Source organism: Arthrobacter sp. CMU6 (genome assembly GCF_059090205.1).
The window spans coordinates 1-55,059 of the sequence record NZ_JBNHFL010000016.1 but is presented as its reverse complement, the minus strand read 5'-3'; the positions used below and the strand labels follow the sequence as shown (position 1 = coordinate 55,059).

The following is a 55,059-nucleotide window of genomic DNA, read 5'->3' as shown; positions in this document are numbered from 1 at the left end:
CGGGGTGACCATCAGCCTGAGCCCGGAGGGCCTGCGGGACCCGCTGCTGGCTGGCCTCCCGGCGCAGTTCACCGCGTTCACCGGCCACAAGGAAGGGTGCACGGTGCTGCCCCCGCATGCGGTGCTGCTGGCGAGCTCCGCCGCCTGCCCGGTGCACATGTTCCGGATCAAACAGAACCTGTACGCCACCCAGTTCCACCCCGAGCTCGACGCCGAAGGGCTGGTGACCCGGATCGACATCTACCGCAATGCCGGGTACTTCCCGCCCGAATCCGCCGAGGAGCTGATGGCGGAAGCCCGGACCTTCACCGCCACCGAACCCATGAAGATCCTGCGGAACTTCGTGCAGCTCTACGGCAAATAAGCGCCCATTGACTTCGGCCTGCGGAGGTCTACGGTTGAACTACGTCAACATTGACCTGTTGCGTGCGTGTGTGGCGCGGGGGCAGCCACACCAACAATCTGCGGCTGTTGCACGGTCACGCCTCCGGGCAGCCCGCACCTCGCCAGCGTGGGGCTTCTCCCGAAGCCGCCTTCCCCATTTCAGGTCTCAACCAAATCTGCAGGTACCGTCCATGACCGCTAATTTCGTTACAGCCTTTGCCGTCAAGTCCTTCGATGAACCAGACAAGAAGAGGTGCCCGGACAAGGCCGAGGTGGACCTGGTCAGCGTCAACGATTTCTCCGTTGCCCGCCTGATCCTCGCCCCCGGATGGCGCTGGTCCGAATGCGCCAAGCCCAATGAGCAGACACCCTTCTGCCAGCACAACCACCTCGGGTTCTGCCTGTCCGGTGTCATGGAGGTGCAGGCACCCGGGGGCGCCCGCTCCTTCATCCGCGCCAATGACACCTATGCGATTCCTCCAGGGCACGATGAATGGGTGGTGGGTTCCGAGCCGTTCGTGGCCGTCGAATTCCTTGGCGCGGCGTCGTTCGGGCGGCCGGTCAGCCGCGGCCTCCACGCCAGAATCTAAGCCGCAGGAACCTGAGCCGGCCGGGTCCGGGCAGCCACGGCCGTCTCCCTGAGCTGCCTTGTGCGTACCCCGGCGTATTGGCACAGCGTCCTGGAAGGGCAGGTTGAGTTCGGCGAGATCCACGTCTTCGCCGGGCCGGATTTCGTGGTCACCGTGCCGCGCGCGGAATCACCGGACCTGGCGCGGGTGCGCCGCCGCATGGAATCCCAGCCGGAGTTCCTGGCCCTGGGCCCGGACGCGGTACTGTACGCCATTCTGGACCAGGTGGTTGACGAGTACGAGCCTGTGGCGGCCGGTCTGGAAAACGACATCGACGAGATCGAGGACGAGTTCTTCGGCGCGGATCCGGAGGTGTCCCGCCGCATTTACGAGCTGTCCCGCCAGGTCATCACCGTGCAGCGCGCCACCGGGCCGTTGGCGGGGATTCTGCGGGCCCTGAGGACTGGATCTTCGGCTATCCCATGGCGCTGGGGCTGATGCTCGGCATGGGTCTGGTCCTCTATGCCACCTTCAAGCACAACAACTGGATCTGAACCACAGGATTACGCCGCTTTTTCCGCATGAGCCGAAGCTTCACCGAAGCTTCGGGGCAACTCCGGCACCCTGCATGGCCGCGGAAAATACACTGGATACAGCCTTCCACTGGCTCTCTCCACCGGACCTCAGCTTTCGAAGGAAGCCCAAAATTCGCTCTTCATCTGTTCTCCGTCCTGCCCTGGCCTCGCTGCTGCTGACGGGCCTCGCGGCAGTATTCGCCGGGGTCTCGCCGGGCACCGCCGCTACGGAAACCGAGGCGGCAGTGCCGACAACTCCTTCCCGCTACATCGTGCGCTACTCCGCCGGGACCGACGTTTCCTCGGCCGTGCGGAACCTGCGCTCGCGGAGCATCGCCGTCGGACGCACCTTCGCCAAAGCCATTCGGGGCGCCGTGGTGACGGCAACGCCTGCTCAGGCCGCGGAACTCAAGCGCTCGGCGGGCGTTGCCGCCGTCGAACCCGATGCCAGGGTGAGGGCCGCCGATACCCAGCAGTCCGCACCATGGGGCCTGGACCGCATTGACCAGCATGTCCTGCCGCTTTCCGGAACCTACAGCTCGGTGGCGTCAGGCGCCGGCGTGAGCGCCTACGTCATTGACTCCGGCGTGCTGTCTGCGCACGCGGATTTCGGCGGCCGCGTCGCGCAGGGATGGAGCGCAGTTTCCGACGGCATGGGCACAGGGGACTGTAACGGCCACGGCACGCACGTTGCCGGCACTATCGCGGGGAAGACCTACGGCGTGGCCAAGGCGGCCACCGTGGTCCCCGTCCGTGTGCTGGACTGCAGCGGTTCGGGCTTCAACTCGGACGTCATCGCCGGGCTGGAATGGGTCGCCGCCAACCACCAGGCCGGAACACCGGCTGTAGCCAACCTGAGCCTCGGCAGCACCGCCAGCGCCATGGTGGACGCCGCGGTGCAGGGCATCATCAACGACGGCGTCACCGCAGTGGTCGCCGCCGGAAACTCAGCCGCCGATGCCTGCAGCAGCTCCCCGGCCCGCGTTGCCGGCGCGCTGACCGTCGCCGCGAGCGACTCCGCGGACAAGCAGGCGGCGTTCTCCAACTACGGCAGCTGCGTTGACCTGTACGCTCCGGGCGTCGGCATCAAGTCCGCTTCCCCCAGTTCCACTACCGCGACGGCCCTGATGAGCGGCACCTCGATGGCCTCACCGCATGTGGCCGGCGCCGCAGCCGTGATGCTGTCCCGGGCGCCGGGGCTGCTGCCCTCGGATGTTGCAACGAAGCTGCTGTCCGCGGCCACCCCCGGTGCGGTCTCCGCCGCCACCGCGGGAACACCGAACCGCCTGCTGTTCACCGACCCCGCCACCGCGGTCCTCACCGCGCCGTCCGTGACGGCGCTCAGCCCGGCAGCGGGCTCCTCGGGTGCCGCCGTGGCAGCCAACGTCAACGCCACCTTCGGCACCGCCGTCCAGGGCGTCACCGGTTCCACCTTCGTCCTCCGGAACGCCGCAGGGGCAACAGTGCCGGCTGCAGTCACCTACGACGCCGCCACGCACACCGCAACGCTGAACCCCGACGGCCTGCTCGGTGCATCGCAGAAGTACACGGCGACGCTGACCGGCGGAACCGCGGCCATCCGCGACGCTGCGGGCACACCCTTCGTCACGGGCAGTTGGTTCTTCACCACTGCCGCGGCACCCACGGTCACGGCACGCACGCCCGGCGCGGGTGGCACCGCCGTTGCCGCGGGCAGCAACGTCACGGCCACCTTCAGCACCGCGGTGCAGGGCATCAGCAGCAGCAGTTTCCTGCTGCGGGCCCCTGATGGCACCCTTGTTCCGGCAGCCGTCAGCTACAGCGCGGCCACCAGGACCGCCACCCTGGACCCCGTTGCCAACCTCGCCAACGACGCCAGGTACACGGTGACACTGACCGGCGGAGCGGCTGCGGTCCGCGATGCCGCCGGCACCCCGTTGGCCACCACCAGCTGGACGTTCACCACCGGCCCGGCCCCCGTTATCACGGCCATGACGCCGCGTCCGGGCGCAACGCTGGTGCGGCGCGCCAACAACATCGCGGTGACTTTCAGCGAGGCCATCACGGGAGCCGGCACCGGCACCGTCTCGCTCAGGAACGCCGCCACCGGCGCCACCGTGGCGGCAACTGTTTCCCGCAACGGCACCACGAACCAGTGGATCCTGAACCCTGCGGCAACCCTGGCCGCGCGGACCACTTACACGGTCAACGTGACCGGAGGCACCGCGGCGGTGCGCGACCTGGCCGGGAACCCGCTGAAGTCAGCCAGCTGGACGCTCACCACCGGTTCGTTCTAGCTCCAGCAAACTCTGAGTCCACAAAACAGAGGCCGACGGCGGCACCCGCGTGCCGCCGTCGGCCTTTTGTTTGTAGGTGTCTGGCAAGTGAGTCTGACACGGACGACTGTGTCAGTGGCCGAAATGGACCGTTCCCCAACCGCTGTCACTCTTGGTTACGGTGTGGGAGTACTTACCCTTCTTGTCGTCGTACTTGATCTTGACGATGTGGTAAACCTTTTCCTCGCCACCCTTGCGGCCCTTGTCCTTGACCTCAGCCTTGGTGTGCTTTGATTCGTACTTGACATCCTTGAGCTTGCCGTCCCGATGCTTGATCAGTTCCCACTTACCGTTGTTCTTCTTTTGGAAGATCCAGTGGTCGAACTTCACGTCGGTTTTCTTGTCGCACCATACTTTGAACTCGAACTTGACGTCTGCCTTCTTCGAGTACTTGCCGTATTCCTTGTGGTACACGTTCTTGGCGTCGACCTTGCACTCGACCTTCTTGTCGGGCTTATAGTCGTAGCCTGCGGCTGACGCCGGTCCTGCCACCGCCACCGAGCCTCCTATGAGGCTCAGAGACGCTGCTGAAACCAGTGCGAGCCTGGCTGCCAAAGGGCGCCGCTGCCGTGTTGGAGTGGTCATGCTCATTGTTTCTCCCGCGTTATGTGTTCGGGCATCACTGGCCGATCACGTGACGCGTGGAGACCCATCAACCACTTCTGTCCGCATTTTGATCGTCCACCCGGACTGACCGGGTGGGCCTGGATCCGGATCCGTTTTCAGGGGCAACTGCCCGGCTCCGGTGCTTCAAATTTTACGCCCTTAAGTGGGTGTCAACACTTATTTACGGGAATTGTCAACCACTAATGGTTGTTTCGCACGGGCCGGCCCGACGCGGGTAAGGCGGCCGACGGCGGGCGTTCCCGGCGTCGGCCGCCTTACTTTGCGGGGCTACTTGCGCAGAAAGGCGAGCAGGGCCGCGTTGACCTCTGCCCCGTGGGTCCAGAGCAGTCCATGCGGAGCGCCGTCGATCTCCACGTAGTCAGCCTCCGGCAGCGCCTTGCTGAACTGCCGGCCGGTGGCGTCAATGGGCAGGATGTTGTCCGCCGTGCCGTGCACGATCAGTGCGGGGACGTCGATCTTCGGGATGTCGGAGCGGAAATCGGTGAGCCACGTGGGCTGGGCGGCCACCGAGGCGAATGCGCCGGCGCTGGCGGCCAGGTTCCAGCTTGCCCTGAGGGACTCTTCGCTGAGCCGGGGGGTACCCAGGAAAGTGTCGGTGTTGTAGAAGTTCTTGAAGAACTCGGTGAAGAAGGCGTAGCGGTCCGCTTTGACGGCCTCGGTGAGGCCGTCAAAGACGGACTGCGGCACGCCGGTGGGGTTGTCGTCGGTCTGCAGGAGGTAGGGCTCCAGGGATCCCAGGAACGCGGCCTTGGCGATGCGCGCCGAGCCGAAGCTGTAGAGATACCGTGCCACCTCACCCGTTCCCATCGAGAAGCCAACCAGCACCGCCTCATCGAGGTCCAGGGTGGTCAGGAGGGTGTTGAGGTCGCCCGCGAAGGTGTCGTAGTCGTAGCCGGTGGTGGGCTTGCTGGACTTGCCGAATCCCCGGCGGTCGTACGTGATGACGCGGTAGCCGGCATCGAGCAGTGCGGCCGTCTGCTTCTCCCAGGAGGATCCATCCAGGGGATAGCCGTGGATGAGGACAACAGCCTGTCCGGTTCCGTGGTCTTCGTAGTAGAGCTCGATGTCGGTGCTGTTTTCCTGTCCAACGGTGATGTAAGCCATATCAGCATTCCCTTCGGTCTCGTGAGAACGGGCGTCCTCAAGCGGTGGTACCAACCTACCGGGATCGTGTGCCGGAGGGCGCGGCCTGTCACGGGGCGTAGCGTGCAGGAATGGCTACGAAGAGGGTGGCGTTGTGCAGGGCATGAAACGAATTGGCTTCCTTTCCTTCGGCCACTGGGGCCCGGTGCAGGGTTCCCGCACCCGGACGGCGCGTGATGCGCTGTTGCAGGGGATAGAGCTGGCCGTGGCCGCGGAGGAGCTGGGCATGGACGGCGCGTTTTTCCGCGTTCACCACTTCGCGCGCCAGCAGGCGTCGCCGTTTCCGCTGCTCGCCGCTGCGGCGGCCCGCACCAGCCGCATTGACCTCGGCACCGGTGTCATCGACATGCGCTACGAGAATCCGCTGTACATGGCTGAGGAGGCGGCGGCCACGGACCTCATCAGCGGGGGCCGGCTTCAGCTCGGCATCAGCCGCGGCTCACCCGAGCCGGCCCGGAACGGCGCGGGCGCATTCGGCCACGTGCCGCGGCACGGTGAGACAGATGCCGACATGGCCCGACGGCACGCCGAGGAGTTCAGGCGGGCGATCGCCGGCGCCGGCGTGGTGGAGGCCGACCCGCGGTATGCCGGCGGGGCCACCGGGCTGCTGCCCGTCCAGCCCCGCTCCGAGGGTCTGCCCGAGCGGATCTGGTGGGGCGCCGGCACCCGGAAGACGGCGGTCTGGGCTGCCGAGCGCGGAATGAACCTCATGAGCTCCACCCTGCTGACCGAGGATACCGGGGTGCCGTTCCACGAGCTCCAGGCCGAGCAGATCGCGATGTTCCGCGAGGCGTGGGCGGCGGCCGGGCATGGCCGTGAGCCACGGGTTTCGGTCAGCCGCAGCGTCCTGCCGCTGACCGATGACGAGGACCGGCAGTACTTTGGGCTGAGCGCCCTTCGCGAGGGCCGGGACCAGGTGGGGGCCCTCGACGGCACGCTGGCCCGCTTCGGCAAGAGCTACATCGGTGAGCCGGACGTCATCGCCGGCGAACTCGCCGCTGATGCCGCGGTGCAGGCGGCCGACACGCTCCTGCTGACTGTACCCAACCAGCTCGGGGTGGAGTACAACACCAAGCTGCTTGCCACTATCGCCCGCCACGTCGCCCCCTCCTTGGGATGGGCGCCGCAGGATATGCCGGAGCGGGCGTAACCTACGGGCTTAGGACGGATCCTCCCGGAAGGGCGGTTGCCGTGGACAGGAATCACGTTCCCTTTAACCAGAAGCACGACGGCGGCCGGAATCACGGCGGCGGTCGGGCTCCAGGCCCGGGCGCCCGGCGGCTGGCCGCGGTCCTGCTGGTGGCCGGCGCCGTTGTTTCGTTTGCCGCCGGCGCCTTGCGGGCTGGACGGCAAGCTGGGTAGCTGGGCGGCTGGCGCCGCGCTGGCACTCTACGGCGCACTCCAGGCCGTCGACGGCGTGGCCTTGAAGCATTCCGTTGATGCCTGGGCTAAAGCAGAGGGAGCCGAGAAGGCCGTTCGCTTTGCGGCCGCAGAGGACATGCGCTGGCTTGAGTGGGGGATGCGCAGCTACCAAAGCTTCGTTCTCGGCGCAGCCCTCATCCTGCTTGGCATCGCGCTGGTGGCTAGCCGCCGCGTGCCGCGGCCGGTGGGCTACCTCATGGGGCTGTCCGGGCTGGCGTACCTGGCCCAAGGTTGGGTCATCGGAGCGGGAGGCTTCTCCGTCAGCAACACCGTGCCCACACTCGCCGGCATCGCGCTCATCCTGGTCTGGACCCTTTGGCTGCTGGCAACTTCGCTGCGGCGGTCCTAGGTGTGCCTAGACTGCGACGCGACCGGCATTTCCCAGTGAGAGGCAGTGGCATGACCGACAGCAAGCGCAATGCGGAAGAGCCCAGCGACCTTCGGGGCCCTGGCGACCCGGACGCCGTCGAACAGGAGCAGCCCCATCCCCAAGCCGGGACGGCCCACAACATCCGTGAGGAACAGATGACACAGGCGGGCGGAACCGTGCCCGCCAGCTACGTGGGCAGTGGAGCGCCGGAAGGCGGACGCAAGCCGGAAGCAGCCGCGGACGAATCCGGGCTGTGGGACGCGGAGGACAGGTAGCTACGCCCAGGGAATGACCCTGTCGGCGCGGGAGCGGGTGGCTTCGATCAGGCGGGTATTGGCTGCGTCCGGACCGTTTGCCCAGGCCTCGGCAGCAGCGCGGTCCATGCCGTAGAGCATGTGCCGTTCAACCAGCCGGGCAAGGCGCAGGTCGTGCGGAGTGTCGACGAACCATACCTCGTCCAGGAGCGCCCGCACCTGCTGCCAGCGCGGACCGTCGCTGAGCAGGTAGTTGCCCTCGGTGATGATGATGGGGATGCTGGCTGGAATGGCGAGCGATGCGGCCACCGGCTCATCGATCGTCCGCCGGAATTCCGGCGCGTACACGACCTCTTCGTCCCGGCGCACAAGCCGCCGCAGCAGCGAAAGGTAACCGCCGACGTCGAACGTGTCCGGGGCCCCCTTGCGCTGCCGCAGGGGAGTGCCGTCAATGATGGCGTTGCCCAGGTGGAAGCCATCCATGGGCACCACAAGGGCGGCGTCGGAGCCCAGGGCGTCCGCAAGGCAGGCCGAGAACGTGGACTTCCCGGACCCCGGGGAACCTGCCACACCGAGCAGAATCCGCCTTCCGGAGGCAAGCCTGCTGCGCAGTTGGGCAACGGCCTGCTGGATCTCTCCGGCTTCGAAAGCCCGGATGGTCTGGGGCTCGCTGGCTTGTGGCTCAACGTCTCTCGGTTCAACGTCTTGCGGCTCAAGGTTCGGAAGGGTCATGCACAGCATCCTAGGCGAGGCCCGGGGGAGCGCAGGCGCGTGCTGTGACGTTCGGAGCCGTACTGTGACGTGTGGACTTCAGTCCAGCGGAATGGTGATGGTGATGGCCGTGCCGGTGCCGGGAGCCGAGGTGATGTTCACAGTCCCGCCCGCTGCCTCCACGGCCTGTGAAATGGTCTTGAGCCCCGCGCGGTCGCCGTGGTCTTGCCCCGCCGCCGGTGGAACTGCATCGAAGCCGGTGCCGTTGTCGGCCACCATCAACCGGATGCCGTGGAAAACGGCGGCAAGGCGCACGGTGACATCCGTAGCGTGGGCATGTTTGAACGTATTGCTCAGCGCCTCCTGCGCAGACTGATACAGCAGCGAGGCGCAGCCGGACGAGATCTCCACGCCGTGATGGGGCGTCTCCCAATGGACGCAGGTGCCTTGGCGGCGAAGGGGGACCGTGAGCCGGTCAATGCAGCCGGCGAGTCCCAGCCGGTGAAAGTCCACGGGCTTCCGATCAGTGATGACACCGCCCACTGCGACGACTTCCTCGAGAACTGCTGACTGATTCATGGCGCCCCCGTTTTTGCGGTCCTAGTTGCATGCTTTCCCTGGAAGAATCGCTCCTCCAGGGGCTGATGCTTAAGGGTGGCGCGGGCCGATCAGGCTTGCCGCAGGTTTAACTCGGGATCCAATCAAGTTTTCGCAAGGTCTTGCGCGCAGCTACTGGGCCATCATCCAGGGCTGGGGTGCCTGTTGCGGATACGTGACTGCGTCGGCCGCATCGAGGACCTCCAGCGCCGTCATGTGCGCGGCCGCGGCTACCTCACGGATCGGCTTGCCATGGGTTACCGCCGCCGCGACTGCATTCTGCAGGGTTGACGCTGCGGGGTCGTGCTCTGCCTCTGTGGATTCCAGCGTCGCCACAGCTTCTTCCACCGCGCGGATATCGTCGTCGTCCATTGGTGTCCTCCGTCTCTGCTCCATTGCAGTGACGCCAGCGTCTAGGGGACCAGTGTTCCCTAAGACGAGGTGTCATGTTCCTAAAACAATAAGACAGACAGGTCTGTCTCTACCAGTCCCAAGGTACACTGATTCTCTGATGAGTGCTCCTGATGCAACCGGGGATGCCCTGCTGCCTGACGAGGTGCGGACCGGCCATAGTGAACCCGTGGACCGGATCCTTGCCACTGCCTACGAGCTGTTCTCCCACCGCGGTGTCCGCGACGTCGGAATCAACGAGCTGATCGAGCGGTCCGGGGTCGCCAAATCCACTTTCTACCGCCACTTCCCGTCCAAGGATGCACTTGTTCTGGCTTTCCTGGCTCTCCGCGACCAGGTCTGGACTGTGGACCTGATTGTCTCCGAGGCGAGGCGCAGGGGGACCACGCCTGAAGGCCGCCTGCTTGCCATCTTCGACGTTTTCGGTGACTGGTTCCAGCGGGACGATTTCGAGGCGTGCACCTTCATCAACGTCCTGCTCGAGATGGGACCGGGGCACCCGCTTGGCGAGGCCAGCATCGGCTACCTCGCCAGAATCCGGGGCCACATCCAGGCACTTGCCGAGGAGGCGGGGCTGGAACGTCCTGATGAATTCGCACGCTCCTGGCACATCCTGATGAAGGGCTCCATCATTTCCGCCACAGAAGGCGACTTCCTCGCTTCCAAGCGGGCGCAGCAGATGGCCGGCTGGCTGATCGAGCACCACCGGAGCTGACGCCGCCCGCCGGTTTTCAGTCGAGCCGCAGCACGTTCCGCAGCGGAGCCGGCAGCCACTTCGGCTTCGCTCCGTCACGTGTGGTCCCGCTGTTTTCCGCCGGCAGGTCCCCGGTTCCGGCCGCTAAGTAGTCTCCGCCGGCCGGGAGATAGTCACCCGCCGCGACGCTGCTCGATCTCTTCGCCGGCGGGAGGCAGGCGTTCTCGCTCAGGTGGCACAGCAGCGCCTGTTCGGGGGAGCCCGGATGGGATGCCAGATGCTGCAGCAGCCGGCGCCGGGCCTCGGACTGGACATCCGTGGTGGCGAGGATGTCCAGGATAAGTTCGATCACCTGGGCGCGCATCACGGTCCTGTCGATGGACCTCAGCGAGTCGCTGCAGAAGACATCTAGTGGGTCCGCGGCATCCTGGGTGCATCGGCCAGGTTCAGCAGCCGTCTTCAGCCATTCGGGCTCAGCCGGGGTGGGACAACTAGCGTCCATCGGGACCTCCCTGAAGGTTCCCAGTTTTGCTCCTTTGCATGGCGCCAATGTGCGGTATTCCTCCTGTAAAAACCTCGGTGCCGGCACCCCTCGACGGAACGCCCCGGGCGGAAATTGGGGGGCCAGCGCAGCGAAAAGTCCTGCTGAACCCGGAACACGGGCCCGTCCGCCGGGAAGTTCCCGGGTTTTCATAGGGAAACTCTCAGGATGCGGCTGCGGAAGGCCGGCGGGCAGGCCCGCTTGGGCCCCCGGACTTCCGCCTTAACAAGCATTCCGGAAGGGCGTAGCTTTGTTGGTGTTGGACCCGTTCCGGTCCTCCGCATCCTGCAACGGGGCCGGAAGCTGACAGGAGGTAACAGCGATGACCAACATATTCCGGCGTGCCGGCGTCGATATCCCGGAACCCTTCCGTCGCTTCCTGGAGGGGGATTTGGACGCCTGGCTGCGGGTCGAGGAATACCGTGAGGCCGGCTCACTGGTGGTAAAGGCCGAAGCGCCGGGTATCGATCCTGACAATGACGTGGACATCACCCTGGCCGGCAGCCAACTGCAGATCACCGTCCGCCGCGAAGAAAAATCGGAGCACAAAGACAAGGAAGGGTACCGCTCGGAATTCCGCTTTGGCACATTTTCGCGGACCGTAAGCCTTCCTGCCCCGGTGAACCAGGAGGACATACGTGCCTCATACACCGACGGCGTTTTGGAAGTGCGCGTTCCGTTGAACGAGGAGGCCGCCGGGGGCGGCCAGAAGATCCGCGTCTCCCGTGGCGCTGGAACTGCCGGTGGGGGAACTGCCGGTGCACGCACTACGGGGCAGGAACCCGAAGGCCAGAGTTTCGGTGGCCCCTAGCCCGGCAGCTCAGCCCTCGTAGTGGGTCTTTGCCGGGCCCTGTCCGAGCGAGTCAACGATCGACGTCGCAACGCTGCGCAGCTTGATGTTGCGTGTACTTGACGCTGCCTTGAGCAGCTCGAAGGCTTCCTCCTGGCTGCACCTGTTCTGCGCCATGATCACGCCGACGGCGACGTCGATCACAGTCCGGGTCTCCAGCGTGGCCTTGAGGTTGGCCGCCGCATCGCTGTAGTGGGCGAACCGCACCGCGAGCCGCAGGGCCATCGACGTCTGGCTGACGAAGTCCTGCGCGAGTTCCAAGACCCGGCCCTCGAAACGTCCTGGCCGGTGTGAGTAAAGGTTCAGGGCGGCCCGGGTCTCGCCCTCCAGCACAAACGGAATGGCGAGGATGGACCGCACCCCCTGCCCCAGCACCTTCTCGGCGTAGCTGTCCCAACGGTCGTGTTTGCGGAGGTCCGTGATGTGGATGGTGACCTGCTCGCGCGAGGCCGTCATGCAGGGACCGTCGCCGAAGTCGTACTGGATCTCGTCCATGGCCTGCGCCTCAGGGCTGCTGCTCGCCACGGTGGCTGCCTTGCGGTGCCGCAGCAGGGTTACGCCGCAGAGGACTTCGTCACCGGTTTCGGAGAGGCTGCGTGCAGAGACCCGAGCAAGCTCGTGGAGGAATTCACCCACGTCGGAGCTGTTGAGCACAAGCTCGTTGAGGTGCTCCGTGATTGAGGTTTCAGTTTTTGCGGTCGACTCGCTGGCCACGATCTTTCGGTACCGTTTCGCTCGGGTCAAGACGAACCGGCGGGGCGCTGCGCAGGTACCCCGTGGCCGGGGCGGATAGCAGCGAGCAAGGTGCCGGATCGAACAACAATCCAACGGCCTTCTGCTAAACCGTACCGAGAAAATATACACCAAGTTCCGCACGTGCCATGGCTGCCGTTACGGTGGCGGGCCCTAGGCTTGGGGAAGATGCCGGGCGGCGGCAGTCGCCTCGGTCAACGGAGCACGGCTGCCCTGGCCAGGGCAACCGACCAACAGGAGGAGGCCACGGTGAGAATTGCCGTAACGGGAGGCAGCGGAAAGCTCGGACGGAACGTGGTCCGCAGGCTTGTGGCAGACGGGCATTCGGTTCTCAACCTGGACCGGGCGGGTGACCGGAGCCCGCATTTCGCCGCCGTGGATCTGCGCAACTACGGGCAGGTCGTCGACGTCATCCTGGGTCTTGACGACCGGCATCAGGGCTTCGACGCGATCGTCCATCTGGGTGCCATCCCCGCGCCAGGGCTTGTGCCCGACGCCGCCACCTTCGAAAACAACATGCTGTCCACCTACAACGTGTTCCAGGCGGCCCGCAGGGCCGGCATCAAGAAAATCGTGTACGCGTCCAGTGAGACGGTGCTGGGACTGCCGTTCGACGTCGACCCTCCCTACATTCCGGTGGATGAGGAATATCCGGCGCGTCCGGAGAGCACCTACTCTCTGGTGAAGCACCTGGAGGAGCAGATGGCGATCCAGCTGACGCGCTGGGACCCGGAGTTGAGCATCGTGGGACTGCGCTTCTCCAACGTCATGGATCCGGAGGACTACGAGGAGTTTCCGTCGTTTGACGCGGACGCGGCGCTGCGCAAATGGAACCTCTGGGGCTACATCGACGCCCGGGACGGCGCCCAGGCGGTGGCACGCGCGCTGGAATACCGCACGCCGGGGTTCGAAGCCTTCATCATTGCCAATGAGGACACGGTGATGAGCCGTTCCAGTGCCAGCCTGGCCCAGGAAGTGTTCCCGCGGGTGGAAGTCACGAAGGAGCTGGGCGAGCACGAGACCCTGCTCTCCATCGACAAGGCCAGGCGGCTTCTCGGCTACGCGCCCGAGCACAGCTGGCGGAACTACCACTCGAACCGCACGACGCCCACTGAGGACTGAGCACCCGCAAAGGACTGAGCGCCCACAGAGGGCTAGGCGCGGGGCTGGAGGCCGGGCACGCCGTCGTCGATCCGGAAGGACGCCTTGGTGCTCACCGCGGAACCCGGAGTGTTGACGTAGTCCAGCACGCGGAAGTCAGCCGTCAGGGACTCCTTCGTGATGGTGGTCCGAACATAGCCGCGCTGGTCGTTGTAGAACTTCAGGTGCTCGTTCCAGGCCATGGTGGGGTCGGTGACGGAGCCCGTTCCGTTGCCGGTGGAGGTGACGGACGTGCACACCAGCTCCGACCCGACCACCGGCGCGTCCGGATTCCTGTAGTCCACCTTTACGTCGTTGGCCCAGTTGCGGTGGACATCGCCGGTGAGGACGACGGCGTTGCGCACCTTCGCGTCCACCCAGCCCTGGGTGATCCGGCGGCGGGAGGATGCGTAGCCGTCCCAGCCGTCCATGGACATGTCGTCGATGTCGGCCGCCTGGTTGCGGTCCCGCTCGGCGAAGAACACCTGCTGGCCCAGCAGGTCCCAGCGCGCCTTGGACTTGCGGAAACCGTCGAGCAGCCACTGCTCCTGCTCGGCTCCGGTGATGGTCCGGTCCTCCGCCAGGCGTTCCTGCACGTTCTTCCGCCAGCCGTCCCCCGCCAGCTGGTCGTCCCGGTACTGGCGCGTGTCCATCATGTGAAAGTTGGCGAGCTGGCCCCACTGGACCGTGCGGTAGATCTTCATATCCGCCCCGGCGGGCATGGACGGCCGGCGAAGTGGCATGTTCTCGTAGTACGCCTGGAACGCGGCGGCCCGGCGCTTCCTGAAGTTGGCCGCAGTGTCGTTCAGCTGGGCCGGGTCCGCGTTTTCCGGCACCTCGTCCGCCCAGTTGTTATCCACCTCGTGGTCATCCCAGACCATCAGCCAGGGCGCGGCGGCATGCGCGGCCTGCAGGTCGGCGTCGGCCTTGTACTGGGCGTGGCGCTGGCGGTAGTTCTCCAGCGTCACCGTCTCCGGGCCCTCATGGTCGCGGACGTTCCCGCCGCCGGTCACGTAGGAGCCCTTCTTGTATTCGTACTGGTAGTCGCCAAGGTGCAGCACCAGGTCCGGCTGGTCCTCGGCGAGGCGGCGGTAGGCCGTGAAGAAACCGTGCTCGTACTGGGCGCAGCTGGCGAAGGACATGGCCAGCGCGGCCGGCGTCTCGTACCAGGCCGGGCTGGTCAGCGTGCGGCCCACAGGGCTGATGTGGCGGCCGGCGCGGAACCGGTAGAAGTATTCGCGGCCCGGCTTCAGGCCGCGCAGTTCTGCGTGAACGGAGTGTGCCGTTTCCGGCAGGGCCTGTTCCACGCCGCGCTGGACCACGTTCCGCATTGCAGGGTCCTCGGCGACCTCCCAGGCCACAGTGACAACCCGGGAGGGCATGCCGCCCAGCCCGTCCTCCGCGAGCGGGTTGAGCGCGAGCCGGGTCCAGAGCACGAAGCCGTCGGGCCAGGGGTCGCCGGAAGCGACGCCGAGGGTGAACGGATCGGTGGGGAGGCTCGCTTCTGCATTCCGGGGATCGGCGACGGCGGTGCCGGGCAGGGCGACGACGAGGCCGGCACCGAGGCTGCTGGTGATGAGTGTTCTGCGCGTGATGTCCATGGCCCCGAACCTAACGGGGCAGCTTGGACAGGCGAGGACGCGCGCATGAATCGCGGGTGAACGTCACACGCCGTCCGGCGAAGCGGCGCCGGTACTTGGAGCGCCCGGGCTTACTTGGACAGGCTGCACGTACTGGACAGGCCGTACTACTTTGGAAGGCTGCGCTTACTTGGAAGGCTGGGGCACTTCGCAGGTCAGCTTGGGGTTGGCGCCCATGTAGTTCAGTGGTCCGGCGGCGATGGTGATCGCCACGGTTCCGGCCTCCGTGCAGGAGTCCGGGGAGCCGCCGAAGTAGCCCCGCTGAAACGCGGCGAAAATGCCGACGATGAGCCAGATGACCACAAGCGTTCCGATGATCCTCACGGCAGCCTCCGTAGCCCCGTTGCCACTTCAATGTGTGACTAATTATCCACCGCGCCTGTCATTCCGCACAGGGCTACCGGAACGGGTCTATCGGTTCTGCCGGACGGTTCGGCAGCGTTCAGTCGGGCTGGCCCGAAGTTCTGCCGAGCCGGGGACCGGGTCAGCTGGGTTCGGTGGTGTCCACAGGTGTTTGCTCGACGTCCGGGGTGTCCTCCGCCGTGGCAATCTGGTCGTCGCTTGGCGCTTCGGTTTGCGTGCTGTCCGTGCCCTCCTCCGGTTCGAAAGTGTTCGGCTCGCCTGCTCCGATCGCGACGCCGGCACCGGAGTCGGGCACGCCGTCCCCTTGGGTCTGCGGCGCAGTTCCGCTGCTCCGGTCTTCCTGGCCGGTTCCTTCAGTGCTCATGTCGTCTCCTGAGACCTCGTGGGGCTGGGAGTTTCACCGTAACAGCGGGGGAAGACATCCGTAAGGGGGCTTAGGTTTCTGCTGGCCCGCGCGGAACAGGGATAACCTTCACTTCTAGGCAATTTTCCTCGGCGCACAGGCGGTCTTTCAGGTGGCAGAAGAATCAGCGGGCAAGCAGGGCCGGTGGCGGGTCTTCCATGACAAGTTTGTGGTCGAAGAACGCTACATGGAACCCGGTGCCAGGAGAAGCCTCTACGTGACGGCCATCGTGCTGGCCCTCGTCGGTGCAACCATCTTCTTCATAACGCTCGCAGGAGTCCTGCAGAATGACGGTATGGCCAGCGCTGACGGGGAAGCGCAGAGATGGCTCCTGACCACCAGATCGGACGTGCTGACCGTGGTGATGATAGTCCTCGCGGTCATCTTCGGACCCGTGGGACTGCCGATCATCGTCCTCGTGGTCACAGTGGTGTGGGGCATCCTGGCGAAACATGCCTGGCGGCCGATTCTGCTGGCGGCGGCCATGCTCACCGGTGTGGGGCTGGCGCAGCTTATCGGCAGATCCATCGAGCGCCAGCGGCCTCCGGTCGACCTCATGCTGTTCGGCGCCGACCACACGTTTTCCTTTCCGTCGGGCCACGTCCTGGGTGCGTCTGACTTCCTGCTGGTGACCACATTCCTGGTCTTTTCCCGGCACCGGAACCCGAAAGCCGCCGTCGTCAGTTTTGTTGTTGCCATCATCGGCGTGTTCCTGGCCGCCATCAGCAGGCTCTACCTGGGCTACCACTGGGTGAGTGACGCCGTGGCGTCGGTGTCGCTGTCGCTGGTGGTGCTCGGCACTGTAATTGCCGTGGACACCTGGCGGACCGCCCGGGTGCCGGGCGAGGAGGTCACCGGCGAGCTCTCCAAAGCCGACGTCCCGGACTGAAGGCATGGCCACCGAAGCCGATGTCCGCCGGATCTGCCTTGCACTGCCGGGCGTGACCGAACGAACCAGCTGGAACCAGCCTGCGTGGTTCGCCAAAACCCTGATGGCCCGCATCTGGGAAACGGGCGTACTCACGGTCAAAACAGCGGAGCGCGAGGCGCTCGCCGGAACTGATCCGGAGACGTTCTTCTGGACGCCGCACCATGAGCGGTCGCCCCAGTTGATTTTGGTCCGGCTTTCAAAGGTCGACGCTGGGCAGCTCGCCGAACTGCTCGAGGACTCTTTCCTGCTCGCCGGGGGCCGGCTGTAGTCCCCAAGTGCGGGCGTCGGGATTCGGTGTCGTCCACTGCCTGGGCGCCGTGGCGGTTGCCCATAGATTCCCCGCCCAGATTTTTCCTGATCTTCCTCTTGCCCTGGTTTGTGACAGGTGCTATAAAAAATCTATATCCATCACCATAGATAAACGGTGGTGGGCAGCCGTAAAACCAAGATGCTGAAGGGAGTGGGAAATGATGCTTATCCGTACTGACCCGTTCCGTGAGCTGGACCGGCTCACCCAGCAGGTCTTCGGAACAGCAGCCCGCCCGGCGGCCATGCCGATGGACGCGTGGCAGGAGGACGGGGAATTTGTCGTGGCGTTTGACCTGCCCGGGATTTCGCCCGACGACGTGGATCTGAACGTTGAACGGAACGTCCTTACCGTCCGGGCGGAGCGCAGGGACGCCACCCAGCCCAACGTCGAGCTGGTGGTATCGGAGCGGCCTCGCGGCGTCTTCAGCCGCCAGCTCATCCTGGGCGACACCCTGGACACGGACAACATCAAGGCCAGCTGCGACGTCGGTGTGCTGACACTGCGTATTCCCGTGGCGGAGCAGGCTAAGCCGCGGAAGATCGAGATCGAAAGCAAGGGCCAGCTGCATCAGATCGAGACGTAGCCGGCAGCCGCGCTGGCAGGGGCGGCCTGAGGATCCCAGCCGGATCCAAAGGCCGCCCGCCCCGCGCACAGTGGATGAACCCCACAACCGGTGCGGCCTGGTTGTGAACTGTCCAGGCAGGCGGGTCTAGCCCGGCCCGGAGAAGCCGGCGTTGCCGAAGTCCGGGCCGGGAAAGAAGCCGGGTCCGGGAAACCCCGGCCCGCCGAAGCCGGGTCCGGGAAACCCGGGACCGGGGAAACCGCCCGGCCCGTCCCCGCCGCCGGCGGGGCTGCTGCCCAGCAGGCTCCTGGTGAGGGTCTCGCCGTCGGCCATCAGTTCTTCCACCGCCTCGAGCAGGTGACTGTCCGAGACGGGGGATTCATCCAGTGCGGCGCGCACGACGGCCCGGCGGACAAGTTCGCGAGCGAACGAGGCCGTTGTTCCTTCGGTACGGGCGGCGGCGTCCCGGACAGCATCCGGGCTGAACGGAATTCCGCGTGCGTACAGGGTCACGAGTCCGATGCGCTCGTCCAAAGCCGGCAGCGGAATGTCCACAGCCAGGTCCACCCGGCCGGGGCGCTGGGCAAGGGCCCGCTCGAGCATGTCCACGCGGTTGGTGGTGAGGACGAACGCGACGTCGGCGTCGTGGTCCAGTCCGTCCATGGCATCCAGCACCTCGAACAGCAGCGGCTGCGGTCCGTGCCCGAAGCTCCGATCCTCAGCGATCAGGTCGCAGTCCTCCAGCACAACGATCGAGGGCTGAAGTGCCCTGGCCATGGCGGCCGCCTCCGAGATCCTGGCGAGGGACCCGCCGGACAGCAGGATCGCCGTGATGCCGGCGCCCTGGCTCAGCAGGTACCGCACGGTGTGGGTCTTGCCGGTCCCCGGCCTGCCGTACAGCAGGATGCCCCGCTTCAGGTGCTGGCCGTATTCGTTCAGCGACTCCCGGTGCGCGGCGATGCCCAGGGCGTGGTCAGCCACCTTCTGCAGCAGCCCCTGCGGAAGGATGACCTCGGAGGCGGTGAGGTCCGGCCGGGCGTGGAACGTCACGCCTCCGCTGCTGGGCCCGTAGTCACCCATGACGAGGGAAATCACCTGGCCTTTCAGGATGCTGCCGCGCTGCATGCGCCGGCGGAATTCGGACAGGAAATCTGCCGCGCCGTTGGCGTCAGCGGCCAGGACCTCGAGGCACGCCGTCTGCCTCCCGTAGCGCGGCGCCGCGTCCCGCTGCAGGACGGCAACAGGTCTGCCCGCGTGCCGGAACAGCCATAGGCCCAGAGCCACGGCCTGCCGCTGGTCATCCGGTCCCACCGCGAGGTTGATGTAATCGGGCTGCGACAGCGGAAACTGCGGAAAGAACTGTGACTGCTGCAGCATGTCGCTCAGGGACTGGTGGTGGCGCTGGTCTCCGCCCCCGATGCCCACCAGCCGGAACTCCTCGTCTTCGCTTGCGAGTTCGGCCATCAGGATGTCCGCGTCCACGAACCGGTGCGCCGGCACCTCCTCCACCACCACCGCGAGTGATTCGGCCGGCACCGCCAGATGGTCGGTGATTGTTGTCAGCAGCTGCGTTCCCGCCTTGACGCGGTGCTGGCCGGACTGTGCAATCTCCACAAGCCGCGCGAAATCGTCGATGAACTTCCCCAGTTTTTCATCCATGTCGCAGACCCTACCAGCGGCGGTCAAGGCCGCGCCGAGGCCGGAGCAGGACCCCGGGACCCGTGGCCGGGGCCCTCGTCAGGGGCCCTGGCCTGTGCCATTCTGGGAGTTACGGCAGTCCAGGGGTGCCTCATCCTCCTGAGCTGCAGAAGGACTGGAGTCATCGAAGGAGAAGGCCATGTTTGCGCCCAAGGGTTCGTTTTCCAGCTTCAGCGTCAACGACGTGGCGCGCGCCAGGGAGTTTTACGGGCAGACGCTGGGCCTGGCCGTGTCCGACGGCGCGATGGGCACGCTGGAGCTGTCCATGCCCGAGGGCCACCGGATTTTTGTCTACCCCAAGGACAACCATGAGCCCGCCACCTTCACCGTCTTGAACCTGGTGGTCGACGACGTCGAGGCGGCCGTTGATGAGCTCAACGCTGCGGGCGTTCAGACCAAGATCTACGACGATCCTGACCTGCCCACCGACGGGAAGGGGATTGCCCGCGGTATGGGCCCGGACATCGCATGGTTCAAGGACCCGGCCGGAAACGTGATTTCCGTGATCAATCCCGGCAGTGCGGCGACCTGAGCGGTAGACTCCGGCAATCTGAACTTTCGGCCCGCCAGCCGTCCATAACGTCACAGAGGTCCATCCATGCATACTTCCGCCAAAGAACTAGCCGCCATGCTCCCGACGGGGTTCACCCTGGGAGTAGCCACGGCAGCTTTCCAGATTGAAGGGGCGCTCGACGAGGACGGCCGCGGACCTGCCGGCTGGGACGTCTTTGCCGCCAAACCCGGGACGATCGTGGACGGCCACAGCCCCGCCGTCGCCTGCGACCATTACCACCGCATGCCGCAAGACGTGGCCCTGATGAAAGAACTGGGCATAGATTCCTACCGGTTCTCGCTGGCATGGCCGCGGATCCAGCCGGACGGACGCGGAGTGGTGAACCGGGCCGGCCTGGACTTCTACGACCGGCTGTTGGATGAGCTGCTGGCCAACGGAATTTCCCCCATGGTCACCCTCTACCACTGGGACACGCCGCTGGCCCTCGACGAGGACGGCGGCTGGCTCAACCGGGACACTGCCTACAGGCTGGGGGATTTCGCCGCCATTGCCGCGGCCGCGTACGGGGACCGGGTGGCGCGCTGGGTGACCATCAACGAACCCGCGACCGTCACCACCAACGGCTATGCCCTGGGCCTGCACTCACCGGGCAAGGCGGACTTCGCGAACAGCCTGCCCACCGTGCATCACCAGCTGCTGGGCCACGGCCTGGCGCTGCAGGCCCTGCGGGCCGCAAAGGTGCCCGGCGAAATCGGCATGACCAACGTGTACTCGCCCATGGTGCCCCACTCCGGCAACCCCCTCGACCGGATCAGTGCGGGAGCCATGGATGTGGCACAGAACCGGCTCTACGCGGACCCTGTGCTCATCGGAAAATATCCGGACCTCATCCGCGCGGCGAAGTTCTTCTCATCCTTCGAACACCCCGACGAGGACATGGCTGTCATCTCCCAGCCGCTGGACTTCTACGGTATGAACTACTACATGCCCACCCGGGTGGCAGCCGGCGGTGGCGACAGCCCCGTTCCGGCGGCCATGGCGGAGGCGATGGGGGATGACCTCAAGGACGCCACACCCGGTGCCCCGCTCCACATCGAGCCGTGGCCGGACACCGAAACCACTGCCTACGGGTGGCCCGTTAAACCCGAATACATGGCCGTGGCGCTCAAGGAAATGGCTGAGCGGTACCCGAACCTTCCGCCCGTCATCATCACGGAGGGCGGGGCCAGCTTCGAGGACATCAAGGTCCGCGACAAGTCCACCAACCGGACCTTCATCCCCGACGAGCGGCGGCTCCGCTACCTCTCCGACCACTTGGGCACCGCCCTCCGTGCCACGGCCCCCGGCGGCGAAGCCGAGGCAATTGACCTGCGCGGCTACTACGTGTGGTCACTGATGGACAACTTCGAATGGTCCGGCGGCTACAAGCAGCCGTTCGGCCTGGTGCACGTGAATTACGAGACTCAGGAGCGCACGCCGAAGGCCTCGTTCTACTGGTTCCAGGAACTCCAGGAGGAACGCAAGCTGGCAGCGTCCACGGATGCCGCCGTCGCGGCCGCGGCAGCAGGAACGGACGGCACGCTGACAGATGCAGCGGTGTCCGACGGCGGAATGTCCGACGGCGGAACCGTCACCTAAAGCGGTTCGGCACCTAAAGCAGTTCGAGCTCCCGGAGCTGGCGGGCTATGCCCGCGCCGTCGGGGGAGTAGATCCACGGCACCGTCGAGGCGCTGTGGTCCCCATCCTCGGAGTGGCCGCCGGCGAAGACGGCCTCACTTACGGACAGCTGCCGGATGGCGATCGCAGCCACCTTGTCCGCGTTGTGCTGGGTGAACTGCGAGTAGATCTGCTCGTCGTGCTGGCCGTTGTCGCCTATCAGGAGCCAGCGCATGTGCGGGAACTCAGCCGCGAGCCGCTCGAGGTTACGGCGCTTGTGCTCCTGGCCGCTCCGGAACCAGCGGTCCTGGGTCAGTCCCCAGTCCGTCAGCAGCAGCGGGCCGGCCGGATACATGTTCCGGGTCAGGAACCGTGCGAGGGTGGGTGCCGCATTCCAAGGCCCCGTTGAGAGGTAGATGACCGGCGCGTCGGGATGTTCAACCGTGAGCCGGTCGAGCAGCACTGCCATACCCGGCGTGGCCATCCTGGCCCGCTCGCTCAGCACAAAGGTGTTCCAGAGGGCCAGGAACGGCCGGGGCAGGGCCGTGACCATGACGGTGTCATCAATGTCCGAGACGATGCCGAACTTTGTATCCGGAGCAATGACAAAAATGCTTGCTTCCGCCGGTTCGGCATCCCCGGAACGGAGTATGGCGGTGTGCCATCCCGGGGCGAGGACCACCGGTATATCGATGTCCACCAGACCGCCCCGGTCGGCCTTGACCTTCGTGACTGTTCCGCCGATCTCAATCTCCACTTCGGAGCGGGGGATGGGCACGCTGGTGAAGGCGCGCCAGCCACGCACGTTTTCGGTGCCGTTCCGGGCGGCATGGTCGGCGCGGCTGCCGGGCACGGGCTTGCTGGCCAGCACCACCCTGCCAAGGACACGGACCCATTCTGTGGAGCCGTAGCCCTGGTACGCGATCGTCTTGGGCTCAAACTTCCAGCGGCGGGCCAGCTTCAGGCGCGCGGTATTGATCGAGTCGGATAGCCAGTGGGCCACGCGGAAGACGCGCGTCCCTGACAAGCTCGTCCCTGACAACGGTGATTCCTGCGACGCCATGTCCATGCCTTCACTCTGCCACAGGGCGGCGGCACATGGGCTGCCCGCCTGCGCTCTGTTACTCGCCGCCGTCTCCCAGCATGCCCCTCAGAGTGGCCGCGTTACGCACGGCGTTGCCGTCGCCGTCGTTATTGAAATAAGCGAAGACTTCCCTTCCGGAGCTCCTCCACTCCCGGATCCTGTCCGCCCACCAGCCCAGTTCCGTGTCGGAATAGGAACCGCCGTACAGGTACTGATGGTCGGGGCCGTGCAGCCTGACGTAGACGAACGGTGCGGTCGCCTGCAGGTTGCAGGGCAGATTGGCGCCGCTCATGACGGTGTACGCGGCCTGGTGTCGTTCCAGCAGCCTGTAAACCTCCGGCTGCTCCCAGCTCGGATGCCGGAACTCCACGGCCACCCGGACCCACGCGGGCATGGCGGCGAGGAAATACTCCAGGCGGGCATCATCCCGTACCATGCCGGGAGGCAGCTGGACCAGGAGCACAGCGCGCTTGTCGCCGAGCTCGTGCCAGCAGCGCGCTATCCGTTCGATCCAGACTTCCGGACCATACAGCTTCTTGCCATGGGTGAGGCCGCGCGGGGCTTTGACGGACAGGGCGAAACCGGCAGGCAGCCTGGTCCGCCAGCCGGCGAACGTGGTGTCCCGCGGCCAGCGGTAGAAGCTGGCGTTCAGCTCCACTGTGCTGAACCTCGCCACATAGTGCTGCAGCCTGTCCCGGGTGGGAAGCCCGGGCGGGTACAGCACATTTTCCCAGTGGTCGTAGCTCCAGCCGGACGTGCCGATGTGGATCTTCACTTGGCGGGCGTCAGTCGAAGTGGGTTGTCACGGTGCCGCCGCCGGCAGACTCCACGATGGCCGCAGCGACATCCCGCAGTTTCAGGTTGCGCGTGCTGGACGCCGACTTGATGAGGTTGATGGCGTCCTCCTGGCTGCAGCGGTTCTGCGCAATGATAATCCCGACTGCCGTGTCAATGATGGTCCGGGACTCCATCGCCCGCCTGAGGTTGGCGGCGTTGTCGTTCCGCTGGGCGAGCAGCACCGCGAGCCGGAGACCCTTTGAAGCCTGGCGGACATAGCTGATTGCGCTCTCCACGGCGGCAGCGTCAAATACGTACGGTGTCTCGGAGTACAGGTTGAGCCCGCCCCGCGCGTCGGCGCCGGGCAGGTCGAATGGCACCGCCAGGACCGAACGGATGCCGTTTTTCAGCACTGTGTCGTTGTAATCCGGGAATTCGGTGTCGAGCTCGAAGTCCGGAACGTGGACCAGGACGCCTTCCCTGCAGGAGCGAAGGCAGGGGCCGTCGCCAAACTGGTACTGGAGTTCGTCCACTGCCTGGGCACGCTCGCTGCTGCTGGCCACCGTGGCGGCCGAACGGTGCCGCAGAAGGGTGATGCCGCAATAAATCTGGCCGCGGGGACCGGACATGCTCTCGGCCGAATACCGCGCCAACTCTTCAAGGAAATCCTGGACATCCTGGGTATCCAGCAACAGGTCCTGCACGTGGCCCACCACGTCGGCCTCGTTCACGCGACTATCCACTCAAGGCTCCACTTCCGCCCTTGCAACCGGCTGTGCGGGGTAACTGGGCAAGGGTCATGGCTAAGGCTCCGGCGGCCGCTCCGCCTGAGATCAGGCTACAGCAGGCCACCCCTCGTGCGGCGGGGCCTGCTGTGGCACTGTAAGGGCATGGTACGCATCGAGGATTATGCGGTGGTCGGTGATCTGCACACGGCGGCCCTGGTCAGCACTGAAGGATCGATCGACTGGCTGTGCCTGCCGCGGTTCGATTCGCCGGCCTGCTTCAATGCGCTGCTGGACACGCCCGAAGCCGGCCGCTGGCTCCTCGCCCCGGCAACCGGCGGGGGCTGCACGCGGCGCCGCTACCGCCGGCACACCCTCATCCTGGAAACAGAGTGGGAGACCGATACCGGCTCGGTCCGGGTTATCGACTTCATGCCGCCCCGCGACGAGGTGGCTGACATCGTGCGGATCGTGGTGGGGCTGCACGGATACGTCCGGATGCGGAGCGAGCTGGCCATGCGTTTCGACTACGGCCACATCATGCCCTGGGTGCGGCGGGACAGCCACGGCCTCCACGCCATCGCGGGACCCGATTCTGCCTACCTGGTGACCACCGCCCCGCTGCGCGGCGAACGCATGCACACCGTCAGCGACTTCATCGTTAAGGCCGGCGAGCGGGTGCCGTTCGTGCTGACGTGGGCGCCCAGCCATGTCCGGCGGCCCCGGTCAGTGGACGCCGAGGAAGTCCTGGACTCCACGGAACGGTTCTGGCGGGAGTGGACGGACAAGTGCAGGGTGTCCGGGCCCTACAAGGACGCCGTGCAGCGCTCGCTGATCACGCTCAAGGCCCTTACCTATGCGCCCACCGGAGGTATCGTTGCGGCCGTGACCACGTCGCTGCCGGAGCAGTTGGGCGGGCCGCGGAACTGGGACTACCGCTTCTGCTGGCTCCGCGATGCCACCCTGACGCTCCAGGCGCTGCTGGCCGCCGGTTACACCTCCGAGGCGGCGGCGTGGCGGGACTGGCTGCTGCGGGCCGTGGCGGGGGATCCGGCCGACCTGCAGATCATGTACGGAATCCACGGCGAGCGCAGGCTGCCGGAACTGGAACTGCCGTGGCTTGCCGGTTATGAGAATTCGTCACCGGTGCGGGTGGGGAACGCCGCCGCCGGCCAGTTGCAGCTGGACGTGTGGGGTGAGGTGCTTGACTGCCTTGCTCTGACCCGCAACTCGCTGCTGAAGCATACCGACGAAGCGTGGGACGTCCAGGTGGCGCTGATGGAATACCTTGAAGGCGCCTGGGACCAGCCGGACAACGGGCTGTGGGAGATGCGCGGCCCGCGCCGCCATTTCACCCATTCCAAAGTGATGGCCTGGGTTGCGGCGGACCGGATGGTCAAAGGCGTCCGGGATGCTGGGCTTCCCGGGCCGGCGGACCGCTGGGAAGCACTCCGCGACACCATCCACGCCCAGGTCATGGAGCACGGCTTCGACCCTAGCCGGAACACCTTCACGCAGAGCTACGGCCGGCCTGAACTCGATGCCAGCCTGCTCCTAATTCCCCGCGTGGGATTCCTTCCGCCCGACGACCCCCGGGTGCTTGGCACCATCGACGCCATCCAGCGGGAATTGACGGAGGACGGGTACGTGCTCCGGTACCGGCCGCAGGTCAGCGACGACGGGCTGCCGGGGGACGAGGGGGTGTTCCTGGCCTGTTCCTTTTGGCTCGTGGAGGCACTGCTTGGGGCCGGCCGGCGCAGGGAGGCCACGGAACTGTTCGAGCGGCTGCTGTCGCTGCGCAACGACGTCGGCCTGCTGAGCGAGGAATGGGGCGTCCAGAGCGCGCGGCACCTGGGGAACACCCCGCAGGCCTTCAGCCACTTTGCCCTGGTGACCAGCGCCCTGGAACTGAGCCAGCGCCGGCCCCGCCGGAGCGATAAGCCTCTGCGGTCACAAGCCGCTACCGGGTGACGACTCTCGCCTCTTGCGTTAGGTAAGTATACTTACTAAACACGTCACCGAAGGGTGAAGAAGGAGGAGGGCCAGATGTCTGGATATTTCGAGTTGGTGGACGCTCCCGACGGCGGGTACAGGATCCGGTTGCTGGACGGAACGGGGGTGCTGATGGCGGTGTCAGTTACCTTCCCGACGAAGCGTGCAGCTGTTGCGGGGGTTGCCCAGGCGAGGGAGATCGCCGGCACCGGCCTGATCCGTGACTGCTCCAAGGATGCGGTCAAGCGCCCAGCTCACAAGCGTCATGGAAGGCCTGCAAGGCAGGCGGTGAAGTCGACGGTGGGGGTTGGCTACGGGTCCCCGAGGGCCGCCCAGCAGCGGGTAGCTGCGCCGGACCGGGATTCCGCGCCGCAGATGGCCGAGCACTGAGGCCGGCGGGAGTGCGGGAGCCGATGGCGGGGCAGTCAGGGGTGCGGTCGTCTGAAGGGCGGCGCAGTGAGAAGGGCGTCCTGTTCGATGTTGACGGGACGCTGATCGACTCCTCGTACATCCATACTCTCGCCTGGTGGCACGCCTTCCGCCAGTCCGGTTTCGATGTGCCCATGGCCCGTATCCACCGTTGCGTGGGAATGGGCGGGGCGCGTCTGGTGGACAGCTTGCTGCCGGACTCCCGGGACAGGGAAGTGGATGAGGCAATTCTGTCTGCCCATTCCGGGGTTTTCGGCACGTACTGGCCGTCGCTCCGCGCGTTTGACGGGGCCCGGGACCTGCTGGCCAAGTGCAGTCAGGGCGGCCTGGCGGTGGCTCTTGCTTCCTCCGCGAGGCAGCAGGATCTCGAGGCGTTGCGGTCGGCCCTGTCCGCGGATGACTTCATTGATGCCGCTACGAGCGCCAACGATGCGGAGAACAGCAAGCCCGAGCCGGACATCCTGGTGGCAGCGCTCGAAGCCGTGCAGGTTCCGGCCTCCGCAGCGGTGTATGTGGGCGATGCGGTGTGGGACGTCATGGCGGCCAGCAGGCTCGGCATCCCCACCATCGCCCTGACCTGCGGCGGCACCAGTGAGGCGGAACTGCGTGACGTGGGGGCTGTGGAGGTTTACGGCGGTCCGCGTGAGTTGCTGGAAAACCTGGGCAGCAGTGCGATCGGACGGCTCCTCGCCGGCTAGGCTTCCGCCCCGGGAGCCAGTGGGCCCTGCCCGCCCGCGGCCGGGCCGCGGATCCTGGCCAGGCCCTGCCCGGCCTCAGGCCTCGGCTGTGTCCGCCCTGGATTCGCTGTTCGTGAACCCGCCGCCCTCAGGCTCGTCAGCGTAGGATCCCTTGTTCCACGACACCGCGACCGCTACCGAGCCGTCGTCGTTCCTGACCACCTCGGTGACCACCTCCGAAACCGCCGCCCCCATCGCGAGGATCTTGGCGCGGTAGTTGGTCACCAGTTCCTCCAGGCTGGCCTCCGTCCATTCGCCTGGACGCATGCGCGTGGAGATTTCCACCGGTTCAGGCTGGTAGAGCGACATGATGGACGCCTTTCCTAGGGGGCAAGAACAGTTCCTACGCTAGGAGCTTGCTCCGGCCGAAACAAGGGAAAAGCAAGGATGCTTACCTTCAGGCTGTGGATCCGAGGAAAATTGATAAGCATACTGATCTTCACATCCGGTGCTGAGCACGTTACGGTCGAAAGGACGCGACGTGCAGCAACAGGAAGGCACTCCATTGAAGGCACTGACTTGGCAAGGCAAGCGCTCGGTGAGCGTGAAGGAAGTACCGGATCCCGTCATCCAGGAGCCCACGGATGCGATCGTCAGGATCACGTCATCCGCGATCTGCGGCTCTGACCTCCACCTGTACGAGGTACTTGGTCCCTACATGCACAAGGACGACGTGCTGGGCCATGAACCGATGGGCATCGTGGAGGAAGTGGGAAGCGCCGTCACCAACCTGGCCAAGGGCGACCGCGTGGTCATTCCCTTCAACATTTCCTGCGGCCACTGCTACATGTGCTCGCAAGGCCTGCAGTCGCAGTGCGAAACCAGCCAGGTCCGGGAAAAGAACTCCGGGGCCGCGCTCTATGGCTACTCGGAGCTGTACGGTTCGATCCCCGGCGGCCAGGCCGAGTACCTGCGGGTGCCGTTCGCGGACTACGGCCCCGTCACGGTGGGGCAGGAGCTTCCGGACGAGCGTTACCTGTTCCTCTCCGACATTCTTCCCACGGCCTGGCAGGCCGTGAAATACGCCGACTCGCCGGCCGGCGGAACGCTGGCAGTCTTCGGGCTTGGGCCGGTGGGGCAGTTCGCCTCCCGGGTGGGCTCCTACCTCGGCCAGCGGGTCATCGGTATTGATCCGGTTCCGGAGCGCCGCGAGATGGCGGCGCGCCACGGCGTCGAGGTCGTGGACTATTCCAAGGACATCGCGGACGAACTGCGGGAGATGACCGGCGGCAGGGGCCCGGACGCCGTGGTGGACGCCGTCGGCATGGAGGCGCACGGCTCGCCGGTGGCGGGCTTCGCCCACCAGGCGCTGGGGCTCCTTCCCGATAAAGTGGCGCAGAAGGCCATGGAAACCGCCGGCGTGGACCGGCTGGCCGTGGTTCACGCGGCCATTGACTCGGTCCGGCGCGGGGGCACGCTTTCCCTGAGCGGCGTCTACGGGGGCACGGCCAGCCCCATGCCGCTGCTCACCATGTTCGACAAGCAGATCCAGTTGCGCATGGGCCAGTGCAACGTCCGCCGGTGGACGGATGAGCTGCTTCCGCTGGTGGAGGACGACGCCGATCCGCTGGGTGTGATGGATCTGGTCACCCATACCGCAGGGCTGGCTGACGCACCGGAACTCTATGAGAAATTCCAGAAGAAAGAGGACGGCTGCATCAAAGTTGTCCTCAAGCCCTGACGGGCCATTGGATACCGGGCTTTAGCAGCGGGGTCCGGGAAAGCGGCTGGCGGGCGAAACACCCGCCAGCCGCTTTCCGTGGCTCAGCCTTCCCGCCAATCGTGGCCAGTGATGTGGGAGCCTGCCTGCGGGCCCATCTGGAGCATGCCGCCGTCGACCGCCCATGACGCTCCGGTGACATAGCTGGACGCCGGGGAGGCGAGGAACGCGATGACGGCGGCCACCTCGCGGGCATCGCCGGGCCTGCCGAGCGGAACGCCGGGCCGGTCCTTGGTCCGGGGGTCCTCGTCGGTCTGGCCCGTCATCGGCGTCGCGATTTCACCCGGGGCCACGGAGTTGGCCGTGATGCCGTGGCTCGCCAATTCCAGTGCAATAGTCTTGATGAGCCCGCCCAGCCCGTGCTTGGAGGCATCGTAGGCCGACGAACCCACCCGTGGCTGTGTTTCGTGGACGCTGGTGACGGCGATGATGCGGCCGCCGCGCCCGGCGTCGACCATGCGGCGGGCTGCCGCCTGGATACAGAGGAAGGCACCGTGAAGGTTGGTGTCCAGGGTTTTCGCCCAGGTTTCATAGTTCAGCTCGAGGAACTTGGTGCCGTCGCCGGTGCCGGAGTTGTTGACGAACACGTCCACGCCGCCCAGCTCCTCCGCGAGGGCGTCGATCACACCGGCGCAGGTCAGGAGGTCGGTGGTATCAAGCTGCCGGACCACCGCGTTGCGGCCCGCTGCCCGGACCTCCTCCGCCGTCCGGTCGGCGCCCTCCTGGTCCGAATGCCAGGTGATGCCCACGTCGAGACCTGCCTGGGCAAGGGCGACGGCGGTGGCCCGGCCGATCCCGGAATCGCTTCCGGTGACGATGGCGGTACGGGGCGAGAAATCGGGCGAAACGTCCATGGTGCGTCCTCTCAGTGTCCTTGCCGCGGCCCCGTTCAGGCGGCGGCATCCACAACGCAGAAGCGGTTGCCGTCCGGGTCTTCGAGCACGATGAAGTCGGGGTCGTCCGGATACGAGTCCCAGTCCACGCGGGCGGCACCGAGCTCCACGAGGCGCTCCACCTCGGCGGCCTGGTCGTCGGCGTAGAGATCAAGGTGGAGGCGCGGATGGGACTGCGCCGGGGTCTCACTGAGCATGAGGGCGAGGCGGGCGCCGTCGCCCTTTTGCGGGACGAGCACCACCCACGTTTCGTCGCCGTCGTCCCGAGGTATGTAGCCGAGGGCGTCGCACCAGAAGGCGGTGGCGCGGGCGACGTCGTTGACGCCAAGGACAGTCGTTCCGATCGTCAGCATGCCTTCATGCTTCCGCGCACGCAGTCCCAACGCAAGGGGCTGAACTCGCAGGAAGCGCGCGAAATCGCCGGAAGCCCGCGGCGAATTGCAGGCTTCCGGCGATTTGGGTGTGCAGCGGCTAGGTCAGGCGGACCTGCCGGTTCATGTCCTTGTAGAGCAGGTAGCGGAACTCGCCCGGCCCGCCGGCATAGCAGGCCTGCGGGCAGAAGGCCCGCAGCCACATGAAGTCGCCGGCCTCCACTTCCACCCAGTCATTGTTCAGCAAGTACATCGCCTTGCCCTCCAGCACGTACAGGCCGTGCTCCATGACATGCGTTTCCGGGAACGGGATGACGCCGCCGGGCTGGAACGTCACGATGTTCACCTGCATGTCGTGCGCCAGGTCGCTGGAATCCGTGAAGCGGGTGGTCTTCCAGACGTCATTGGTGTCCGGCATCGACGTGGGTTCGACGTCCTTCTCGTTGGTGACGAAGGACTTGGCCTCGTACCCCTCGAGCCGTTCGTAGGCTTTGCGGATCCAGTGGAAGGAGACGATGTCGTCCGAGACGTTCTCCAGTCCCCACTGCGCTCCCGCGGCCAGGTAGGCGTAGCCGCCTTCCTCAAGCTGGTGCAGTTCGCCGTCGAGCGTGAGGTTAACCGTGCCCTTGGTGACGAAGACGACGCCCTCCACGCCTTCCTCGAACTCGGCCCGGGGTGCCCCGCCGCCCGGTCCGATCTCGACGATGAGCTGCGAGAAGGTCGTGGCGAACCCGGAGATCGGGCGCGCGATAATCCAGGAGCGGGTGTTGGAGAAACCGGGGAGGTTGCTCGTCACGATGTCGGTCAGGACGCCCTTCGGGATGACCGTGTAGGCCTCCGTGACGATGGCGCGCTCGGTGGTGAGGTGGGTCTGCGGCGGAAGGCCGCCTTCGGGGTAGTAGTACTTGCCCATGTCTGGATCCTTACTTTGACGTTGTGGTGAGCCGGGGGTGGGCGAGCGACGTGAGCCGGGGGAGCCCGACGCCGGCAAGCGCCAGCACCTCGTCGGCGCCCACCGCGCCGCACTGGACGCCGCGCAGCACGAACGCCGCAAGCGCGCGGGCCGTGGCCGGCTCGTCCATGACGCCGCCCTCCGTCTGCTCGACGTAGTTCCGCAGCCGGGCCGCCGCGGCCGGCAGGCCCTGCCGGTAGAAGGCGTACGTCGCCGCGAAACGGCTGGGCAGCTGGGCCGGGTGCAGGTCCCAGCCCTGGTAGAAACCGCGCTCCAGGGAACGGCGCACCAGGCGGCCGTGCAGCTGCCAGGCGTTTTCCACGTTGTCGCCCACGGGAATGATGTTGGTGGATCCGTCGGACAGCCGGATGCCGGTGCCGGCCACGGCCAGCTGCATGACCTCCTTGGCGAAGTCGGCCACCGGGTGCTCCATCGACTGGTACTCCGCCGAGATCTGCAGGGAAGCGGAGTAGTCGTACGTGCCGTAGTGCAGGCCGCTGATTCGTCCGGGAACGGCGTGCGGCAGCTGGGCCACCGGGGATGTCCCGTCGGGGCCGAGGATGAGCTGCGGCGTCTCCACCTGCACCTCAAACCGGAGCCGGCCGGCCGGGAGTGAGTGGATCTCCTCAAGGCGGGAGACCGCGTAGTCCATGGCCTGCACCTGGGCCACCGTGGTGACCTTGGGCAGGGTCAGAACCAGACCCTCGGGCAGTTCGCCAGCCGCGGCCAGGCCGGAGACGAACAGGTCGAGGGTACGGAGCCCGCGGGCCCGGGTGGGGGCCTCGAAGCACTTGAACCGGATCCCGATGAACGGCGGCGCGGAGCCGGCCGAAACTGCGGCGGCCACGGCGGTCGCCGCGGCCACGGCGGCGTCGTCCTCGGCGTCGTCGCCCCTGTCCCCGAACCCGTCCTCGAAGTCGAGCCGGAGGTCCTCAATCGGCTCGCTGCCCAGTTTCGTCTCCACCCGGGAGGCGACTGCCTCGGCGAGGTCGGCGTCCTGGCCCAGCAGCGCACCGAGCCGGGACAGGCCGCCGTGGGCGGCCGCCGTCGCCAGCGCCTGGGTTCCCCAGTCGGAAGCGAACGACGACGTGAAACGGTCAGCGGGAACGTAGACCGTGTGGACGGGCTGGCGGGAACCGTCGTCGCCCGGGTAGTTCTGCTCAAGCAGCCGGTCAGTGTCCGCCAGCTGCCCGTCGATCCGGGCCAGGTCCGCCGCGGTCAGGGATGTTCCGGGTACAGCCATGCCTCAGCCCACCAGTTCGTAGGCGGGGGTGGTGAGGAAGTCCGTGTAGTCCTCGGACAGGCAGATCTCCCCGATCAGGGTGCTGGCGGGCTGGTAGTAGCGGGCGAACGCTTCCTCGCCCACCTCGCCGCGCAGCTTTTCGGTTTCCTCGGCCAGGATCCGGGTGACCAGTTCGCGGGTGACCTTGTGGCCCGTGTCCGCGAGAACCACCTCGTTGCGGATCTGCTGCCAAACCTGCGATCGGGAGATTTCCGCCGTGGCGGCGTCCTCCATCAGGTTGTGGATGGCCACAGCGCCGTTGCCGGAGATCCAGACGGCGGTGTAGGCCACGGCAACGTAGAGGTTCAGCCGCAGGCCTGCTTCGGTGACCTGGCCTTCCGCGGAGGCGATGTCCAGCAGCTGGCCGGCCGTGACCGAGACCTCAGGGCGCTGCTTGTCCAGCTGGTTGGGCCGGTCGCCGAGCACGGAATCGAAGACCTCCTGGCACACGGGCACGAGGTCCGGGTGGGCCACCCACGAGCCGTCGAAGCCGTCGTTCGCCTCACGGGTCTTGTCCGCGCGGACCTTCTCGAAGGCCTGCGCGGTGACCTCGGGTTCGCGCCGGTTGGGAATGACCGCAGCCATGCCGCCCATCGCGAAGGCACCGCGGTGGTGGCAGGTCTTCACCAGCAGTTCCGTGTAGGCCCGCATGAACGGCGCGGTCATGGCCACGGTGGCGCGGTCCGGCAGCACGAAGCTGGCACCCGCGTCGCGGAAGTATTTGATGATGCTGAACAGGTAGTCCCAGCGGCCGGCGTTCAGGCCTGAGGCGTGGTCACGCAGCTCGTAGAGGATCTCGTCCATCTCGAACGCGGCGGGGATGGTCTCGATCAGGACGGTGGCGCGAATGGTGCCCTGGCCGAGGCCGAGGAAGTCCTGGGCGAAGACAAACACGTCGTTCCACAGCCGTGCCTCGAGGTGGCTCTCCATCTTCGGCAGGTAGTAGTACGGGCCGTGGCCGTTGAGCACCAGCTGCTTGGCGATGTGGAAGAAGTGCAGGCCGAAGTCCACCAGCGCGCCGACGGCGGGTTCGCCGTCGAGCAGCAGGTGCCGCTCCTCCATGTGCCAGCCGCGCGGGCGGGCCACGACGACGGCCAACGGGGCGTCAGTGCGGAGCCGGTATTCCTTGCCCTCGGGGGAGGTGTAGCTCAGCGTTCCCGTGGCGGCGTCACGGAGGTTGAGGATGGCATCGATGACGTTGCCCCACGTTGGCGTGCTGGCGTCCTCAAGGTCGGCGAGCCACACCCTGGCGCCGGAGTTCAGGGCGTTGATGGCCATCTTGGCCGGCGACGCCGGTCCGGTCATCTCAACCCGGCGGTCCTGCAGCGCCGCCGGTGCAGGCGCAACCTGCCAGTCGCCGTCGCGCACGTTCTTTGTCTCCGGCAGGAAATCCAGGCGGCCGGTCCGTGCCACCTGCTCACGCTTGGCCTTGCGGGCCGCGAGCAGCTCGCCGCGCCTGCCGGCGAAGCGCTTGTGGAGCTCCTCCACGAACGCGAGGGCCTTCGGGGTGAGAATCTCCTCCGCACGCTCGATCGGCCGGGGGTCTGTGACTGTGATAGCCATTGTGGGTCCTTTCCAGGGCTGATTCAGGCGTTGGCGAGGGCTGCGTCCGCAGGCGCAGCCTCAGTTGCGGGTGCTGCTTCGTTTCCGGCCGCTGCCGGTGCGGTCCGAACACCGGCGGCCGCATGCGCTGCGTTCGCAACCGCGGTGGCGACGTCGGCGGCCACGTGGGGATCGAAGACGCTGGGGATAATGTAGCTCGCATTCAGTTCGTCGTCAGCAACCCGGTTGGCGATTGCCTCGGCGGCGGCGACGAGCATTTCCGGGGTGATATCCGATGCCCCGGCGTCCAGCAGCCCGCGGAAGAAGCCCGGGAAGGCCAGGACGTTGTTGATTTGGTTCGGGAAGTCGCTGCGGCCGGTGGCGACGACAGCCGCATGCTTCGACGCCACTGCCGGGTCGATTTCAGGCGTCGGGTTGGCCATGGCGAAGACGATGGCGTCCTTGGCCATCGAGGCGACCTGTTCCTCGCCGATGACGTGCGGGGCGCTGACGCCGATGAAGACGTCGGCACCCTTGAGGGCCTCGTGCAGGGTGCCGGAGAAGCCCTCTTCGTTGGTGTTGGCGGCAATCCAGGTGCGGTGTTCGTCGTCGTACTTCTCACCGGCGTGGATGGCGCCGGAGCGGCCGGCGGCGATGATGTGCTGCGCGCCCTGGGCCTTGAGGAGCTGGATGATGGCGGAGCCTGCGGCGCCGACACCGGAGACCACGATGCGGACGTCCGCGAGCTTCTTGCCCACGACGCGGAGGGCGTTGACCAGGGCGGCCAGCGTGACGATCGCGGTGCCGTGCTGGTCATCGTGGAAGACCGGGATGTCCAGTTCCTCTCGGAGCCGGTTCTCGATCTCAAAGCAGCGCGGTGCGGCGATGTCCTCGAGGTTGACGCCGCCGTAGACCGGGGCGAGGGCCTTGACGATTTTGATGATTTCCTCGGTGTCCTGGGTGTCCAGGCAGACCGGCCAGGCATCAACGTTGGCGAACTGCTTGAACAGCGCGGCCTTGCCCTCCATGACCGGGAGCGCGGCTGCGGGGCCGATGTTGCCGAGGCCCAGGACGGCGGAACCGTCGGTGACCACGGCGATCGTGTTCCGCTTGACCGTCAGGTTCCGGGCGGCGTCGGGGTTTTCGGCGATGGCAAGGCAGACGCGGGCGACGCCGGGCGTGTAGGCGCGGGAAAGGTCATCGCGGTTGCGCAAGGCCACCTTGGGGACCACCTCGAGCTTGCCGCCCAGGTGCATCAGGAAGGTGCGGTCCGAGACGTTGCGCACGGTCACGCCGTCGAGCGCGTTGAGTGCATCCTTCACGCGGTCCGCGTGGTCCTGGTCGGTGGTGTTGCAGGTGACGTCGACAACCAGTGTCTCGTGGTGGGACTCGGTGACGTCCAGCGCGGTGATCGCTGCACCGGCGGCACCGACGGCTGCCGCGAGCTCGCTGGTGGCCGTGAAGCTCGAGGGGGCTTCCACGCGCAGGGTGATTGAGTTTCCGGGGCTCGGGTTCGCCATTGAATATCCTCCTGGTTCGGCCCACCGATGGCGGTGGGCTCTTCGGCTGAATGTTTTCGTATTATGGATATTATTATCCTCTTTATGGAAATACAAGCCCTTGGGGCTTCCATCGACGTGGCCCTGCCCCTTGCTGTATCTTTGGCTGTCTAAGCAACTTTTTTCACGATGCGGATAAGAGTTGTCGTATTCGAGGCAACAGGAGAGTGCTACATGGCTGAGAAAGCCACCGGAGGCGTGCAGTCCGTTGAGCGCGTCTTTGAACTTTTGGAACTGATCACCGACGCCGGCGGCGACGTCACGCTCAGCGAGCTCTCCTCCTCCACGGACCTGCCCCTGCCGACCATCCACAGGCTGCTGCGCACGCTCGTGGCGCTGGGATACATCCGGCAGCTGCCCAACCGCCGCTACGCCCTCGGCCCCCGGCTGATCCGGCTCGGCGAAGGCGCCAACAAGCAGCTTGGTGCCCTGGCGCGGCCGCAGCTGAAGTCCCTCGTGGACCGGCTGGGGGAGACGTCCAACATGGCCGTGCTGGACTCGGACATGGTGATCTACGTGGCGCAGGTGCCGTCTCTGCACTCGATGCGCATGTTCACCGAGGTGGGCCGCCGCGCCCACACGCATGACACCGGCGTGGGCAAGGCAATCCTGGCGCAGCTGGACGACGAGGTGGTGCGCGGCATCGTGACCCGCACCGGCATGCCCACGCCCACTGCCAAGAGCATCGGCGACTTCGAATCCCTGATCGCGGACCTGAACCGGATCCGGGAACGCGGCTACTCGATCGACGAGGAGGAGCAGGAGCTCGGCGTGCGCTGCTTCGCCATGGCAGTGCCCAACGCGCCCACGCCCACCGCCATCTCCGTCTCGGGGCCCGTCTCCCGCGTGGACCAGGCCTTCGCCGACCGCGCCGTGCCGCTCCTGCGCGAAGCAGCCCAGGCCATCTCTGACGAGCTCAACCAAAACTAAACCCCCGCCGTCGTTCTTCCACAGCGCGAGCTGGCAGCTAATGCCCCCAAATCTCGGATTTGGGGGCATTTGCTGCCTATTCGCGCTTAAGCGGACGCTAGTGCTCGGAGCTGGATGCCGCCTGGATGGGGACTTCCTTGCCGTCGCAGTCGATCAGCTTCCCGCCCTCGAAGCGGTCGCCGTCGGCGAGGCACTTCAGTTCCTCCTCCTTGACGACGCGCCCGGTGCCCGCCACGAACACTGACTGGTTGTCCGAGTTGCCCGCCTTGAGGTGGTTGAAGAGCAGGTTCAGCAGGATGGCCATGACCGCGGCCGAGCTGATGCCGGAGTGGAAGATGGTGCTGAACCAGGAGGGGAACTGGTCGTAGAAGGCCGGCGCCGCGATCGGGATCATGCCGAACCCGATGGACGCGGCCACGATGATCAGGTTCATGTTGTTGCGGTACTCCACCTTGGAGAGCGTCCGGATGCCGCTGGCGGCAACCGTTCCAAAGAGTACGACGCCGGCACCGCCCAGGACGGGCGTCGGCACCGCCGCCACCACCCGGCCAAGGACCGGAAGCAGGCCGAGGATGACCAGGATGAGGCCGCCGGCGCTGACAACGAACCTGCTCTTCACGCCGGTGATGGCCACGAGGCCCACGTTCTGGGCAAAGGCGCTCTGCGTGAAGGAGTTGAACAGCGGGGAGATGGCGCTGGAGAGCATGTCAGCCCGCAGGCCGTCGCCGATCCGCTTCGAATCAACCTTGGTGCCCACGATCTCGCCGACGGCGATGATGTCCGCGGAGGTCTCGGTGAGCGTCACCAGGATGACGATCAGCATGGAGATGATCGCTGCGATCTCGAACGTCGGCGGTCCGAAGGCGAACGGGGTGGGGAACGCAACGATCTCGCCCGTGCCCACCTTGGAGAAGTCGGCCATGCCGAAAGCGAAGGCAATCAGGGTCCCGAGAACCATCGCGAGGAGGATGGACAGCCGGGAGATGGCGGCATTGCCCACCTTGCTCAGCAGCAGGACGATCGCCATGGTGGCGGCGGCCAGGCCGATGTTGGCCATGCTGCCGTAGTTGGGGGCTGCCTTGTTGCCGCCCATGGCCCAGTTGGCGGCCACCGGCATCAGCGTGAGGCCGATGGTGGTGATCACGGTGCCGGTGACCACCGGCGGGAAGAACTTGATGATCTTGGAGAACAGGGGCGTGATGAGCAGCCCGACCAGCGACGCAGCGATCACGGAGCCGAAGACCGCTTGGATTCCGCCGCCGCCGTGGACAATCGCCACCATGGTGGAGACGCCCGCGAACGATACGCCCTGAACGAGCGGGAGCTGGGAGCCGAAGAATCGGATGCCGACGGTCTGGAGGATGGTGGCCAGGCCGCCGACGAAGAGGCAGGCTGCGATCAGCAGGCCGATGTCCTGGGATGACATGCCGGCCGCGGCACCGATGATGAGGGGCGGCGCGATGATGCCGCCGTACATGGTGAGGACATGCTGGAACCCGTAGGCGAAAGTGCTGCCGAGGGAGAGGCGCTGGTCTTCCGGGCGGGTTGCCGCAGGGCGGCTTTTCTTGGTGATGTTCATGGCAGACTTTCTTGGTTCATGGCAGACGCCTTCGTCTGGCTAACAATGTCTGGCTAACGGGTGTGGCTGAAAGATTCGGGTTTTTGGGCCCCTGGATTTCGAGAGGCTCAATCACCGGTGGTTGAGCTTGTCGAAACCCAAGGATCCCGACAAGCTCAACCGTTGGTACTGAGGGCTTAGCAGAAGCCGGCGATGCCTGACCAGGCGGCGTCGGCCGCTTCGGCGTCGTCGCGCAGGACGGTGGCCTCGATGAGTCCGTACGGGCGGTCGGCCGCGTAGAAGACCTCGTTGGGGTTGTCGAGTCCGAACGGCGAGAGGTCCACCAGGAAGTGGTGCTTGTTGGGCATCGAGAACTTGATTTCCTCGATCTCGCTGTGGGCTTCCAGTACCTTCGCGCCCATGTCGAACAGGGTCTGCTGGAGGGCGTGGGAGTACTTCTCGGTGAAGCCCTCAAGCAGCAGGCTCTTGACGTCCTCGTAGCTCTTGTTGAAGTCCAGCGCGCTGAAATCCGTGCCGGACTTGAAGCGCCAACGGGCCGAGACGTCGGTGGCCAGGATGCGGTCGGTGGTCTCCTGCAGGGTGGTGTACTTGTCCTTCGGGTACCCGACGAAGCCGGACTGCGTGGACTTCAGGACGGTCAGGTCCTTGAGTCCGGAGATCAGGTGGGTGGCTGCGCCGTCGCGGACCAGGACGGCGGTGCGGACTTCCTGGCCCTTGCGGACGAAGGAGTGGTCGTGCGCGCTGCCGTGCGCCTGGATGCGTTCCCAGGCGTAGGACTCGGCTTCCCAGCGGCCGCCGGTGACCCAGTCGAAGCTGGAGGTGAAGTGCTCGCCGAGGCGGAGCAGGAAAGCCTCGGGGGACCCGACGCCGTCCCGGGCGAAGGCGTAGATGGTGTTCTTCTGGGTGTCGGTGGCCACCACGTGGGCGTTGTCGCCTTCGAGGTGGGCGGCTTCGAAGTCCCCGCGGAGCTGCGACGTGACGTTCAGGTCCTCGATCTCATGGCGGTCGGTGTCGCGGGTGATCTTGACGACGCGGACTTCGGCCTTGCCGTACTGGTTGTGGCCGAGGACGATCTTGTTGCTCATGGTCTGTTCCCAACTTCCGGTATGTGGAACGAAGGTCCCACATAGAAATTAAGTGCGTGTTTCCCACGCATTTCCTGTGGCGTCGACCCAAACAAAAAATGAGCCGACATCAGTTGATGCCAGCTCATTACGACCCTGCCTGCTGCTCCCAGGTTACGTGACGTGCGCCACGAATTGCCTTCAAGCGTACCGCAGCATGCCGGTGGTGTACATCACAAATTCAAATAACCGATTGTGACCGGCGGGTGCCGGATGACGCCGGGAAGGGGTCTTGACGCACTGCCCGCATCGCTCCTAAGATTTCACATATCAAAAACTAATTTCCGCTTAGCGAGATAATATTCGAGCGGAACAGGGCAAGAAACGAGGAGGAACAGATGGACTCGCAGGATCAGAACAACGTCGCGGAATTCCCGGCGCCCGGGCAGGAGCTGTACCTGCCGTTCGGCGCCACAGACCCCGACTTCTACATCCCGGCCGACTGCGACCGGCGCTCCGGCAGCCTGTCGCGGTGGCTCCGGGCGCTTCCGGTCTTCGGCCGGCGGCCATAGGACGCGCTATCCGCCGCAGGACGCGCAAATGGTCCGGCGACACCCACATCCGGGTGTCGCCGGACCATTTCTGTGTCGCCGGGCCACCGGCGTGTCCTCATGCCGTCGATGACCCCGGCCACTGCTTGCCGGCCCACGGGTCGTAGTCGGCGATGAGGTCCTCCTGCGGCGGACGCTCCGCTTCGGGGACGTGCTGCAGGTTCACCCGTACCCGGTACCAGAGTGAGCTTGACCCGCGCATGCCGTCCACAAGCACATCGGCCGGGTGCAGGGCGGGGACCACATCCGCATGCCGTGACTTCCACTCGTCCAGGGCGGCGAGTGCCTCCGGTTTGGTTTTGGTGCGGGCCACCTCGATGAGCGGCATCACCGACTGCCGGCGGCCGGAGCCATTGCCCCCGCGGCCGGCATCCCCGCGCGGGCCCTTCTCTGCAGGCCCCAGCTCGGCAGCCAGGGCGAGCAGCCCGTCAAGCACTCCGACGGCGTCGTCGATGCCGGTGTGGGGGTCGCCTATCTCGGCGAAGCGCTTTAGCACTGTGGGCACCGTGAATTGTTCCGGCCGGGCGGTGCGGACCTCGTCCCAGGTGAGCGGCGTCGACACCCGGGCGTCAGGCAGCGGCCGCACCGAGTACGCCGATGCCACGGTGCGGTCCTTCGCGTTCTGGTTGAAGTCCACGAACACACTCTCGCCGCGCTCCTCCTTCCACCACCGCGCGGTGGCCAGGCCGGGAGCACGGTTTTCGACTTCCCGGGCGAGGGTCTCCGCCGCGAGCCGCACGTCCCGGTACGACCACTGCGGGGCGACGCGCACCAGGATGTGGAGTCCCCGCGATCCGCTCGTCTTCGGCCACCCCACGAGCCCGACGTCGTCGAGCACCTCCCGCGCGACATACGCGACGTCAACTATCTGCGACCAGTCGACCCCCGGCATCGGATCCAAGTCCACCCGCAGCTCATCCGGGTGCTCGAGGTCCTCGGCGCGGACCGGATGCGGGTTGAGATCGAGGCAGCCAAGATTCACCACCCATGCCAGGCCGGCGGCATCGCGGATGACGGCTTCCTCCGCTGACGTCCCGGATGCGTAGTGCAGCGTCGTGGTGTCAACGAAGTCGGGATGGTTGTCGGGCACGCGCTTCTGGAAGAACGGCTCCGCGTCGATGCCCTTAGGGAAGCGCTTGAGCACCATCGGCCGGCCGCCTGCGCCGCGCAGTGCGCCATCCGCCACAGCAAGGTAATAGCGCACCAGGTCCAGCTTCGTCAGCCCGGGCTCAGGGAACACCACCTTGTCCGGGCTCGAGATGCGGACCTCGGTGCCGGCGATGTCCAGGATCTCGGCCGGCGTCTTCGACGGAGTCATGGCGCCACGCTAGCAACGATCGGATGGCGCAGCATAGGCCCATTTCGATGGTTCCCGGCGCGCAAGATGTTTGCGTGCATCGAGTGCGAAGGGAACCGTCGAAACGGAGCCTGTCGGAACGGTGCGTCAGCCGTTCACCAGCCGCCGCGCCGCCGCCGAATGCTCCGCAACCAGGCCGGCCACATCCAGTCCCGGAATCTGGCCGTCCACCACTCGCCACTGCCCTCCCACCATCACGCGGTCCGCGCGGTCGGCGGCGCACAGCAGCAGGGCGGCGAGGGGATCGTGGCTGCCGGAGAACCGCAGGCCGTCCAGCCGGAACAGGGCCAGATCCGCCTGCATGCCGGGCGCCAGATGGCCCAGGTCGGGCCGTCCCAGCACCGCGGCCGACCCGCGGGTGGCCCAGCCGAGTGCCCGCTCCACCGGAACCTGCGCGCCGTAGCGGAGCCGCTGCAGGTACAGCGCCTGCCGCGCCTCCAGGATCATGTTGGAGGCATCGTTCGACGCCGATCCGTCCACTCCCAGCCCCACGGGCACGCCGGCTTCCTCCAGTTCGAGCACCCGGGCGGTGCCGGATGCGAGGCGCATGTTCGACGTCGGGCAATGGGCGACGGCGGTTCCCGCAGCTCCCAGCCGGGCGATTTCAGCGTCGCTGAAATGGATACCGTGGCCCAGCCACGTCCTGTCTGTCAGCCACCCCACGCTGTCCAGGTAGTCCACGGTGCGCAGCCCGAACGTCTCCAGGCAGAACTGCTCCTCGTCGAGGGTCTCCGCGAGGTGCGTGTGCAGCCGGACGTCGTACCGGTCCGCCAGTGCTGCGCTCTCGGCCATGATCTCCTTGGTGACGGAAAACGGCGAGCAGGGCGCCAGCGCAATCTGGATCGCGGCGCCGTCCCCGCGCTCGTGGTACTCGCGGATCAGGCGTTCACTGTCGGCCAGCACCGCCTCGGGTGCCTGCACCGTCGACTGCGGCGGCAGGCCGCCGTCGTCCTCTCCCAGCGTCATGGAGCCGCGGGTCAGGGTGGCCCGCATGCCGAGGCGCCGGACGGCGCCGATTTCGACGTCGATCGCGTCCTCCATCCCCGCGGGGAAGAGGTAGTGGTGGTCGGCGGCCGTGGTGCAGCCGGATAGCAGCAGTTCGGCAAGGGCCACGGTGGCCGCGAGTTCCAGATCCCGCGGGGTCAGCCGGGCCCAGACGGGATAGAGGTTCTGCAGCCAGGGGAACAGGGGAGCGTTGGCCACCGGACCCCATGCGCGGGTGAGCGTTTGGTAGAAGTGGTGATGGGTGTTGATCAGGCCGGGAAGCACAACGTGGCTGCCGGCGTCGAAGGTCCGCTGGCAGGGTGCGGAAGGGGTCTGTCCGGCGCCAAGCACCTCCGCAATCTTTCCGCCCCTCACCACCAGGCCGCCCGAGGCGTCGAGGCCGTTGGCGGTGAAGGCGGCCAGCGGGTTCCGGATCCAGAGGGATTCAGGCTCTGGCCGCGTGGGCGTCGACGGAGTGTCAAAGAGCTGGGTCATGGGGGTCCTTGTCTGAGCGTGCTGATACTTTCCAGCTCAGTGGTCCTGTCTGCTGATCCAGGGGACACGCTGCCCGGCGGCGGCGAGTCGGCACCAGCGTAGGGCGGGCGCGGGAGGGCGGTCAATGGCCGCGCTTTGTGACAGCGGGGGGAACAGGCAACGGGAATGTTCGGCGTGAACCGCCGGAAACACGAATTTCACATAGCGAAAATAAAGTTCCAGAAAACTATGGTGCGGGACACATTCCGGTGCTAGTCTCGATGTTGCCAAAGGCGGGCACCCGGACTCCGGGAAGCTATCTACCAGGCGCAACTTAACCTTCAAAAGCACATGCTGAAGCCTGGTAACCGTCGCACTTGGTCCTTTCCGTTCCGTCGCGGGGTACCGGCTTCCACAGCAAAGGGAGTCGCATCATGAGTACCACCGTCACGGCCGAGGCATTCCTGGCCAGGTCCATCCAGTTGGCAACCGCCAACGTCCTGAACAGCGGCGGCCCGTTCGGCGCCGTGATCGTCACCGCCGACGGTCAGACGTTCGACGGCGTCAACCGGGTCACCGCCGACAACGATCCCACCGCCCACGCCGAGGTCACCGCCATCCGCCGCGCATGCAGCGGGCAGGGCACCTTCGACCTCCGCGGAGCCACCCTCTACAGCAGCTGCGAGCCGTGCCCGATGTGCCTCGCCTCGGCGCTCTGGGCCCGCATCGACCGGGTTGTCTTCGCCGCCGACAGGCACGACGCCGCCTCCGTAGGCTTCGACGACGCCGTCTTCTACGAGTACTTCGACAACGAGGACCGCCATGCCCTGATGCCGGTCTCCAAGCTCGAGCTGGGCCACCCCGAAGCCCCGGCCATCCTGGAACCGTTCAACACCTGGAACACGCTCGACTCCAGGATTGACTACTAGGGCCCGGTGGCTGAAATGACAATCCTGGACAATACCGCTGAACAGCAGGCTGCGCTTTCGGGCACAGGGCAGACAGCGGCACCCGAAAAGAACCCGGCTACCGGCGCAACGCAGCGGGGCAGCGGCCCCAAGCCCCCGGCGTCGAACTCGTTCCTTGACCGCTTCTTCCACATCACCCGGCGCGGTTCCACCGTGGCCCGGGAGGTGCGGGGCGGACTGGTCACCTTCTTCACCATGGCCTACATCGTCATCCTGAATCCGCTGATCCTCGGCGGATTCAGTGCGGACAACGCCCCGACTGACGTCGCCGGCGGCTGGCTTTCAGCCGCGCAGGTGGGCGCAGTCACCGGCCTGACCGCCGGCGTCATGACCATCGCATTCGGCCTGATCGCCAACTTGCCATTCGGCCTGGCGGCCGGGCTCGGCATCAACTCCTTCCTTGCCGTGGCGGTGATCCAGGAAGTCACCTGGGCCGAGGCCATGGGCCTGGTGGTCATCAACGGCATTCTGATCGTCCTGTTTGGTGTCACCGGCGCGCGGACCGCGATTTTCCGGGCGGTGCCCAAGGAACTGAAGGCCGCCATCACGGTGGGCATCGGCCTGTTCATCGCCTTCATCGGCTTCGTGGACTCGGGCTTCGTCAAGGCCACCGCCGGCGGCCCCCCGGTCCAGCTCGGCGACAACGGCTCCATCACCTCCATCCCCACCATGGTGTTCATCGTGGGCCTGCTCGTCATGGGCATCCTCGTGGCACGGAAGGTCCAGGGCGGCCTGCTCATCGGCATCGTGGCCACCACGGCGCTCGCAGCGGTCGTCGAGGCAATCCTGCACATCGGCCCCGCCAGCGAAACCAACCCGGGCGGCTGGCACCTGAACACTCCGGTGCTGTCGGGCCACCTGGTCTCTGCGCCGGACCTTGGCCTCGTGGGTCAGTTCGACCTGTTCGGCGCCTTCGGCCGGATCGGCGGCCTGGCCGCGACGATGCTGGTGTTCACGCTGGTCTTCACCAACTTCTTCGACGCCATGGGCACCATGACCGGGCTGGCCAAGAGCGCGGGCGTGGCGCACAAGGACGGCACGTTCCCCCGGCTCAAGTCCGCCTTCATCGTCGAAGGCGTGGGCGCGGTGGCGGGCGGCGCGACGTCGGGTTCCTCCAACACCGTGTACATCGACTCCGCCGCGGGGATCGGCGAGGGGGCACGCACCGGGCTGGCCTCGGTGGTCACCGGGGCGCTGTTCCTGGGCTCCATGTTCCTCACCCCGCTCACCAGCGTGGTGCCGCTCGAGGTGGCAGCCGCCGCCCTCGTGGTGGTGGGCGCGATGATGATGGCGCAGATCCGCGAGATCAAGTTCACCAAGTTCGCGGTGGCACTGCCGGCCTTCCTGACGATCGTCACCATGCCGCTGAGCTACTCGATCGCCAATGGCATCGGCGTGGGCTTCGTGAGCTGGGCTGTGATCGGCGCGGCCTCCGGCAAGGCGAAGAAGATCCATCCGCTGATGTGGGTGGTCACCGCGGGCTTCGTGGTCTACTTCGCGCGCGGTCCGGTCAGCGCACTGCTCGGGGCCTAGGACCCGGCCAGGACGCGGAAGATGACCCGCGACGCGCAAACGGCCGGAGGACACGGGAATCCGCGCATCCCCGGACCGTTTGCGCGTCGCTGGGCCGGACCGGCGTCGAACGCTTTCAACTACCAGGAATAGGAACGAGAATGGGCACCATCGCAGGGGAAGAGGGAGTGCTGCCATGCTGGATCTGATGCCTTCTCTGGCCGGCTGGCGCCCGGCGGCCGCCGGGGAACGGTGCGCCGTCGCCACCATCATCACCGCCAGCGGCTCCGTGCCGCGGCCGACCGGGACCTCCATGCTGGTGTCCGAATCCGGGGAGGTACTCGGCAGCCTCTCCGGCGGATGTGTTGAGGCGGCCGTGGTTGCCTCGGCGCTGGAAGTGATGGCCGACGGCGGCACCCGCCTTGAGGCGTTCGGCTTCAGCAGCGAGGACGCATTTGCCGTCGGGCTCACCTGCGGCGGCGAGCTGGAGGTCCATATCCAGCCACTGGACGGCAGCGCCGCCGGGCTCGGGGACCTCCGCAGCTTTGCCGCCGGGGACCCGGAACGACCGCTGGCCCTGATCCGGCGCATCGACGCTGCGACCGGCAGAAGCGTTGTGGGCAGGAGCATGTCCGGCGGGGCCGTTTCTGGCAGTGCATTGGGGGCTGCCGGAACCCAGGGAGCCGGAATTCATGGAGCTGGAACAGAGGGGACGGCGCGGACACAGCCGCCCTCCGTCGTCGTAGTTCGGGATCCTAGCGCTTTTGGGGTTGCGGGATCGGCTGAGTTCGCGGCCCTGCTGGGGCTGGACGCGTTGGATTCCGACCCCGTGAACCCCGCTTCGAACCTTGACGCCGGGGCCAGAAGGGACGCGCTCCTGGCGGCGGCGGCCCAGATCGAACCGCTGCTGCGCGGCGGCCGTACCGGGCTGGTCCGGCTGGCTCCGCCGCAGGGCTGCGGCGGTTCCCGACGGGGCGCCCACGGTACCGATGGCGGAGTGGCGTCGCCCGAACCCGTGACGCTGCTGGTGGAGAGCCGCCTGCCGCAGGCCCGGCTGCTGGTGTTTGGGGCCAACGACTTTGGCGCGGCGCTGGTACCGGCCGCCCAGCTGCTCGGCTACCGTGTCACGCTGTGCGATGCCCGGCCGGCGTTCGCAGGGCAGGATCGGTTCGCCACCGCGGACGAGGTGGCCACCGACTGGCCGCACCGTTATCTCGCCGCGGAAGCCGCCGCAGGCCGGATCGATTCCCGCACGGTCATCTGCGTCCTCACCCACGACCCCAAGTTCGACATTCCGTTGCTGCAGGAAGCCCTGGAGCTTGATGTTGCCTTCGTCGGCGCCATGGGCTCGCGCCGCAGCCACCGGCAGCGCATCGACCGGCTGCTCGAGGCCGGCGTGGCGCCGGAGTTGCTCGCACGGCTGCATTCGCCGATCGGCCTGGACCTCGGCGCCGTCACACCGGCGGAAGTGGCCGTCTCCATCACCGCGGAGCTGATTGCGGTGCGCAGCGGCTCCGCCGCCTGCACTCCATTGCGGGACGGCGCCGGACCCATCCATTCCCTTCCCGCGGCCGGGAGTGCCCACGCAGAACCGGCATACAGCAAAGAACAGGCATCCCAGGAGATCGCATGGACATGAACACCATCGAGGCGGTGGTCCGCACCACCGACCCCGCCGACTGGCGCGAAGGCGACGCCTGGCTCGCGGGCGGCACAGTCCTCTTTTCCTACGGCAGCACCGCCTTCGGCCCCGAGCCGCTGCGGCGCCTGCTGGACCTCGGCTCCGCCGGCTGGCAAGCCGTGACGGTGGCGGAGGCCGGCATCGAACTCGCCGCCACCTGCACCGTCGCCCAACTGTACGCGCTCCCCGATACGCTGGCAGAAGATAGCGCGGGCACAGGGGACTGGCCCGGCCTGGACCTGATCCGGCCCTGCTGCGACTCCTTCGTGGCGTCCTTCAAGGTCTGGAACATGTCCACCGTGGGCGGCAACCTGTGCACATCCCTGCCGGCCGGGCCCATGATCTCACTGTGCGCCGGACTGGACGGTACGGCCGTAATCCTCGGCCCGGGAGGCTCCCGCCGGGAGCTGCCGGTGGCCGAGTTCATCACCGGGGACGGGCAAAACGCACTGGCACCCGGTGAGCTGCTCCGCAGCGTCAGGCTGCCGGCGTCGGCCCTGTCCTCCCGGGTGGCATTCCGCCGGCTCTCGCTGAGCAACCTCGGCAGGTCGGGAGTGCTGCTGCTGGGAAGGCTCGACGGCGGCGGCCGGTTCACGCTCACCGTCACCGCCGCCACCAAACGCCCCGTGCAGCTGCGGTTCGGGTCCCTGCCGGACGGGCCGGAGCTTGCGGACGAACTTGAGGCCGCCATCCCGGCGGACCTTTACCACGACGACATCCACGGGCTGCCTGCCTGGCGCCGCGATATGACCCACCGCCTGGCTGAGGAAATCCGTACAGAACTGGGCCTGCCGGCCGGAGCGCCGGCAACAGTATCAGGCGACTTCTGGCCGCCGCGGCAGGAACAGCAGACGCCGGCACGGCAGACTCAGGCACAGCAGCAGCCGGCACAGCAGCAGCCGAACCGGCAGACGAAGAGAGGGGCCTGAGCATGGCCATGGAAATCAACGGCGCGCCCATACAGGCTCAGCCGCGGCCCGGGCAGTGCCTGCGCACGTTCCTCCGGGAGCAGGGCAACTTCGGCGTGAAGAAGGGCTGCGACGGCGGCGACTGCGGTGCCTGCACCGTGCACGTAGACGGCACTCCTGTGCACAGCTGCATCTACCCGGCCGTGCGCGCGGAGGGCCACAACGTCACCACGATCGAAGGCCTCGCAGCCACCAGCCCGGGGACTGACCTGCACCCGGTGCAGCAGCAGTTCCTGGAGCGCCAGGGCTTCCAGTGCGGCTTCTGCACCGCAGGCATGGTGATGACGGCGGCCACGTTCGACGACGAGCAGAAGGAAAACCTGCCGCGCAACCTGAAGGGCAACCTGTGCCGCTGCACCGGCTACCGGGCCATCGCGGACGCCGTCTGCGGCCACGAAGGCCACCCGGCGCCGGAGGGGCCCGGCTCGGGCATCGCCGGCGAGGGGCAGCCCGCCCCGGAGCCCGGCCGGCTGGGTGACGACGTTCCGGCCCCCGCCAGCCGCGCAGTGGTCACCGGGCAGGCCCGCTACACGCTGGACGTCCCGGCGGATGCGCTGCCCGGCCTGCTGCACATGAAGCTCGTGCGTTCACCGCACGCCCACGCCAGGGTCCTGTCCATCGACACCGCGGCGGCCATGGAGGTGCCGGGGGTGGTGGCCGTGCTCTCCGCCGAGGACGCCCCGGACCAGCTGTATTCCAGCGCCCAGCATGAGCTTTACACCGATGACCCCGACGACACCCGGCTGCTCGACACCGTGGTGAGGTTCCGCGGCCAGCGGGTGGCCGCCGTGGTCGCCGAATCGGTGGCGGCGGCGGAGGCGGGCGTCCGCGCTGTCCGCGTCGAGTACGCGGAACTCCCCGCGGTGTTCAGCCCGCAGGACGCCATCTTGCCCGGTGCTCCCGCCCTGCACGGGGACAAGGATGCCGGTACGGCGCGGATCGCCCAGCCGGAGCGGAACATCGTGGCCGAACTGCACTCCGAGCTTGGCAGCGTCAGCGACGGCTTCGCGGCGGCCGACTTCATCCACGAGCAGACCTACCGGACCCAGCGCGTCCAGCACGTGGCGCTGGAAACCCATTCCTCCATCGCCTCCGTGGACGACGACGGCCGGCTCCAGGTCCGCACGTCAAGCCAGGTTCCGTTCCTGGTGCGCCGCACGCTCTGCCGCCTGTTCGGGCTGCCGGAGGACCAGGTGCACGTGGTGGCGGGCCGGGTGGGCGGCGGATTCGGCGGAAAGCAGGAGGTACTCACCGAGGACATCGCCGCGCTCGCGGCCCTGAAACTGCGGCGGCCCGTACAGCTGGAGTTCACCCGGACCGAGCAGTTCACGGCCAGCACCACGCGGCACCCGTTCACCATCAAGCTCAAGGCGGGCGCCAGCAATGACGGCAGGCTCACGGCGCTGCAACTGGACGTCCTCACCAACACGGGGGCCTACGGCAACCACGCCCCCGGGGTCATGTTCCACGGCTGCGGCGAATCCCTGGCTGTTTACAAGTGCGCCAACAAGAAGGTCGACGCGCTCGCGGCCTACACCAACACCGTGCCGTCCGGCGCCTTCCGCGGCTACGGGCTCAGCCAGATGATCTTCGCCATCGAATCGGCCATCGACGAACTGGCCGCGGGAATCGGCATGGACCCGCTGGAGTTCCGCCGCCGCAACATGGTCCGCGAGGGCGACGACATGCTCTCTACCCACTCCGAGCCTGAGGAGGACGTCCACTGCGGCAGCTACGGGCTGGACCAGTGCACCCGCCTGGTGCAGGATGCGCTGAAGCGCGGCCGTGAGCGCTACCGGTCCGCCGGCCTCGATGACCTCGGCCCGGGCTGGGTCACGGGGGAGGGCACGGCGCTGTCCATGATCGACACCGTGCCGCCGCGGGGCCATTTCGCCCATTCCAGGCTCCGGCTCCTGGCCGACGGAACGTACGCCGCCGACGTCGGGACAGCCGAATTCGGCAACGGCACCACCACTGTCCACGCGCAGCTGGCGGCGACGGCGCTGTCCACCGTCGCCGCGCGGGTCGCCGTCCGGCAGTCCGACACGGACCTGATCGAGCATGACACCGGCGCCTTCGGCTCGGCCGGCACCGTGGTGGCCGGAAAGGCCACACTGGCCGCCGCGGAGGAACTGGCCGTCCGCATCCGGGCGTTCGCCGCCGGCATCCGGCAGATCCAGGCATCCGGGTGCGTGCTCGACGGCGACGCCGTCGTCTGTGAGGGAACCCGGGTGCCGCTGACGGAACTTTACGACGCCGCCCGGCAAGCCGGCGTCGAACTCGAGGCCGAGGGGCGCTGGGGCGGCACGCCGCGCTCGGTGGCCTTCAACGTCCACGGATTCAGAGTCGCGGTGAACACCGGGACCGGTGAGCTGCGGATCCTGCAGAGCGTGCAGGCGGCGGACGCCGGCGTGGTGGTAAACCCACGGCAGTGCCGGGGCCAGATCGAGGGCGGCATTGCCCAGGCCCTGGGTGCCGCCTTGTACGAGGAAGTCCGGGTGGATGACGCAGGCCGGGTCACCACGGACATCCTCCGGCAGTACCACATCCCGTCCTTCGCCGACGTGCCGCGCAGCGAGGTGTACTTCGCCGATACCAACGACGCGCTGGGACCGCTCGGTGCCAAGTCCATGAGCGAAAGCCCCTTCAACCCCGTGGCCCCGGCTCTGGCCAACGCCATCCGCAATGCCACCGGCGTGCGGTTCGCCGAGCTGCCGATCGCCCGGGACAAGATCTACCTGGGGTTGAAGGAGGCGGGACTCGTTCCTGCACCGGAGAGCGTTCCCGCAGACGGCGTTCCCGCGGGCGGGGTTCCCGCTGGTCTAGGCAACGCGGAGTCACTTTGCGCCCCATGAACCGCTGCCGGAGGCGCAAAGTGACCCAGTGTGGGGTTGGCAACATATAGTCGGGGGATGGAACAGCGCATCTTAGGCAAGACCGGACGGAACGTGTCAGTCGTGGGACTGGGAACCTGGCAGCTCGGCGCGGACTGGGGCAACGTTGACCCGGCACAGGCGCAGGCCATCCTCGCGGCCTCGGCGGAGGCCGGCGTGACCTTCTTCGACACTGCTGACGTCTACGGTGACGGCCGCAGCGAGCAGGCCATCGGGGCGTTCCTCGCCGACAACCCGGGCACGGGCATCACGGTGGCCACGAAGATGGGCCGCAGGCTGGAGCAGCGCCCGGAAAACTACAACCTGGCAAACTTCCGCGAATGGGTAGACCGGTCGCGCCGCAACCTGCGCACCGACGCCCTGGACCTGGTCCAGCTGCACTGCCCGCCCACCGCCGTGTACAGCCGGGCCGAGGTGTACGACGCCCTGGACACGCTCGTTGCCGAGGGTGCCATTCGGAACTACGGCGTTAGCGTGGAGCGGACCGACGAAGCCCTCGAAGCCTTGCGGCACGAGGGCACGGCGTCCGTGCAGATCATCCTGAACGCCTTCCGGCTCAAGCCGCTGGATGAGGTGCTCCCCGCTGCGAAGGCCGCAGGCGTGGGCATCATTGCCCGGGTTCCCCTCGCCTCCGGCCTGCTGTCCGGTAAGTACACCAAGGAAACCACGTTCGCCGCTGACGACCACCGCAACTACAACCGCGCGGGAGACGCCTTCGACGTCGGAGAGACCTTCTCCGGCGTGGACTATGAGCTGGGGCTCAAAGCCGTGGCCGAGTTCGAGCAGCTGGTACCGGAGGGCTCCGGAACCGCGCAGGCTGCCATCGCGTGGGTGGCTGCGCAGGACGGCGTCACGTCCGTCATTCCCGGTGCCCGGTCCGTGGAGCAGGCCAGGGCCAACGCCGCCGCGGCCGGCACAGTACTCAGCCCAGAGTTCAACGAAGGCGTGCGCTGGATCTACGACCACTACTTCCGCGAGGCTGTCCACCCCCGCTGGTAGCAGGGCGTGGCCTCATCGTCGATCGAAGACTTCGTAGACCGGCTCGCCGCTGTCGCAACCGGGCCGGGGTGCACCAACTTCTTCGATCACTCGGTCCCCGCCAATGCCCTGCGCCGGCACAACCTGCTGGTCTATCTCAATGACATGCTGGACCGGTCCCCGAAGGTGCTGCTGGTGGGGGAGGCGCCGGGCTTCCGGGGCATGAGGATCACGGGTGTTCCCTTCACCAACCGCACCATGTTCGAGGGGCCGGCCAATCCCTTCGGGCTTTTCGGGACGGGACTTTCCGGAACAAAGCTTTTCGAGACTGGGCAACGCTATGCGCTTCCGCCGGACGCGGCCGGCGTCGCCGCCGAACCGACGGCCACCGTGATGTGGGAGGTCCTGGCCGAGCTCCGCTTCCTCCCGCTGCTGTGGAGTGCCTGCCCTTGGCATACGCACGTGCCCGGACGGCCGTTGTCCAACCGAACTCCAACACCCGCGGAAGCGGCGCTGGGCACGCCGTTCTGGCAGGCCCTGACCGGCATCTTTCCCATCGAAACCGTGGTGGCCGTGGGCAACGTTGCGCACACCAGCCTCCGCCGCAGCGGCGTGGATGCGCCCAAAATCAGGCATCCGGCCCATGGCGGGAGGGCCCGCTTCAAACAGGGGCTGCAGGAGCTTCTGGCGGCGGGGATGGTCCCGTGACTGTCCGCCGACCTCGCCCGCCGCGCCGTCCTCGCCCGCCGCTGAACTAGCCGAGCAGGTGCAGCTGGTCCGGGGTGTCGAGGTCTTCGCCGCGGGACTGGTCGGAGCAGTCCACCAGATCGATCAGCTCAGGGTGGGCCTGCAGGAAAAGCCGGGCGCCGGCGTCGCCGCCCGCCGACGCCGCAGCTTCCACGCGCAGCGATGCATCGAGCAGCAGCGGATGGCCGCGCCGGAGCTGTCCGGAAGGATCGGCGTAACCGGCAGCAGTCACCCTGCCCTGCCGGTGTGCCCGCAATAGCCGCGCGACAGTCTCTGCGGTCAGCCCCGGCTGGTCCACGAGCGCCACCAGCACATGGTCTTCCGGGGGCGCGCTGTCCAGCCCCGTCCGGAACGAACTGGCCATGCCGCCGGTCCACAACGGGTTCTCCACCACGGTATGCCGGGCGAGGTCAGTCCGCCCGCGGACGTCACTGGCGCCCGCGCCGAGCACCACCACGACGCCCCGGCAGCCGCCGTCGAGCAGCATGTCCGCCAGGACCTCTACGAGGGTGCGTCCCCGGAACGGAAGCAGCGCCTTCGGGCCGCGGCCCAAGCGGGTGCCGGCACCCGCCGCCAGCAGCACGCCCGTGGTCCGGGGAAGGGGGGAGGCGGTCATGGCATCAGCCTAGGCCATGCCGCACAGGGCGTTCGGGCCCGGTGTTTGGGGCGGGTGCGGCGCAATGCTACCCGGTAGTAGGGGTGGTTCGTCCAGTGAATGGCGGCTAACGTCGGATATGTCGTGTTGGCAATTGGGGGTCGTAATGGCGGCTGCAACGGTGCAGCTGTCGGAAGGAGCATCTATGGCAGGCACATTCGTAATCGAGACGGCGGGCTCAGGACAGTACCGGTTCAGGCTGACAGCCGATGACGGAACCGTGGTTGCGGTTTCACCCAGCTTTCCCAACATCAAGGCAGTCGCTGCGGGGATCACGGCAGTCCGGGAAAGTGCAGCCACAGGCTTCGTTGTTGACCGCAGGACGTCCCTGACGTAATAGAGAATCGCGACGGCGGCCCCACCACCAGGTGAGGGCCGCCGTCGTTTTAATGTGAGCTTTTGTCCAGATATCGCGACTTCAGGGGTGTTTTGCGGCCATTATCTGGACAAAAACTCCGGGGTTTCGACGGGCTGGACCAGCAGGGGCTCGAGGGCTCAGGAGTCGCCGCCGGCTCCTCCTGTTGTTCCCGCCGAGACGTCCAGGAGCTTGTAGCGGTCCATGGCGTACGACGGCGCGCCCTCCTGCACCTCGCCCCTCGCCGCCAGCAGCTGGAGGGTTTTGACGACGATGGAGTGGGTGTCGTTTTTGAAGTAGCGGCGGGCGGCGGCGCGGGTGTCGGAGAAGCCGAAGCCGTCGGCGCCGAGGGTGGCGAAGTCGTTCGGGACGAACTGCCGGATCTGGTCCGGGACGGCCTTCATGTAGTCCGAGACGGCGACGACGGGTCCCTGCGCACCGGCGAGCTGCTTGGTGACGAAGGGTTCGCGGGCGGTCTGGCCGGGGTTGAGGAAGGCTTCTTCCTCGGCGGCGAGGCCGTCTCGGCGCAGTTCGTTCCAGGAGGTGACGGACCAGACGTCGGCGGAGACGCCCCAGTCTTCGGCGAGGATCCGCTGGGCTTCGAGGGCCCAGGGGACGGAGACGCCGGAGGCGAGGATCTGGCTCTTGGGGCCTTCGGTGCTGGAGGCCGCGAGCTTGTAGATGCCCTTCAGGACGCCTTCGACGTCGAGGTTCTCCGGTTCGGCGGGCTGGGTGATGGGTTCGTTGTAGACCGTGAGGTAGTACATGACGTTTCTGTCAGGTAGAGCTCCGGTTCCGTTTTCGCCGCTTGCGGCGACCCCGTACATGCGTTCGAGGCCGTCCCGGACGATGTGGCCCATTTCGTAGCCGTAGGCGGGGTCGTAGGTGACCACGGCGGGGTTGGTGGAGGCCAGCAGGGGGGAGTGTCCGTCGGCGTGCTGGAGGCCTTCGCCGGTGAGGGTGGTCCGTCCTGCGGTGGCGCCGATGATGAAGCCGCGGGTCATCTGGTCGGCGGCGGCCCAGAAGGCGTCACCGGTGCGCTGGAAGCCGAACATGGAGTAGAACACGTAGACCGGGACCAGGGGCACGCCGTGGGTGGCGTAGGCGGTGCCGGCGGCGGTGAAGGCTGCCACGGCGCCGGCTTCGTTGATGCCGGGGTGGATCAGCTGGCCCTGGGCGGACTCCTTGTAGGCCAGGACCAGGTCCCGGTCCACGGACAGGTAGTTCTGGCCTCCGGGGTTATAAATCTTGGCCGTGGGGAAGAAGGCGTCCATGCCGAAGGTCCGCGATTCGTCAGGCACGATGGGGACAATCCGGTGCCCGAACTTCTTGTCGCGGAGCAGGTCCTTGAGCAGGCGGACGAACGCCATGGTGGTTGCGGCCTGCTGCTTGCCCGAACCGCGCTTGGCGACGTCGAACGTCTTGGCGTCCGGCATCTCCACCGACCCTTGGCCGGAACGGCGTTCGGGTACGGACCCGCCCAGCTGCCGGCGCCGCTCCAGAAGGTAGGCAATCTCGGGAGCGTCCGGACCGGGGTGGTAGTACGGCGGACGGTAGGGGTCCTCTTCGAGCCGGGCGTCGGAAATGGGAATTCTCAGGTAATCCCTGAATTCCTTGAGGTCGTCGAGGGTGAGTTTTTTCATCTGGTGGGTGGCGTTGCGGCCTTCGAAGTGCGGGCCCAGGCCGTAGCCCTTGACCGTTTTGGCCAGGATCACGGTGGGTTTGCCCTTGAATTCGGTCGCGGCCTTGTACGCGGCGTAGACCTTGCGGTAGTCGTGCCCGCCGCGCTTGAGGTTCCAGATCTCG

The 55,059-nt window shown here is 66.8% G+C and carries 55 protein-coding genes and 1 pseudogene (1 of these 56 only partly in view); 29 read left to right on the top strand and 27 right to left on the bottom strand.

Going from position 1 to position 55,059, the window contains the following annotated elements:
• The 4 genes and pseudogenes from AC5RWD_RS12810 to AC5RWD_RS12795 form a co-directional block, all read left to right on the top strand.
• Positions 1–364: the end of a glutamine amidotransferase gene (locus AC5RWD_RS12810; RefSeq protein WP_494020360.1), read on the top strand. It extends 368 nt beyond the left edge of the window; 364 of the gene's 732 nt are visible here — the last part of the coding sequence; its start codon lies off the left edge, out of view; its stop codon occupies positions 362–364.
• Between the two features lie 211 nt (positions 365–575).
• The gene (locus AC5RWD_RS12805) at positions 576–974 is read left to right on the top strand and encodes a cupin domain-containing protein (protein WP_494020359.1); all 399 of its coding nucleotides are present in this window, start codon (positions 576–578) and stop codon (positions 972–974) included.
• A 99-nt stretch (positions 975–1,073) separates the two neighbouring features.
• Positions 1,074–1,424: pseudogene (locus tag AC5RWD_RS12800) on the top strand (CorA family divalent cation transporter); the annotation flags it as partial.
• A gap of 157 nt (positions 1,425–1,581) precedes the next feature.
• Positions 1,582–3,804: an Ig-like domain-containing protein gene (locus AC5RWD_RS12795; RefSeq protein ID WP_494020358.1), complete on the top strand. Its 2,223-nt coding sequence runs from the start codon at positions 1,582–1,584 to the stop codon at positions 3,802–3,804.
• A 111-nt stretch (positions 3,805–3,915) separates the two neighbouring features.
• On the opposite strand, the gene AC5RWD_RS12790 is transcribed toward AC5RWD_RS12795, so the two are convergent.
• Together AC5RWD_RS12790 and AC5RWD_RS12785 are read right to left on the bottom strand one after the other, a co-directional pair.
• Entirely contained in the window at positions 3,916–4,428 is a 513-nt protein-coding gene (locus AC5RWD_RS12790) for a hypothetical protein (RefSeq protein WP_494020357.1), read from the bottom strand.
• Positions 4,429–4,737: 309 nt separating this feature from the next.
• A complete protein-coding gene (locus AC5RWD_RS12785; RefSeq protein WP_494020356.1) occupies positions 4,738–5,574 on the bottom strand; it encodes an alpha/beta fold hydrolase in 837 nt (278 codons plus the stop codon).
• A gap of 142 nt (positions 5,575–5,716) precedes the next feature.
• Here AC5RWD_RS12785 and AC5RWD_RS12780 point away from each other — a divergent pair, with 142 nt between their 5' ends.
• The 3 genes from AC5RWD_RS12780 to AC5RWD_RS12770 all read left to right on the top strand — a co-directional run bounded on the left by AC5RWD_RS12780 (position 5,717) and on the right by AC5RWD_RS12770 (position 7,680).
• Positions 5,717–6,763 carry an LLM class flavin-dependent oxidoreductase gene (locus AC5RWD_RS12780; protein WP_494020355.1) on the top strand — a complete coding sequence of 349 codons (1,047 nt, stop codon included), beginning with the start codon at positions 5,717–5,719 and terminating at the stop codon, positions 6,761–6,763.
• Positions 6,764–6,934: 171 nt separating this feature from the next.
• On the top strand, positions 6,935–7,384 hold the full coding sequence (locus AC5RWD_RS12775; protein ID WP_494020354.1) for a DUF4386 family protein: 450 nt from the start codon (positions 6,935–6,937) through the stop codon (positions 7,382–7,384).
• Positions 7,385–7,434: 50 nt separating this feature from the next.
• The gene (locus AC5RWD_RS12770) at positions 7,435–7,680 is read left to right on the top strand and encodes a hypothetical protein (RefSeq protein WP_494020353.1); all 246 of its coding nucleotides are present in this window, start codon (positions 7,435–7,437) and stop codon (positions 7,678–7,680) included.
• Here AC5RWD_RS12770 and AC5RWD_RS12765 read toward each other — a convergent pair whose 3' ends face one another.
• The 3 genes from AC5RWD_RS12765 to AC5RWD_RS12755 form a co-directional block, all read right to left on the bottom strand.
• Positions 7,681–8,391 carry a nucleoside/nucleotide kinase family protein gene (locus AC5RWD_RS12765; RefSeq protein WP_494020352.1) on the bottom strand — a complete coding sequence of 237 codons (711 nt, stop codon included), beginning with the start codon at positions 8,389–8,391 and terminating at the stop codon, positions 7,681–7,683. It abuts the gene before it with no gap.
• Positions 8,392–8,469: 78 nt separating this feature from the next.
• Positions 8,470–8,949, bottom strand: a complete 480-nt coding sequence (locus AC5RWD_RS12760; protein WP_494020351.1) for a sensor histidine kinase — start codon at positions 8,947–8,949, stop codon at positions 8,470–8,472.
• Between the two features lie 150 nt (positions 8,950–9,099).
• Entirely contained in the window at positions 9,100–9,339 is a 240-nt protein-coding gene (locus AC5RWD_RS12755) for a hypothetical protein (RefSeq protein WP_494020350.1), read from the bottom strand.
• 139 nt (positions 9,340–9,478) lie between these two features.
• On the opposite strand from AC5RWD_RS12755, the gene AC5RWD_RS12750 reads away from it, so the two are divergent.
• Positions 9,479–10,093, top strand: a complete 615-nt coding sequence (locus AC5RWD_RS12750; protein WP_494020349.1) for a TetR/AcrR family transcriptional regulator — start codon at positions 9,479–9,481, stop codon at positions 10,091–10,093.
• A gap of 16 nt (positions 10,094–10,109) precedes the next feature.
• Here AC5RWD_RS12750 and AC5RWD_RS12745 read toward each other — a convergent pair whose 3' ends face one another.
• On the bottom strand, positions 10,110–10,574 hold the full coding sequence (locus tag AC5RWD_RS12745; RefSeq protein ID WP_494020348.1) for a hypothetical protein: 465 nt from the start codon (positions 10,572–10,574) through the stop codon (positions 10,110–10,112).
• Positions 10,575–10,935: 361 nt separating this feature from the next.
• On the opposite strand from AC5RWD_RS12745, the gene AC5RWD_RS12740 reads away from it, so the two are divergent.
• Entirely contained in the window at positions 10,936–11,424 is a 489-nt protein-coding gene (locus tag AC5RWD_RS12740; RefSeq protein WP_494020347.1) for an Hsp20/alpha crystallin family protein, read from the top strand.
• A gap of 9 nt (positions 11,425–11,433) precedes the next feature.
• Here the strand turns inward: AC5RWD_RS12740 and AC5RWD_RS12735 are convergent, their stop codons facing one another.
• A complete protein-coding gene (locus AC5RWD_RS12735; RefSeq protein ID WP_494020346.1) occupies positions 11,434–12,177 on the bottom strand; it encodes an ANTAR domain-containing protein in 744 nt (247 codons plus the stop codon).
• Between the two features lie 288 nt (positions 12,178–12,465).
• Here AC5RWD_RS12735 and AC5RWD_RS12730 point away from each other — a divergent pair, with 288 nt between their 5' ends.
• Positions 12,466–13,338 (top strand): NAD-dependent epimerase/dehydratase family protein, encoded by an 873-nt coding sequence (locus AC5RWD_RS12730; protein WP_494020345.1) that lies wholly within the window; start codon positions 12,466–12,468, stop codon positions 13,336–13,338.
• Positions 13,339–13,370: 32 nt separating this feature from the next.
• Here the strand turns inward: AC5RWD_RS12730 and AC5RWD_RS12725 are convergent, their stop codons facing one another.
• From AC5RWD_RS12725 to AC5RWD_RS12715, 3 genes are all read right to left on the bottom strand, one after another.
• Positions 13,371–14,957, bottom strand: a complete 1,587-nt coding sequence (locus AC5RWD_RS12725; RefSeq protein WP_494020344.1) for an alkaline phosphatase D family protein — start codon at positions 14,955–14,957, stop codon at positions 13,371–13,373.
• 165 nt (positions 14,958–15,122) lie between these two features.
• Positions 15,123–15,320, bottom strand: coding sequence for a hypothetical protein (locus AC5RWD_RS12720; protein ID WP_494020343.1), 198 nt, complete (start codon positions 15,318–15,320; stop codon positions 15,123–15,125).
• A 160-nt stretch (positions 15,321–15,480) separates the two neighbouring features.
• On the bottom strand, positions 15,481–15,723 hold the full coding sequence (locus AC5RWD_RS12715; protein ID WP_494020342.1) for a hypothetical protein: 243 nt from the start codon (positions 15,721–15,723) through the stop codon (positions 15,481–15,483).
• A 151-nt stretch (positions 15,724–15,874) separates the two neighbouring features.
• On the opposite strand from AC5RWD_RS12715, the gene AC5RWD_RS12710 reads away from it, so the two are divergent.
• The 3 genes from AC5RWD_RS12710 to AC5RWD_RS12700 all read left to right on the top strand — a co-directional run bounded on the left by AC5RWD_RS12710 (position 15,875) and on the right by AC5RWD_RS12700 (position 17,586).
• On the top strand, positions 15,875–16,651 hold the full coding sequence (locus AC5RWD_RS12710) for a phosphatase PAP2 family protein (protein WP_494020341.1): 777 nt from the start codon (positions 15,875–15,877) through the stop codon (positions 16,649–16,651).
• Between the two features lie 4 nt (positions 16,652–16,655).
• Positions 16,656–16,961 (top strand): MmcQ/YjbR family DNA-binding protein, encoded by a 306-nt coding sequence (locus tag AC5RWD_RS12705; protein ID WP_494020340.1) that lies wholly within the window; start codon positions 16,656–16,658, stop codon positions 16,959–16,961.
• A 202-nt stretch (positions 16,962–17,163) separates the two neighbouring features.
• Positions 17,164–17,586, top strand: coding sequence for an Hsp20/alpha crystallin family protein (locus tag AC5RWD_RS12700; protein WP_494020417.1), 423 nt, complete (start codon positions 17,164–17,166; stop codon positions 17,584–17,586).
• Between the two features lie 126 nt (positions 17,587–17,712).
• On the opposite strand, the gene AC5RWD_RS12695 is transcribed toward AC5RWD_RS12700, so the two are convergent.
• Positions 17,713–19,224 (bottom strand): AAA family ATPase, encoded by a 1,512-nt coding sequence (locus AC5RWD_RS12695; RefSeq protein ID WP_494020339.1) that lies wholly within the window; start codon positions 19,222–19,224, stop codon positions 17,713–17,715.
• A 178-nt stretch (positions 19,225–19,402) separates the two neighbouring features.
• On the opposite strand from AC5RWD_RS12695, the gene AC5RWD_RS12690 reads away from it, so the two are divergent.
• Complete coding sequence (locus tag AC5RWD_RS12690; protein ID WP_494020338.1) at positions 19,403–19,795, top strand: VOC family protein; 393 nt, start codon at positions 19,403–19,405, stop codon at positions 19,793–19,795.
• Positions 19,796–19,861: 66 nt separating this feature from the next.
• Positions 19,862–21,415: a glycoside hydrolase family 1 protein gene (locus tag AC5RWD_RS12685; protein ID WP_494020337.1), complete on the top strand. Its 1,554-nt coding sequence runs from the start codon at positions 19,862–19,864 to the stop codon at positions 21,413–21,415.
• Between the two features lie 13 nt (positions 21,416–21,428).
• Here AC5RWD_RS12685 and AC5RWD_RS12680 read toward each other — a convergent pair whose 3' ends face one another.
• The 3 genes from AC5RWD_RS12680 to AC5RWD_RS12670 are packed head-to-tail and all read right to left on the bottom strand — an operon-like array spanning position 21,429 to position 24,025.
• Positions 21,429–22,502, bottom strand: a complete 1,074-nt coding sequence (locus AC5RWD_RS12680) for an App1 family protein phosphatidate phosphatase (RefSeq protein WP_494020336.1) — start codon at positions 22,500–22,502, stop codon at positions 21,429–21,431.
• Positions 22,503–22,554: 52 nt separating this feature from the next.
• Complete coding sequence (locus tag AC5RWD_RS12675) at positions 22,555–23,292, bottom strand: DUF72 domain-containing protein (protein ID WP_494020335.1); 738 nt, start codon at positions 23,290–23,292, stop codon at positions 22,555–22,557.
• A gap of 10 nt (positions 23,293–23,302) precedes the next feature.
• Positions 23,303–24,025 (bottom strand): GAF and ANTAR domain-containing protein, encoded by a 723-nt coding sequence (locus AC5RWD_RS12670; protein ID WP_494020334.1) that lies wholly within the window; start codon positions 24,023–24,025, stop codon positions 23,303–23,305.
• Positions 24,026–24,184: 159 nt separating this feature from the next.
• Between AC5RWD_RS12670 and AC5RWD_RS12665 the strand changes: the two genes are divergently transcribed.
• From AC5RWD_RS12665 to AC5RWD_RS12655, 3 genes are all read left to right on the top strand, one after another.
• On the top strand, positions 24,185–25,990 hold the full coding sequence (locus AC5RWD_RS12665; protein WP_494020333.1) for a glycoside hydrolase family 15 protein: 1,806 nt from the start codon (positions 24,185–24,187) through the stop codon (positions 25,988–25,990).
• A 75-nt stretch (positions 25,991–26,065) separates the two neighbouring features.
• The gene (locus AC5RWD_RS12660) at positions 26,066–26,401 is read left to right on the top strand and encodes a YegP family protein (protein WP_494020332.1); all 336 of its coding nucleotides are present in this window, start codon (positions 26,066–26,068) and stop codon (positions 26,399–26,401) included.
• A gap of 23 nt (positions 26,402–26,424) precedes the next feature.
• Positions 26,425–27,138 carry an HAD family hydrolase gene (locus AC5RWD_RS12655; RefSeq protein WP_494020331.1) on the top strand — a complete coding sequence of 238 codons (714 nt, stop codon included), beginning with the start codon at positions 26,425–26,427 and terminating at the stop codon, positions 27,136–27,138.
• Between the two features lie 75 nt (positions 27,139–27,213).
• Here AC5RWD_RS12655 and AC5RWD_RS12650 read toward each other — a convergent pair whose 3' ends face one another.
• Complete coding sequence (locus AC5RWD_RS12650) at positions 27,214–27,486, bottom strand: hypothetical protein (RefSeq protein WP_494020330.1); 273 nt, start codon at positions 27,484–27,486, stop codon at positions 27,214–27,216.
• A 196-nt stretch (positions 27,487–27,682) separates the two neighbouring features.
• On the opposite strand from AC5RWD_RS12650, the gene AC5RWD_RS12645 reads away from it, so the two are divergent.
• Entirely contained in the window at positions 27,683–28,858 is a 1,176-nt protein-coding gene (locus AC5RWD_RS12645) for a zinc-dependent alcohol dehydrogenase (protein WP_494020416.1), read from the top strand.
• Positions 28,859–28,941: 83 nt separating this feature from the next.
• Here AC5RWD_RS12645 and AC5RWD_RS12640 read toward each other — a convergent pair whose 3' ends face one another.
• From AC5RWD_RS12640 to AC5RWD_RS12615, 6 genes are all read right to left on the bottom strand, one after another.
• Positions 28,942–29,751 carry an SDR family oxidoreductase gene (locus AC5RWD_RS12640; protein WP_494020329.1) on the bottom strand — a complete coding sequence of 270 codons (810 nt, stop codon included), beginning with the start codon at positions 29,749–29,751 and terminating at the stop codon, positions 28,942–28,944.
• A 35-nt stretch (positions 29,752–29,786) separates the two neighbouring features.
• Positions 29,787–30,143: a VOC family protein gene (locus AC5RWD_RS12635; protein WP_494020328.1), complete on the bottom strand. Its 357-nt coding sequence runs from the start codon at positions 30,141–30,143 to the stop codon at positions 29,787–29,789.
• Positions 30,144–30,261: 118 nt separating this feature from the next.
• Entirely contained in the window at positions 30,262–31,074 is an 813-nt protein-coding gene (locus tag AC5RWD_RS12630; protein WP_494020327.1) for a bifunctional allantoicase/(S)-ureidoglycine aminohydrolase, read from the bottom strand.
• A gap of 10 nt (positions 31,075–31,084) precedes the next feature.
• Complete coding sequence (locus AC5RWD_RS12625; RefSeq protein WP_494020326.1) at positions 31,085–32,356, bottom strand: DUF6986 family protein; 1,272 nt, start codon at positions 32,354–32,356, stop codon at positions 31,085–31,087.
• A gap of 3 nt (positions 32,357–32,359) precedes the next feature.
• A complete protein-coding gene (aceB, locus tag AC5RWD_RS12620; protein WP_494020325.1) occupies positions 32,360–33,958 on the bottom strand; it encodes a malate synthase A in 1,599 nt (532 codons plus the stop codon).
• A 23-nt stretch (positions 33,959–33,981) separates the two neighbouring features.
• Complete coding sequence (locus tag AC5RWD_RS12615; protein ID WP_494020324.1) at positions 33,982–35,457, bottom strand: NAD-dependent malic enzyme; 1,476 nt, start codon at positions 35,455–35,457, stop codon at positions 33,982–33,984.
• Positions 35,458–35,670: 213 nt separating this feature from the next.
• Between AC5RWD_RS12615 and AC5RWD_RS12610 the strand changes: the two genes are divergently transcribed.
• Complete coding sequence (locus AC5RWD_RS12610) at positions 35,671–36,426, top strand: IclR family transcriptional regulator (RefSeq protein WP_494020323.1); 756 nt, start codon at positions 35,671–35,673, stop codon at positions 36,424–36,426.
• 97 nt (positions 36,427–36,523) lie between these two features.
• On the opposite strand, the gene AC5RWD_RS12605 is transcribed toward AC5RWD_RS12610, so the two are convergent.
• Positions 36,524–38,005, bottom strand: a complete 1,482-nt coding sequence (locus AC5RWD_RS12605; protein WP_494020322.1) for a nucleobase:cation symporter-2 family protein — start codon at positions 38,003–38,005, stop codon at positions 36,524–36,526.
• A 176-nt stretch (positions 38,006–38,181) separates the two neighbouring features.
• Entirely contained in the window at positions 38,182–39,090 is a 909-nt protein-coding gene (gene pucL / locus AC5RWD_RS12600) for a factor-independent urate hydroxylase (protein WP_494020321.1), read from the bottom strand.
• 377 nt (positions 39,091–39,467) lie between these two features.
• Between pucL and AC5RWD_RS12595 the strand changes: the two genes are divergently transcribed.
• Positions 39,468–39,641, top strand: a complete 174-nt coding sequence (locus AC5RWD_RS12595; protein ID WP_172411654.1) for a hypothetical protein — start codon at positions 39,468–39,470, stop codon at positions 39,639–39,641.
• 97 nt (positions 39,642–39,738) lie between these two features.
• Here AC5RWD_RS12595 and ligD read toward each other — a convergent pair whose 3' ends face one another.
• Positions 39,739–40,998 (bottom strand): non-homologous end-joining DNA ligase, encoded by a 1,260-nt coding sequence (ligD, locus tag AC5RWD_RS12590; protein ID WP_494020320.1) that lies wholly within the window; start codon positions 40,996–40,998, stop codon positions 39,739–39,741.
• Positions 40,999–41,124: 126 nt separating this feature from the next.
• The gene (locus tag AC5RWD_RS12585; RefSeq protein WP_494020319.1) at positions 41,125–42,516 is read right to left on the bottom strand and encodes an 8-oxoguanine deaminase; all 1,392 of its coding nucleotides are present in this window, start codon (positions 42,514–42,516) and stop codon (positions 41,125–41,127) included.
• 413 nt (positions 42,517–42,929) lie between these two features.
• On the opposite strand from AC5RWD_RS12585, the gene AC5RWD_RS12580 reads away from it, so the two are divergent.
• The 7 genes from AC5RWD_RS12580 to AC5RWD_RS12550 all read left to right on the top strand — a co-directional run bounded on the left by AC5RWD_RS12580 (position 42,930) and on the right by AC5RWD_RS12550 (position 52,204).
• Positions 42,930–43,424, top strand: a complete 495-nt coding sequence (locus AC5RWD_RS12580; RefSeq protein ID WP_494020318.1) for a nucleoside deaminase — start codon at positions 42,930–42,932, stop codon at positions 43,422–43,424.
• 15 nt (positions 43,425–43,439) lie between these two features.
• Positions 43,440–44,996, top strand: coding sequence for an NCS2 family permease (locus tag AC5RWD_RS12575; protein WP_494020415.1), 1,557 nt, complete (start codon positions 43,440–43,442; stop codon positions 44,994–44,996).
• Between the two features lie 175 nt (positions 44,997–45,171).
• Positions 45,172–46,614 carry an XdhC family protein gene (locus tag AC5RWD_RS12570; RefSeq protein ID WP_494020317.1) on the top strand — a complete coding sequence of 481 codons (1,443 nt, stop codon included), beginning with the start codon at positions 45,172–45,174 and terminating at the stop codon, positions 46,612–46,614.
• Positions 46,605–47,585, top strand: coding sequence for an FAD binding domain-containing protein (locus tag AC5RWD_RS12565; protein ID WP_494020316.1), 981 nt, complete (start codon positions 46,605–46,607; stop codon positions 47,583–47,585). Before AC5RWD_RS12570 ends, AC5RWD_RS12565 begins: the two co-directional genes overlap by 10 nt.
• Positions 47,586–47,587: 2 nt before the next feature.
• A complete protein-coding gene (locus AC5RWD_RS12560) occupies positions 47,588–50,479 on the top strand; it encodes a molybdopterin-dependent oxidoreductase (protein ID WP_494020315.1) in 2,892 nt (963 codons plus the stop codon).
• A 57-nt stretch (positions 50,480–50,536) separates the two neighbouring features.
• Positions 50,537–51,517, top strand: a complete 981-nt coding sequence (locus AC5RWD_RS12555) for an aldo/keto reductase (protein WP_494020314.1) — start codon at positions 50,537–50,539, stop codon at positions 51,515–51,517.
• Positions 51,518–51,523: 6 nt separating this feature from the next.
• Positions 51,524–52,204, top strand: a complete 681-nt coding sequence (locus AC5RWD_RS12550) for a uracil-DNA glycosylase (protein ID WP_494020313.1) — start codon at positions 51,524–51,526, stop codon at positions 52,202–52,204.
• Between the two features lie 46 nt (positions 52,205–52,250).
• On the opposite strand, the gene nboR is transcribed toward AC5RWD_RS12550, so the two are convergent.
• Positions 52,251–52,859 carry a nicotine blue oxidoreductase gene (gene nboR, locus AC5RWD_RS12545; protein WP_494020312.1) on the bottom strand — a complete coding sequence of 203 codons (609 nt, stop codon included), beginning with the start codon at positions 52,857–52,859 and terminating at the stop codon, positions 52,251–52,253.
• Positions 52,860–53,043: 184 nt separating this feature from the next.
• Here nboR and AC5RWD_RS12540 point away from each other — a divergent pair, with 184 nt between their 5' ends.
• The gene (locus AC5RWD_RS12540) at positions 53,044–53,235 is read left to right on the top strand and encodes a YegP family protein (RefSeq protein ID WP_494020311.1); all 192 of its coding nucleotides are present in this window, start codon (positions 53,044–53,046) and stop codon (positions 53,233–53,235) included.
• A gap of 158 nt (positions 53,236–53,393) precedes the next feature.
• Here AC5RWD_RS12540 and AC5RWD_RS12535 read toward each other — a convergent pair.
• Positions 53,394–55,059: transketolase-like TK C-terminal-containing protein (locus AC5RWD_RS12535; protein WP_494020310.1), on the bottom strand; the 1,666-nt coding region annotated here is incomplete at its 5' end.

Excerpts from the sequence above, each read along its gene's own strand:
- AC5RWD_RS12570 (WP_494020317.1), top strand. The coding sequence starts at position 45,172 with ATGCTGGATCTGATGCCTTCTCTGGCCGGCTGGCGCCCGGCGGCCGCC.
- AC5RWD_RS12705 (WP_494020340.1), top strand. The coding sequence starts at position 16,656 with ATGGCCACCGAAGCCGATGTCCGCCGGATCTGCCTTGCACTGCCGGGC.
- AC5RWD_RS12770 (WP_494020353.1), top strand. The coding sequence starts at position 7,435 with ATGACCGACAGCAAGCGCAATGCGGAAGAGCCCAGCGACCTTCGGGGC.
- AC5RWD_RS12610 (WP_494020323.1), top strand. The coding sequence starts at position 35,671 with ATGGCTGAGAAAGCCACCGGAGGCGTGCAGTCCGTTGAGCGCGTCTTT.
- AC5RWD_RS12700 (WP_494020417.1), top strand. The coding sequence starts at position 17,164 with ATGCTTATCCGTACTGACCCGTTCCGTGAGCTGGACCGGCTCACCCAG.
- AC5RWD_RS12665 (WP_494020333.1), top strand. The coding sequence starts at position 24,185 with ATGGTACGCATCGAGGATTATGCGGTGGTCGGTGATCTGCACACGGCG.
- AC5RWD_RS12615 (WP_494020324.1), bottom strand. The coding sequence starts at position 35,457 with ATGGCGAACCCGAGCCCCGGAAACTCAATCACCCTGCGCGTGGAAGCC.
- pucL (WP_494020321.1), bottom strand. The coding sequence starts at position 39,090 with ATGAGCAACAAGATCGTCCTCGGCCACAACCAGTACGGCAAGGCCGAA.
- AC5RWD_RS12680 (WP_494020336.1), bottom strand. The coding sequence starts at position 22,502 with ATGGACATGGCGTCGCAGGAATCACCGTTGTCAGGGACGAGCTTGTCA.
- AC5RWD_RS12690 (WP_494020338.1), top strand. The coding sequence starts at position 19,403 with ATGTTTGCGCCCAAGGGTTCGTTTTCCAGCTTCAGCGTCAACGACGTG.
- AC5RWD_RS12725 (WP_494020344.1), bottom strand. The coding sequence starts at position 14,957 with ATGGACATCACGCGCAGAACACTCATCACCAGCAGCCTCGGTGCCGGC.
- AC5RWD_RS12640 (WP_494020329.1), bottom strand. The coding sequence starts at position 29,751 with ATGGACGTTTCGCCCGATTTCTCGCCCCGTACCGCCATCGTCACCGGA.
- AC5RWD_RS12575 (WP_494020415.1), top strand. The coding sequence starts at position 43,440 with ATGACAATCCTGGACAATACCGCTGAACAGCAGGCTGCGCTTTCGGGC.
- AC5RWD_RS12760 (WP_494020351.1), bottom strand. The coding sequence starts at position 8,949 with ATGAATCAGTCAGCAGTTCTCGAGGAAGTCGTCGCAGTGGGCGGTGTC.
- AC5RWD_RS12540 (WP_494020311.1), top strand. The coding sequence starts at position 53,044 with ATGGCAGGCACATTCGTAATCGAGACGGCGGGCTCAGGACAGTACCGG.
- AC5RWD_RS12685 (WP_494020337.1), top strand. The coding sequence starts at position 19,862 with ATGCATACTTCCGCCAAAGAACTAGCCGCCATGCTCCCGACGGGGTTC.
- nboR (WP_494020312.1), bottom strand. The coding sequence starts at position 52,859 with ATGACCGCCTCCCCCCTTCCCCGGACCACGGGCGTGCTGCTGGCGGCG.
- AC5RWD_RS12655 (WP_494020331.1), top strand. The coding sequence starts at position 26,425 with ATGGCGGGGCAGTCAGGGGTGCGGTCGTCTGAAGGGCGGCGCAGTGAG.
- AC5RWD_RS12580 (WP_494020318.1), top strand. The coding sequence starts at position 42,930 with ATGAGTACCACCGTCACGGCCGAGGCATTCCTGGCCAGGTCCATCCAG.
- AC5RWD_RS12555 (WP_494020314.1), top strand. The coding sequence starts at position 50,537 with ATGGAACAGCGCATCTTAGGCAAGACCGGACGGAACGTGTCAGTCGTG.
- AC5RWD_RS12805 (WP_494020359.1), top strand. The coding sequence starts at position 576 with ATGACCGCTAATTTCGTTACAGCCTTTGCCGTCAAGTCCTTCGATGAA.
- AC5RWD_RS12765 (WP_494020352.1), bottom strand. The coding sequence starts at position 8,391 with ATGACCCTTCCGAACCTTGAGCCGCAAGACGTTGAACCGAGAGACGTT.
- AC5RWD_RS12635 (WP_494020328.1), bottom strand. The coding sequence starts at position 30,143 with ATGCTGACGATCGGAACGACTGTCCTTGGCGTCAACGACGTCGCCCGC.
- AC5RWD_RS12560 (WP_494020315.1), top strand. The coding sequence starts at position 47,588 with ATGGCCATGGAAATCAACGGCGCGCCCATACAGGCTCAGCCGCGGCCC.
- AC5RWD_RS12795 (WP_494020358.1), top strand. The coding sequence starts at position 1,582 with ATGGCCGCGGAAAATACACTGGATACAGCCTTCCACTGGCTCTCTCCA.
- AC5RWD_RS12790 (WP_494020357.1), bottom strand. The coding sequence starts at position 4,428 with ATGACCACTCCAACACGGCAGCGGCGCCCTTTGGCAGCCAGGCTCGCA.
- AC5RWD_RS12740 (WP_494020347.1), top strand. The coding sequence starts at position 10,936 with ATGACCAACATATTCCGGCGTGCCGGCGTCGATATCCCGGAACCCTTC.
- AC5RWD_RS12650 (WP_494020330.1), bottom strand. The coding sequence starts at position 27,486 with ATGTCGCTCTACCAGCCTGAACCGGTGGAAATCTCCACGCGCATGCGT.
- AC5RWD_RS12565 (WP_494020316.1), top strand. The coding sequence starts at position 46,605 with ATGGACATGAACACCATCGAGGCGGTGGTCCGCACCACCGACCCCGCC.
- AC5RWD_RS12785 (WP_494020356.1), bottom strand. The coding sequence starts at position 5,574 with ATGGCTTACATCACCGTTGGACAGGAAAACAGCACCGACATCGAGCTC.
- AC5RWD_RS12695 (WP_494020339.1), bottom strand. The coding sequence starts at position 19,224 with ATGGATGAAAAACTGGGGAAGTTCATCGACGATTTCGCGCGGCTTGTG.
- AC5RWD_RS12630 (WP_494020327.1), bottom strand. The coding sequence starts at position 31,074 with ATGGGCAAGTACTACTACCCCGAAGGCGGCCTTCCGCCGCAGACCCAC.
- AC5RWD_RS12745 (WP_494020348.1), bottom strand. The coding sequence starts at position 10,574 with ATGGACGCTAGTTGTCCCACCCCGGCTGAGCCCGAATGGCTGAAGACG.
- AC5RWD_RS12605 (WP_494020322.1), bottom strand. The coding sequence starts at position 38,005 with ATGAACATCACCAAGAAAAGCCGCCCTGCGGCAACCCGCCCGGAAGAC.
- AC5RWD_RS12780 (WP_494020355.1), top strand. The coding sequence starts at position 5,717 with ATGAAACGAATTGGCTTCCTTTCCTTCGGCCACTGGGGCCCGGTGCAG.
- AC5RWD_RS12595 (WP_172411654.1), top strand. The coding sequence starts at position 39,468 with ATGGACTCGCAGGATCAGAACAACGTCGCGGAATTCCCGGCGCCCGGG.
- AC5RWD_RS12660 (WP_494020332.1), top strand. The coding sequence starts at position 26,066 with ATGTCTGGATATTTCGAGTTGGTGGACGCTCCCGACGGCGGGTACAGG.
- aceB (WP_494020325.1), bottom strand. The coding sequence starts at position 33,958 with ATGGCTATCACAGTCACAGACCCCCGGCCGATCGAGCGTGCGGAGGAG.
- AC5RWD_RS12755 (WP_494020350.1), bottom strand. The coding sequence starts at position 9,339 with ATGGACGACGACGATATCCGCGCGGTGGAAGAAGCTGTGGCGACGCTG.
- ligD (WP_494020320.1), bottom strand. The coding sequence starts at position 40,998 with ATGACTCCGTCGAAGACGCCGGCCGAGATCCTGGACATCGCCGGCACC.
- AC5RWD_RS12625 (WP_494020326.1), bottom strand. The coding sequence starts at position 32,356 with ATGGCTGTACCCGGAACATCCCTGACCGCGGCGGACCTGGCCCGGATC.
- AC5RWD_RS12585 (WP_494020319.1), bottom strand. The coding sequence starts at position 42,516 with ATGACCCAGCTCTTTGACACTCCGTCGACGCCCACGCGGCCAGAGCCT.
- AC5RWD_RS12715 (WP_494020342.1), bottom strand. The coding sequence starts at position 15,723 with ATGAGCACTGAAGGAACCGGCCAGGAAGACCGGAGCAGCGGAACTGCG.
- AC5RWD_RS12750 (WP_494020349.1), top strand. The coding sequence starts at position 9,479 with ATGAGTGCTCCTGATGCAACCGGGGATGCCCTGCTGCCTGACGAGGTG.